Raw genomic sequence first — 43,971 nt, 5'->3', positions numbered from 1 at the left:
CGTCTTTATCTTTTTCTGTTTTCCCTCCGTTTCCGTTGGGACTGCAAAGGTAGAAATCTTTTTCGGACTTCCAAAAAAAAATGAAGTTTTTTTTCTTTTCCTTTTTCCGATTTCTGCGTTTAACTCCCGTTAAACCCTTCTTTTTTTCATGATCATCCCTTTCGGAGCAACCGTCCCTCCCTTGCGGAGTGGTGCAAAGATAGGAAGTTTTTATAATCACTTCCAAGCCTTTTGTTCTTATTTCTTTCATTTTTCCGCTAACTGGCTGTACCCTTGGGGGATTGTTTTTGTGAAACAGGATCCCGCAGGGGATTTCCTGGGCTCCGGCGGGGCACGGTGGCGGCAAAGGGTGTGCGGTAAGGCCAAAAAGGCCGGTCAGCATAGGGCCGCTACGGGATCTGCGCTGACGGGTTGGGACTGGCCCCGCGGCGGAAAGTATGGCAAGGCCAGGGAATTACTCCCGGCAGTGCCAAAAGGCCGGTTACGTAGGGATATGGGGCAGGCATCCGGGCGAACGGTTGGGGTATCAAACAATAGTAAGCTCGGCAGAAAAGGTACAAATAGGGCGGGTCAGCGTCTGTACAGATTAACTGTTTGGTTAGGGTTTAGTTAGGGTTTGTTTAGGTATAGCTTAGGTAAAAGCTAATGAATACCTAACTAAATCCTATCGTAACTCTAAACTATCACTAAGTTATTGGTTAAGTTGCGTATAAGCAGGTGATATAATGGTCAAAAGCGGATCGCTTACCAGCGAGGTAATGGGTTTTGACTTTTGGGGTCCGGCCTGAAGGGGCAGCCCGATAGCTGGCATCTATCCCCGATTAGGGCGCACGGCAGCAGGAGGGGAACTGAAAAAACAATGAAAAGCGCTCAAATGTATAAAACCCGCTCGGAGCGCGGTTTTCGAAATGGAAAGCCAAAAATTACGAATCAAAAAATACTTTAAGCACTTTAATGTCTTAAAAAAGAAATTCACAACCGTTAAAGACGATTGTGAATATTATATCCCACATATAATTTAATAGAATAAACAGCATTAAGAAGAAAATGCATTGAGCCCAGTGATATCCTGGCCAGTAATCAATAAATGAATATCGTGAGTTCCTTCATATGTAATAACCGACTCAAGATTCATCATATGCCGCATAATTGGAAAATCTCCGACAATACCCATTCCTCCCAAAATCTGGCGGGATTCACGCGCAATCTGTAATGCCATATGCACATTATTCCTTTTGGCCATGGAAATTTGCTGTGGGGTCGCTTTCCCTTCATTCTTTAAAAGTCCCAAGCGCCAAGACAACAACTGAGCCTTTGTAATTTCAGTCAGAAATTCAGCCAATTTTTTCTGTTGCAGCTGAAACCCGCCAATTGGTCGGTCAAATTGGTGACGCTCCAGGGCATATTGAACAGCAGTTTCATAACAGTCGATCGCCGCTCCTATTACACCCCAAGATATTCCGTACCGCGCAGAATTCAAACAAGACAGCGGCCCACGCATCGAGCTGACCTCAGGCAATACGTTTTCAGCGGGAATAAAGACATCATGAAAAACCAGCTCCCCAGTTTTAGAAGCTCGTAAAGACCACTTATGTAATGTTTCCGGTGTTTCAAAACCATCCATTCCACGTTCAACAATTACTCCCCGCACCTTTCCAGCCTCATCGCGTGCCCAAACTACAGCAAGATCACATATTGGTGAGTTTGTAATCCACATCTTGGCCCCGTTCAATAAAAAACCACCATTACTCGCCATCAACCGCGTTTCCATCCCTCCGGGATCAGAACCGTGGTTCGGTTCGGTTAAACCAAAAGAGCCTACAAGTTCCCCCGAAGCAAGTCCTGGCAAATATTTACGGCGTTGTTCTTCGCTACCATAGGTATATATTGGATACATCACCAAAGAAGATTGCACCGAAGCCGCCGAACGAACCGCAGAATCACCCGCCTCTAGTTCCTGCATAATCAAACCATAGGAAATCTGATCCAATCCAGCACCACCATACTCCACAGGAATATAAGGCCCTAAAGCACCGATCGCACCAAGCTTGGGCATCAATCCTTCTATGGCCTGATGCGCCTGCGCCGCTTCTTCTATGACTGGTTTTATTTCTGAGCGAACAAAATCCCGAACGGCATGGCGGATAAGCTTATGCTCTTCCGACAAAAGGTCGTCCACTTGAAAATAATCAACATTTATTTGTTTCATAATCGTATAGTCTACATTAGCTCACCTAAGATAATAAAATATTTTCAAACTGAACAATATTCACACACATCTTGTTTAACAGAATTTTATTCCCTATATTTAACATATTCCACGAATAAAATAAACCATTATGATAAAAAAAGAACTTAAAATACTCGGCATAACATCCCAGAATTTAGGCTCGTCAACAGGCCGAAAGTGGTTTTCTGGTGGTGAAGTATTCGAATCCCTATCTCCAGTAGATGGAAAACTCATTGCAAAAGTTTCAGGTAGCAGTCAGAAGGACTATGAGACAGTCATTGCTGATGCCCAAACCGCATTCAAAGTCTGGCGACTTATCCCCGCGCCGAAGAGAGGAGACCTGATCCGTCAATTAGGCGATAAATTACGCGAATTGAAACCGACACTCGGAAAATTAGTCTCCTATGAGATGGGAAAATCCTATCAAGAGGGCATGGGGGAAGTGCAAGAAATGATTGACATCTGTGACTTCGCGCTTGGGCTATCCCGACAGCTCTATGGCAATACCATTCATTCCGAACGTCCCGGCCATCGCATGTATGACCAATATCATCCTTTAGGTATAGTCGGTATTATTACCGCTTTTAATTTCCCTGTAGCCGTGTGGGCATGGAATACAGCCATCGCTTTGGTCTGCGGAAACACAGTCGTATGGAAACCCAGTGAGAAAACGCCACTATGTGCCATTGCCTGCCAAAAACTATTAGCAGAAATCCTCCATGACAATGGATTACCTGAAGGTATCTCCAACCTAGTCATGGGCGACAAAGAAGTCGGTGAGTGGCTTGCTGCTGACAACCGCATCTCCTTAGTGTCGGCAACAGGATCAACACGCATGGGAAAAGAAGTTGCTGTTACCGTCGCACAACGGTTGGGCAAAACGCTTCTGGAACTTGGTGGCAACAATGCGATTATTGTTACCCCAGATGCGGATCTCAATATGACAATCATCGGCGCCGTATTTGGAGCCGTGGGGACAGCAGGACAACGCTGCACCAGCACACGACGACTTATCATCCATGAGAGTATCTACGACAAAGTCAAAAAACAACTGACAAAAGCCTATGGTCAATTAAAAATTGGCGATCCTTTGGACACAAAAAATCATGTAGGACCATTGATTGATAAAGCCGCCGTAAAATCATACTTAAACGCACTGGACAAAATTAAAACACAAGGGGGGAAACTTCTTATTAAAGGAGAGGTACTGGAAGGCAAAGGATATGAAAGTGGCTGCTATGTACAGCCCGTTATTGCCGAAGTCGAAAATCATTATGAGATCGTGCAACATGAAACTTTTGCCCCCATTCTATATTTAATAAAGTATCAGGGTGATATCGGCAATGCTATCGCATTGCAAAATGCTGTCAGCCAAGGCTTGTCTTCGGCTGTGATGACAAACAATCTGAGAGAAGCTGAACTATTCTTGAGTGCTGCCGGATCGGATTGTGGCATAGCAAACGTCAATATCGGTACCTCAGGTGCTGAGATCGGTGGGGCCTTTGGTGGAGAAAAAGATACCGGCGGTGGCCGGGAATCCGGTTCGGATGCATGGAAAGCATATATGCGTCGCCAGACAAATACCATTAATTACACAACAGACTTACCATTGGCACAAGGTATAAAATTTGATTTATAAACCATTCAGATTCGAGATTATGAGCAACGTACATGAAAGACTAAGTAAACATATATTGGCAGACGGGTTTCCATTGGTCATGGATATGGAAAAATCGCACGGATCTTATGTTGTCGACGAAAATGGAGATGAATACCTGGATATGTTTAGCATGTTTGCCTCCATGGCCGTTGGCTATAACCATCCCCATCTGGTTAAGCACCGTGAATTTCTAGGGAAGATGGCAGTCAACAAACCGGCGATATCGGATGTATATCCGAAAGAATTCGCAGATTTCGTGGACACCTTCGCCCGTGTGGCTATACCAAAAGAACTCCCCTATGCGTTTTTTATTTCTGGCGGCACATTGGCGGTGGAAAACGCACTGAAAGCGGCTTTTGATTGGAAAACAAGACTTAATCTTGCTCAGGGTATACAAAAAGAAGCGAGTCAGGTCATCCATTTTAAACAGGCTTTTCATGGTAGATCAGGCTATACGCTCTCTTTGACAAATACACAAGATCCCAGAAAATACATGTATTTTCCAAAGTTTAACTGGCCACGGATAACTAATCCTAAACTTGCGTATCCTTTGACAGCAGAAAGTCTCGCCTGGACAGTAAGCCTGGAAGAAAAAGCAATCGCCGAAATCAATCAAGCCATCCACAACAATCCCAACGATATTGCCTGCATCATCATTGAACCAATACAGGGCGAAGGCGGGGACAATCACTTCCGTAGAGAATTTCTCCAGCAACTGCGTCAAATCTGTGACAAGAATGAAATTCTACTGATTTTCGATGAAGTACAGACGGGCCTGGGCATTACCGGGAAAATGTGGGCTTACCAACATTATGACGTTATACCAGATGTTCTTGCATTTGGTAAAAAAGCGCAGGTTTGTGGCATATTGGCGAATAAAGAAAAATTTGATCAAGTTGAACATCATGTGTTCAAAGAATCCAGCCGCATAAACTCAACGTTTGGCGGAGATTTTATGGACATGCTCCGCTTTAAACTCATTCTGGAAGTTATCGAACAAGAAAATCTTGTGGCCAATGCGACGGAGAAAGGCGCCTATCTCAGAAGTAGGCTACAGGAAGTTATAAAAGATAGACCTCAGCTCAGCAACCTAAGGGGGGAAGGATTATTTGTTGCCCTGGATTTTGAATCTGCCGATTCCCGTAACGAATTTATCAAAAGGGCATATGCCAATAAATTGATTATGTTGGGCTGTGGCGAGAAAAGCATTCGCTTTAGACCACACCTGAATGTCAGTAAGGAGGATATCGACAAAACAATAGCAATTATCAACGACAGCCTATAATACAAAAATGCAGTATTGTTGGAGGATTTACCGCTAACAATACTGCATTTTTCAATTGGCAATGGCCAAGATCATTATTTTCGACAAACATTTGGACGATCTATATCTACAAGTTCCGAGATCCCATATTCATCAAAAAGATCCAATAGCGCATCCGTTCCTTCCTCTAGTTTGAAATCCATCTCTTCCTTATAAACCGGAATCATCGCATAGAAATTAATGATATTCCCATCTTTTGTTTGAAGCTCCAAAAATTCTTCATCAAAACTCAACATCGGCGGCAATAAGAGCATACAGCCGAAACCGGTATTTGCTATTTCTTCGGCCTCCATCCCATTGGGGATCGTATGGCCATAACCCAGCCATGTTTTATACTCATGCGGAAAACGTGCCAACCTTTTCAAAAAATATACTGGCCAGTAATTGTTATCATCCTGAAATTCCTCCTCTCCTATTTTCCAATCCGCGGGAAGTACAACCATTAATTCTGCACGCTCATAGGCTTGCTTATCGTCTATCTCCTCCGGAACGTTCATTGGCAGATCACTCATACCCGAAGTTACCAGGATATTGTATGGATAATTCGCCGTAGGCTTGATCCAATGTACATCGATATGTACAAGCTCGGATATAATTTCGTGAAAGACCAGATCGGGTTCAGCGATATATTTTGCCAAATGATCCTCGATCTCTTCCAAATAAACACACTGCACCTCAGGGAATAAATCTTTTGGATCTTTTTCCTTCGGCTGATTTTCATAACGATACACAGTCGAACCTCCGGCAGTAATTTCAACATCTTTCTTTTCGGTAGAAGACTCGTCATCTTCTCCGCTCATGATTTTTTTGACTCTATCCCAAAATGACATATGATGCGAATAATGGTTAATTTTATATATTATTTACTCAAGGACAGCAACAACCGGCTGCCGAAATTTTGTTTTAACCGGCTTTCCCTTGACTAAGGCTGGCATCCATTGCGGTGATTTCCGCATTGCTGCTAATACAGCCTTCGCAAATTCAGGGTTTACCTTTTCCCTATTCTCAATTTCGATATTACAAATCGCTCCATCCTCACAAACGATAAAATTAAGAACAGCTGTTTGTCGTGAACCATATTTTGCATAAGCGACACTGTCCATGGAACTCAAAGTACCTGTCAGATCAAGGTTCTTTTGTAAGAAATTTGACCATGCCGTTAAGCCGCCTTTAAAATAAGGAAATTCATCCACATTTTGAACTAAGCTATCCGCCGGAATGTTACGAACCGCAGCGGTTTGTGCTTTTGAAGTCAAACAAACGAGAAACAGTAGAACTGTCGAAACAATAATTTTAAAATTTGCTGAACACATACCTGATCCTATCCATAATCATACCACTCAAACGTATTTCTGAAACAACTTATTATTTTAAGTTCTTCAAATTCAATTTAAGGGCATCTCAATCTCGGTGATAAAAGCTCCTTGATCATCCAATAAAAAGCTTATCGGTTGTTCAGGATTTTTAATAATTTCAAACAGGGTCAAACCCCAGGGTTTCCAGAAATTTTCCAACACCTGACCGTACGTTTTATTCTGCCAATGATCAAATATTGGCTTCATCGACATGTCCGCTAAAGGCATAGGTTCAACATAGACCTTCTGCGGTGTATTTAGATAAGTGTAATCTGGCAAACGATTAAAAAGGTAAGCAGAATAGAAATAGCGCGCACATAACTCTTCAAACTGGATGGGATGCAGCTTCTTCCCAGCAATCACTTTTAATATGTCCTCATGATAGATATTGTTCGTCGCATTATCCTGAAGACAGGCAATGAGGGCAAAATCTTTCATCCGAATAGAAAAAATCAGGGTATTTATTTCATCGCGATACATAAAGGTATCAGACGCATTATTAACGGGAACCACAACAAGTGAAAATGGAAGTGTATTCTCAAATTCCATCGGAACGACCAACGACTGCAACATTGCATGTAGATTGGTAAAACGTTGTGCCAGCGCCTGGGAAAAATTCATCTCCTCACCAGAGGCTTTCTGTTGCCGGATACCAGCAAGAATCTCGTTGTAGACAACACCATAGATGATTTTTGACATCCATTGAAACAATAATAATGAATCCAACTGCTTCACTGCATCATAACCTTGTTCAAATGCCTGTTCCACCGCACGTTCCATCTGTTCTATTGCATCAGCTGTTTGCATCGAGCATGGAAGTTTTAGAGACTTATAAGTCACCAGATTTTCATCCAACATCTTGAAAGGTTTATCTTCCAATTGAAAAGATTTCATCATCCAAACAGGAAATACCTGAATACACTCCTCTTCAGACTGAAGTTTATTGCCTGTTAAAAAACAAATAGTCGGATCAAACTGAAATTGTTTGAAGGGATTATACAAAGTTGTTGCCATAATGCCAACAAAGTTAATACAAATCAAAAAGGACGCAAGAAAAGCTAACGCTTATTACGCTAGGGTGACCTGTTTATTGTGTTTATTTTATTTTCAATAGTTTTTGAAAATTCAAAAACTATATTTAAATTTGAGTAAGAAATAAAAAATAATGATGGAACTACAAGAAGCAAAACAACAATTTATAGATACGTGGGGAGCCCTGGGCTCCGAATGGGGCATCAACAAATCCGTTGCTCAGGTACATGCACTGCTCCTATCCGCGAGTAACCCAATGGCTACGGACGAAATCATGGAGAAACTTGTGATCTCCCGGGGGAATGCCAACATGAGTATCCGTCAATTGGTTGATTACGGTATTGTTTACAAAAAGCATATTGCTGGTGACCGAAAGGAATATTTCGTTGCCGAAAAAGACGTATTAAAATGGGCGATGAAAATTGCTGTTATGCGCAAACAAAAAGAACTGGATCCGGTTATGGATATTCTCAGAGAAATCAGCAAAAATACCGAGAAGGATAAAACGGATGAAGGCAAGGAATTCCATAAAACGGTAAAAGATATTCAGGTATTGACGGATCAACTCGAAACCATCGCCAACAAGCTATTCAATACCAGCGGCGGGGACTTCTTGCTAAAATTGGTCAAATTAATGATATAAACTTATGAACTTTAATATCCTTGCTTACGCGATATATGGCTTGCTGACCTGTTACGTCATCCTTTGGGTAGGTCGCTTGTTTCACAAAAACGGTCGGGTGTTTATCCTTTCGCTGTTTAGGAACAATGCTGCACTGGCTGACACAACAAACAACTTATTGCTTATAGGATATTACTTGCTCAATATCGGCTACGCTGTTATCCAATTCAGCTACTGGAAGCAGATCCAAACATTCGAAGATCTAATCAGCAGTATTGCATTAAAAACCGGGACATTGTTATTTGTGCTTGTCGGTATGCATTACTTCAATATGCTCGGTATTTATTTCTTCGCTAAAAAGACAAATTCATTCACCATTAAATCATAATATCATGGGAAATTTAACAGTTATCGGGTATTTCATTTATCTACCCATTGCAATCGCACTGACCTATTATGTTGCGTACGTGCTTTTCAAAAATAGCATCGTGTACATGAATGATATTTTTGCGGGACGACCGGAAGTTGCTAATGCGACAAACAATCTATTCCGTATTGGCTTTTACCTGATGAACCTGGGATTTGCCTTGTATATTCTAGAAATCAGTTTGTATAAGCCCAGTGTACAGGAGCTCATTGAGCGCCTCAGTTATAAAATCGGTGGATTCAGCATTTATTTAGGCATCATGCTTTTTCTGAATATGTTCCTGTTCTTCCGGGGCAAAAGAATTGCAAAACAAAGAAGAAATATACCAACAACAACTAACGTATAAGACTGATTTCCAAAGATAACAGTATTATGTCTAAAATAGTGATTGCAGGTGGAACAGGTTTTGTCGGGCAATATCTTTCCAAAAAATTCCAGACAATGGGCTATCAGGTTATCCTCATCGGAAGAAAAGAAGGAAATATATGCTGGACCGATATGGATGGCATTTCCGCCGCACTTGAACATGCTGAAATGTTGATCAACCTCGCGGGCAAATCCGTCAATTGCCGCTACAATACCAGCAACAAAGCGCAGATATTCTCTTCACGGATAGAGACCAGCAGAGTTTTAGGTGAAGCAGTTGAAAACTGCAGCCAGCCCCCTGCCCTTTGGCTAAATGCAAGTACTGCCACAATCTACCGCCATGCGGAAGATCGACCAATGACGGAAAGCAATGGCGAGATCGGAAGGGGTTTTTCTGTCGAGGTCGCAAAAAAATGGGAGCAGACATTTTTCGATTTTCACTTACCCCATACCAGACAGGTTGCTCTCCGGATGGCAATTGTGCTAGGCGCAGATGGCGGTGTGATACAACCTTTTAAAAATCTTGTTCGCTTTGGTTTAGGCGGAATACAGGGGAATGGCAATCAATATTTTAGCTGGATACACATTGAAGATCTTTTCCAGATTATCTTATTTATCCAAAAACATCGTAAAATAGAGGGGATCATCAATTGTGCGGCCCCCAACCCGATTAGGAATAAAACTTTTATGGAGACCTTTAGAAGCACTATGCACCGAAAAATTGGCCTCCCGGCACCGAAATGGCTATTGGAAATAGGCGCTTTATTGATAGGTACAGAAACTGAGCTCTTGTTAAAAAGTCGCTGGGTAATACCGGAAAGATTAACGGAACTTGGTTTTACATTTCAATTTCCAACGATTGGGAAGGCTTTAGACGATATTCTAATTTTGAAATAAACAGCTACGATGTTAGCTACACCGTGGGATAGTTGGACCTATCCCACGGTGACTTTAAAGTTTTCAAATACAAGGGGGGCATTTACCAGGACACCTTCACTATTTTTAACCCCCTTAAACTCCGAGGTCTTCCCTTTTTCTAAAAGATTCTTCATTTCTTTTTCTTCCAGAAAAATACCGTTCAATGTTCGCCAGATCTTAAAATCACAACCGCGGGCATAGTGATCACACTGTGCCACCCGATCATAGAGCAGGATTAAGCCTTTCTCACATTTAGGACATTTGATTTTCCCCTTTTGTTGTGGTTTGACTTCCTCTTGCGCCAATGAAATTCGCAGACTCAATAATTCTTTGGTAATTTTCGCCGTGTAATCCTTAATATGTTTCATAAAAACATCATAAGAAACCTTATTGGCCCGCATTTCCTCCAACTTTTGCTCCCATTTCCCTGTCAATGTTACCTTCGCAATTGAACGGTCTTTCACGAGGTTATATACAGCCAGTCCTTTTTCCGTTGGGATTAGTTTTTTCTTATCCCGCTTGATATAATCGCGCTGAAAAAGTGTCTCTATGGTGGCCGCACGGGTAGCTGGGGTTCCTAAACCGCAGTCTTTCATCGCTTGACGCATTTCATCGTCTTCAATTTCTTTACCGGATGTTTCCATCGCTTTTAAGAGAGAAGCTTCGGTATGGATGGGACGCGCTTTAGTAAAACGTTCTGCTAGTTCCAAAGTCAGTATCTGCAATAACTCTTCCGCCAGCAATTTGGGCAACTGGGCATTTTCGTTATCCTGGTCATCGTTGTTCTTATCTTCATCCGGAGCTTCTATTTGCTCGGCAGAAAGACGCCAACCGTACTGTTTGATGACCGTGCCCTTAGCGATAAGTTCTACTCCCTGTGCATCTATGGAGACCGTAGTGATATCCTTGATACAGACTTCGGAGAAACTTTCCACCATACGTTTGGCAATCATGTTGTAAATATTCTGCTGTTCTTTCAACATATGCCCGGGTTTCTCATCGGTCACCAATAATGCATGGTGATCTGTTACCTTTTTATCATCAACGGAACGCTTATTTAACTTTGCTCCAATTAAATTCTTCGCAATGGAAGCAATAGATTCCTCCGCATGATCCGAGAGGTGTTGAAAAAGCTCCTCAATATGTTCAAAAACATCCTCACCGATATAACGGGATCCAGTACGGGGATAGGTAATGACCTTTTTCTCGTAAAGTGTCTGCGCAATACTCAGGGTTTGGTCCGCTGAGTAACCATATTTTTTGTTGGCATCCTGCTGCAGGGAAGTTAAGTCAAACAATAAAGGGGGTTGCTCCTTTGTCTCTTTCGCCTCAACCTTTACAACACGCGCATTTGCCCCAACAGTCAACCGGGCGATTGTCTGTTCAGCAACATCTTTTTTATCTATTTTGTTTGAAGTGGCTTTAAAGCTGATATTATCTTTTTCAAAACCTGCCTGGATTTTATAAAATGCCTGGGGCTTAAAATCTTTATTTTCGAGATACCGGGAACAGATCATTGCCAGGGTTGGTGTCTGAACCCGGCCCAAAGAAAGAAGTCCTTTGTTACCTGCTGCCAGCGTGATTGCCTGTGTAGCATTGATCCCGATCAACCAATCCGATTCTGACCTTGAACGGGCAGACATGTATAAACTATCGTATTCCGTTCCCTCTTTCAGATTCGCGAAACCCTCTTTAATCGCTTTATCTGTCTGGCTGGAAATCCACAGGCGTTTAAAAGGCACCTTTGAACCCAAGAAATAATAGATATTACGAAAGATTAATTCCCCCTCACGTCCCGCATCCGTTGCTACAATAATTTCTTCAGCCTGCTCTAACAGCGCTTTTATTGTATTGAGCTGTTTGACCGCGCCAGCATCATCCATCTGCTTTCCATCCCGCTTTACTTTCTTCGATTCCAGTTTGAAATTTGCAGGTATGATAGGAAGATTGGAAATAGTCCAACTATTATAACCGTAAGCCTGAGGTGTGCATAATTGAACCAAATGACCAAAAGCATAGGTAAAGGCGTAGCCGTTTCCGGCAATATAGCCGTCTTTGATTTCTTTCGCTCCCATCACACGGGCCAGATCACGAGCCACAGAGGGCTTTTCAGCGATTACAACTTTCATTTTAAGGTATTGCGATTTTTGTATTGCGATTTGAGACGATACTTATAGATCCTTTGGTTTATCAAATACTTGTATTTTTACTTCGACTGGATAATTTAGTAAATTAACATAACCGTCATGCCTTCACTAAACAAGATCGCGAGCAAATAGCATATATTGTTCACCAACTTATTCAATACTAGGAATTGTTATTCCCTTAATTTTACGATAAAGTTCGATGGCATATACATCGGTCATACCGGAAACAAAATCCAGTACACAACGGATTTTGGAATAGGAATCCTGTTTATCGGTATAAAACTGCTCCGGAATCAGCGCAACTAATTTTTTATCGTAGTTATTTTTATTTTTTTTGAGGTATGCAGGTACAAATTCTTTTAAGAGCGCATCCATAACGCGATAACCAGCGATCTCGATCTGTACCACTGTGGGGGCATTATAGATCTTCGCTATGGAAATCTTCGAAATCTTGTTCATCTGTTTTACGATATTCTCATCCAAGGCATCCATCAATGCGGATGAGAATGTCCCCGATAAAAACTGCTCCTGTTCACGCACAAAAACATCCACGCAACCTTTGATCAGTGTATTAATTGCCTTGGCTCGTAAAAGCGCTACACGGCTCGGGGTATCCAGCAGACCATCCAGTCGTTCACGAAGATCCTCCGAACCACATAGCGGTAACAAAAGTTCCTCTACTTCCTGGTAAGATAATATTTTTAAATGATGGGCATCCTCCAAATCAATAATATTATAACAGATATCGTCGGCAGCTTCGACGAGGTACACCAAGGGGTGCCTCAGATAGCCCTTGGGATTGGAAGGATCTCGTAATAGGCCTAACTCGTTCGCAATTTTCTCAAATGCCTTTTGCTCTTCAGTAAAAAAACCATATTTTTTGCGATGATGACTTTTTTTAACGTGGCCATCAATCGCTAAACAGGGGTATTTGACGATAGAGGCCAATGAGGTATACGTCAATGCAAATCCTTTTGGATCTTTTCCCTGAAAAGCGTGGGTTAAAATCCGTAAAGCATTGGCATTACCTTCAAAATGGGTCAGATCTGCCCATTCTTCGGCTGTTACCTGTTCCTGATATTTCCTTCCATCTCCGTCTGTGAAGTAGGTAGATATCGCAGACTCTCCCGAATGTCCAAATGCGGGATTGCCCAGATCATGGGACAGACAGGCTGCTGAAATAATATTTCCGACCTCCTGTAGGAATGGGTATTCAGCATCAATATTCGGGTTTTCCTCCTTTAACTGGGCGTAGAACATGCGCCCAAGTGAACGACCTACACTAGCGACCTCTAAGCTATGTGTCAGTCTATTGTGGACAAACACAGCTCCTGGAAGCGGAAAAACCTGAGTTTTATTCTGTAATCTTCGAAATGGGGAAGAAAAGATCAACCGATCATAATCCCGTTGAAATTCTGACCGGGCCACAAGGTAGCTGTCAGCTGTTCTATCTTCATAGCCCCAACGTTTTGCAGAAAGCAAATCTTTCCAGTTCATTTTTTCAGACATAGCGCAAATATACCATTTCTCCAATAATTGGTTTGAACCAAATCTCAAAATGATAAATTTTACAGACAGGTGTTACCAGGGTCATTTATATACAGGTTATATTCTGTATCTTTAACTCTCAATACCAATAGGAAACAATCATGACTAAATATCAATCACTTATTCCAAAGTATTTTGACAGCATTATAGAAGGAAAAAACACCCATTTACTGTTATTAAAAAATGAGGGGGGTATGCAGGTGCTCTTAACGGATTATGGTGCTCGTATAGTCAGTATCTTAGTCCCCGATAACAAAGGCAATTTGGTGGATGTTGCACTCGGGTTTGATTCAATTCAGGGTTATCTGGAAGCGGATGAAAAATACCATGGCTGTACTGCCGGCCGCTTTGCAAACCGTATTGCAAATGGCAAATTTGAGCTAAATGGGAAACAGTATACACTTCCCCAAAATAATGGGATCAATTGTCTGCACGGAGGTATATCAGGCTTTCATGATAAAGTTTGGGACCGCAGAGTCACCTATCAATCCCATGTAGAATTTTATTATGTTTCGAAAGATGGTGAAGAAGGATTCCCCGGGAACTTAAAAGTGATGGTCTCTTATACCCTGACCAGAAACAACGAGATCATCATCAAATATCATGCGCAGTCCGATGCGGACACCCCTATAAATTTAACAAACCACACCTATTTCAATCTTGATGGAGAAGGAAGTGGGGATATATTACAGCAGGTACTTCAGATAAATTCAGACGAGGTGCTATTTGTAGATGAACATCAAATACCCACTGCCATCGTACCCGTAGAAGGTACTCCCTTTGACTTTAGACTTCCTAAAAAGATTGTGCAGGATATTACAGAAAATGATGAGCAGCTCATCTTGGCTAAAGGGTATGATCATTGTTATGTCAACAATAAACCGATTTCCCAACCCTGTGCAACAGCCTATTCCAAAAACACGGGGATTCAGTTAGATGTATACACTACTGAGCCTGGTATCCAACTTTACACGGGGAATTGGATGACAGGAAATGACATCGGTAAAAGAGGCAATAAATATTTACCTTATGCCGGATTTTGCCTGGAAACACAGCATTTCCCAGATAGCCCCAATCAAGCTGAATTTCCATCAACATTGTTAAAAGCCGGAACCCAATTTGACTCGGAAACACACTTTAAGTTTTCAATAAAGAAATAACAAAAAAAGAGCTGTGGGAAAGTAACCATAGCTCTTTTTTTGTTATTCCATTCGACATCTGCCGCTCAGTTTCACCCTCGGCATCAACGTCACATACCAATCTTATTTCAACAGTTCCTCCAGCGCTTTTTCTACTTTTTCGAACCCGAAAGTCGCTTTTACCTGCTGAAACATGCGTTGAATCTGATCGTTGCAAAGATTTCCGATACTACCTTCATGCGTGTGATTTACCTCCTTTGATGGTTTGAAACGTCCTTCATCAATATCGATGCCGATCCTCCTGTAGGCTTCGCGGAAAGGCACGCCTTTAAGCACCTCGTTGTTCACAACTTCTACAGAGAATAGATAATCGTATTTTGGGTCATCAAGAATATTGTCCTTTACGGAAATATTTTCCAACATAAAGGTTGCAATTTCAAGACATTCATTAAGCGATTTAAAAGCAGGGAATAGATTTTCCTTCAATAACTGGAGATCTCTATGGTAGCCGGAAGGAAGATTCGTTGTCATCAGCGCAATCTCATTTGGGAGCGCCTGAATCTTATTGCAACGGGAACGGATCAATTCAAAAACATCAGGGTTTTTCTTGTGCGGCATAATGCTCGATCCCGTTGTCAGATGTGCCGGAAATGAAATAAAACCAAAATTTTGATTGATATATAAACAGACATCCATCGCGAATTTAGCAAGGGTTGCCGCAATAGCACTCATCCCCTGCGCCAGAATACGCTCAGTCTTTCCTCTTCCCATTTGGGCATAAACCACATTATAATTCAAATCTTCAAAACCCAACAATTGCGTTGTCATGGTTCGGTTTAGTGGAAAAGAGGAACCGTAGCCCGCAGCAGATCCCAATGGATTTTTATTGCAGACTTTCCACGCAGCTTTCATCATTTCAAGGTCATCGACCAAACTTTCCGCATAGGCGCCAAACCATAAACCAAAAGAGGAAGGCATAGCAATCTGAAGGTGTGTATATCCCGGAATTAAAATATGCTTATACCGTTCACTAAGTTGGATCAATTCATTGAAGAAAGACTCCGTATTTTGAATAATATTTTGGATTTCGGAACGGAAATATAATTTCAGATCTACGAGCACCTGATCATTGCGGGATCTTCCCGAATGAATTTTTTTCCCAGCTTCGCCGATACGTTGTGTCAATAACATCTCAACCTGAGAATGCACATCTTCTACCGAATCTTCAATCTGAAAATCCCCTGCTAAAATTTCCTTATAGATATTTTTCAATTCCTTTTGTACCACGACAAGATCGCCATCAGTCATGAGATTGATACTATTCAACATACGTGTATGCGCCAAAGAGCCCAATACATCCGCTGCTGCAAGTTGCAGATCCATTACACGGTCATTACCTACAGTAAATGATTCCACAAATGAATCGACATCTATATTTTTTTGCCAGATTTTCATTAATATATTTTTTGTTTTTTGATAACGAAATTAAAATGAACCGATTGTGCATTTCGGTTTAGTAGCTGATCATGGTCCATAATAATTTCATCAGATTTATTTGTTCATCTATTATATCCCCGTTGAATGCTTCGTTATCTACCTCAGCGATAAAAGCTTTTTATCTCCTTTACGCGGTCCGACGCGATACCCGATTTGCTGTTTAGCGCGTCAAATAATCCTAAGCCATATCTATCTTCCGTTCTAAAACGACCGATTTGATTACGGATATATACTTACAATATTAACAGGACAAAAATACCAATTGCAAATGGTTATATCAATGCCAAGCTGTTTTAGGTGCAACATTATTCATGGGAGGGCTAAAAGCAGAATTTTTAAGGCCCGAAAAACAGTGTTACAAAAAAAATCAAATGTTAAAAGTTTGTTAAATCGCAATAAACACATTTTATAAGTAACCACTCACTTTATTTTTAAAACTTATTTTGTCAGTTTTTTAAGTATTCCTATGTTTGTAGTGTAAGGGAGATGAAAAATTAGAAGTTGGTAAGGTTAGTAAATACTTACCACTTTAAATACACCGAATTTTAGAACCAAATATGATAGACCCCAACGTCTTAAAACTTGCAAGAAATTACCTAACCAATTGTGAATCGAAATTTAAAGGCACGTCAAACCAAGATGTGCCTTTTTTCATGCCTTTCCCTCCGTTACAGTTCGCCTTAGTCAATCTGCGAGCATAATATTCTTGCCTAAAATACTTATCTTTGTTTATCATATTGAGAATATTCAACATAAAACGTATACGATGGGAACAGAAAGCAAGAGACAGCAACGTTTTGCTGGAGTCATTCAACAGGATTTAGCAGCATTATTTCAACGGGAAGGTAACGCATGGGCTCCAGGGGCATTCATTACAGTTACACGTGTTCGAGTTACTCCGGACTTGGCGATTGCACGGGTCTATTTGAGTTTTTTAAATACAAAAACCGCACAGGATGATATCAAATCTATACGTACCAAAACATCCGAGATACGTTATAAGTTGGGCTCAAAAATTAAAAACCAGGTAAAAATTGTCCCACAGCTGGAATTTTTCTTAGACGATACCAACGAGTACGTGGAGCACATGGACAAATTGTTTGAAGAAATCAGTAAAGAGCCTCGTCAACCAGAAGAATAATGTACTTTAAATTGGCTTATCTAAGAATCAATGGTATTTGAACTGGATAGCAAAAAACTGGAATTTCCACATCCAAGCTACGCCGAAAAAGATGGCTTATTGGCCATCGGCGGAGACCTTTCGGCTGATCGCCTACTATTGGCTTATAGCAATGGTATTTTTCCCTGGTTTAGTGACGATACCCCAATATTATGGTACGCACCTGATCCCCGGTTTGTCATTTATCCATCCAAGATAAAGATCAGCAAAAGTATGGCTTCCTCTATGCGGAAAAATACATTTTCTATCTCCATAGACCAAAACTTTAATAATGTCATCAGCTCCTGTTCTTCGATCCATAGAAAGGATCAAGAGGGAACATGGATTACAGCAGACATGATTAAGGCTTATACGAAGCTGTATGAAATGGGATATGTACATTCTGTGGAGGTATGGCAAGGAGGAACACTTGTTGGTGGACTCTATGGCGTACTGATCAATGGTGTATTTTGCGGAGAAAGCATGTTTTCCAGCGTACCCAATGCGTCCAAAGCTGCACTCATCTATCTCGCACAGGAAATAGACCTCCAGCTGATAGATTGTCAATTTCATACGCCTCATTTGGAAAGTATGGGCGGCGAATACATTTCCTTACCTGATTATTTAGAAATACTAACAAAAGACCCAAGATATGAACAGTCCCTATAGTAAATATTTTGATATTGACGGAGAAATCACCTATTTAACCACACCTGGCTCAGGGCTACTTTCACGTGAAACAAAGCAATGGCGGGCACAGCGTGACCAAGAATTCCATAATACGGATACCATACTTCGTGAACAACAGGGTGCTGCTCTGGATTCCTGCAGAAATACACTTGAACAATTCTTCCATTGCCCAAAGGGCAATGTGTTCCTATCAAGCTGTTTTTCTTTTGCCTTCAATGCGCTACTAGCAGGCTTACCTAAACATTATAAGGTTCTACTTCTGGACAATGACTATCCATCTGTAAATTTCCCAACGATAATAACTGGCTTTGAGCACAGATTCGTCAATATGGACGAACAGCTTGAAGCGAATATATTGGATGCCATAGCGACCTTTAAACCCAACGTACTGATTCTTTCCATTGTTCAATATATCTCTGGTTTAAAAATTGACCTATCCTTTATACAGGAGTTAAAACACCAGCACCCCGACTTGTTAATCATTGCTGATGGAACGCAATTTTTAGGAACCGATTTATTTGATTTTAACGCTTCAGGATTTGATGCTGTTGTAAGTAGTGGATATAAATGGTTAATGGCGGGATTTGGAAATGGCTTTATCCTGCTTAATGATCGATTGAAAGAACTCCTCTATGCTGATATTCAGAAAAACTACAGTCACCTCAACAATCAGTGGATGAATAAATCTGTGGTACAGTTATGCTTTGAACCGGGACATTTGGACACTTTGGCCCAGGGGACCTTACAACAGTCTTTAATACAGCTTGAACAATGGGGTTACGCCGCAACTGTCTCGTACACACAGGAACTGGTGGCGCAAGCCCGGGCTGAACTGGCCAACAGAGGATTACTCCTGGACCACATTATCAATAGACGCCCACAGAGTAACATCTTCAATATACAGATCGACCCCAAAAGCTTTCAGCTTCTGATGGATGAGGGTATAAAATGTTTCCCTCGCGGATCCGGTATCCGAGTGGGATTCCACCTCTACAATGACCATACAGATCTTGAAAAACTATTACATATTATAGATACAAAAGTAAATTAATCATGAAATTTAAAATAGGCGACCTAGTCAGGTTTGTGGATGAACCCATAGAAGGACACATCACTTCCATGCAAGCCAACGATATTGTCGGAGTAACAGATGAGACAGGATTTGAAATACCTGTTCCAATGGACAAGATCACACTCGTTTTTGGAAATATGAGACGGGCGGACGACGAGCTTGATCAGCATGCAGCTCCATTGACTCCGCATCGATTTATAGAAAAAGGGATTTTATTGGCTATTTCCGGAGATCACAAAGACGGATTGGCCAAGCTACATATCATCAATGAAACAAGCTATGAACTCCTGGTATCAGTTTCCGAAGCGACTGCAAATAAAGTGAAAGGTCTTTTTAGCAATAAAATACCGCCACATGATTCCATCCAATTTTATACCGGAAACTTCGCAAACGTGGGAAAATGGCCGACTTTCCGTTTTCAGATCATCAGACACAGCAGCAGTTTGCAGGAACTGACAAATCCGATCAATAAAGAACAGCGCGTACGTCCGGTGGACCTGACCAATCCAAAAGTGCTACATGAAATTTTAGATGAGAAAATCTGGTCCTATGAGCTGGACAAAATTGAGGAAGATCTGGGCTTAGAGAAGCTAAAAGCTCATTTTATACCACATCGTCCCAATAAAAAATAAGCTAGATATTTAATCTAGCTTATTTTTTAAATGCTTACTCCTCTGTTGAAACAATCTTCTTTGTGCTCAAAAGTAATAGTAGGATCCCTACAAAGTAAACTATCCATCCCCAGCGCATGTGCAGCGATTTTGAAAGCAGCTTATCGGCAAAGCCCCAACCAAAATAGTTGTTGATTTTAAACCATACAGCGACAATACTGACAAGGTACCAACATGCTGCCAATCGGCTCATCCACTGATAGGCACGCACTGCACGAACAAAAAATAGCAATGCTGTTACGCCCAAAATCAACATGGTAATAAAAAATAGATAGGCATCCACCTGATAAAGGTTCCAATTACCTTTGATAGGAACTTTTAAGAATGGAGTCATACTGGACAGAAAACAAATGACAAGTCCAACAATGGCAAAATACTTCCTTATGATAACCATGGTTCAAATAACTTTAAAACTGACACGAATATAAGTTGAATATTGCCACTTATATAACTTGTCTTCTATTTTTTGAAAAATTAATCTATTTTTAAAACGAAATTCTCGTACAGAATTCCGGTCAAAAGATGATACCTCAGAAGCTCACAGTAGCCTGTGAAAAAATTAAGTGCATAATAGCAGCTGTCTGAAAGGAATTCTTACCTGAAAGTTTATTTTAAATTTAAGCCAGATATTGGATATGAAAAGAGCATTTGAAGAATCTGTAGCGGAGCAGGTACCGCAGCCAAAATCAAAGAAAAAAACATACATCATTATTGGGATTGTCTTGTTGTTGGTTATACTTGCCGGCGGTGGATATTATAATTATGTACAGCGACAAGATCTTGATGCTATTCCCATAGACAGCAGTGCAACGGCTGTAGACGGATTTGAGCATGCGGATCCTAAAGATCTCGAAGAGGCAGATGGCTGGAGTAGCATTGGAGACTACGCCCATTGGAACAATGCCATCTTTACAATCCCTGAATATGACAATATTCCATTGCGTTATCGCAGAGGCATTACAAAAATTTTTATGGGGAATAGCTATCTCGAACCCTCTGGTGATAAACCCATCTATAAATTTACCCGCATAAAGGATCGTGCAAAGTCGGTCTTCTGCTATGGTAATTTCACTGATCGTTCTGACGCGGACAATTGGAATAAAGAAATGGCTTTTCTTGTGGAAAAAAATGACTACCAAAGCAGTGCTATCTGGATTATATCAGCAAAAGGGGATATCTTATTCTGGAAAGAATATTCCAGTGAGCTTCCTTTGATCAATAGCTTTAAAAAGGGGCAGAAGATTTTTATGGATGAGATGAAATTAGTACCAGCTCCGGCTGACGGAATTATTGTCAAAAACAAAAATTCCAAATACGCTTTGATTTACAATAAAGGAACAAAAACTTTTGACACTTATTATCAGTATAGTGATCATGAAATCCAGGAGGCAACCACTTCCGAAGAAGGCCCCTATGTAGAGGAACTGGAAGATATAACAGTTGACTCAGCGCAAACAAATACAGGTAATAATGAATAATTTAATACCTTAGCGGACTTGAAATTTTCATCACGCATCAGTGTGATGAAAATCACCCGGTCAAAAAACAAAGGTTAAAATATTAAAAAACAACATCTTACATATAAAAACTAATTATTTAAAATCTTTCTAAATTAATCCGTTTGACAGATTTTTGACACAAGCACAAAGCATTTAAGCTACATTTGTACCGTTAAATATAAGCGAGGGATTAGAGCTTTGAAAAATCTTAAAGTATTAGCGTTTACTCATAAACATGTCGAACTAAAAGATCTAGGTAATCTAGTGATCTGCAATGAGGATTTAGAAAGTCGCCTCATTAACTTGAAACACAGCCTGGATATTCCGGAGATCTTTTACATTGGTACTTGTAACCGAGTAGAGTTTGTATTTTACGGAGCTCACGAATTGACCAACGAATTTATTGCGGAGTTTATGGGAAAATTGAATTTCTGTGTTCCGCAAGAGCGCCTTCAATGTTATTTGGGTCAGGTCAACAAATATGAAGGAATGGATGCTTTGCATCATTTACTTCGTATGTCCTGTTCACTCGAAAGCCTTGTTGTCGGTGAAAAAGAAATCCTGGCGCAGGTGCGTAGAGCTTATGATCGCTGTAGAGAGGCTGGATTTACCGGTGATTTCCTTCGTTTAATGATGGATCGTCTTGTAAAGACAGCAAAAGAAGTCTATACCTACACTAAAATTTCCAGAAATCCGATTTCTGTTGTTTCCCTTGCTTACCGCAAACTACGTGAATTAAAGTTGGTTGAAAACCCTAGAATACTTATTATCGGATCAGGGGAAACGAATCAAAACCTAGCAAAATATTTCCAGAAAAATCAAAAAGCGAAGTTTGTTGTTTTTAACCGTACTCTTGAAAACGCAAAAGTTTTAGCAGAAGAACTTCATGCAGAGGCTTATCCTCTTGCTGAAATCGGCGCATACAAAGGCGGATTCGATATTCTAATTACCTGTACTGGTGCACCTACGTCGATCATTGACAATTCCCTGTATCAATCGCTATTAAACGGCGAAACAGATAAGAAAATTATCATTGATTTGGCTGTTCCAAATGATATTGATGCCGAGGTAATTAAAAATAACCCCATCCATTACATCGAAGTCAGTAGCTTGCAGGCTATCGCGGAAAAGAATATCCAGGAGCGCTATAATGAACTGGACAGTGCTGAAAAAATCATCCAAGACAATATCCAGGAGTTTTTACCACTGATCAAGCAAAGACGTGTGGAAGTTGCCATGCGTGAAGTTCCTGAAAAGATCAAAGAAATCAAATCATTTGCTTTAAACGAGGTCTTTGCTCAGGAAGTACAGGCATTAACACCTGAGGCAAGAGAAGTATTGGAAAAAGTCATCAACTATATGGAAAAGAAATACATCAAAGTTCCCATGGTTATGGCAAAAGAGATCCTGGTTAAAACACCAGAGACCGAGAAAAACTAGTTGCAATCGTATCGCAGCAATAGTTTCCTAACAAAATATATTTCCCACTTTTTGACGTGCAGGCCGTAATAATGTTCGTACGCAGTTTCCTTTTTGTCAAAATTTTCCTTCGCTTTTCTTAATTTTCGGTTTATCAATCATTTCCTACTAGATAATGACAGTAACGTGTCAACATATTCCACCTATTTATTTATTTTTGCTTCGATAAATGGTATTAAACACATTTTAATAGGTAAAGTAAAATAACGTGAATAGAAAACTAATTATTGGCACCCGGGGAAGTGTTCTTGCCATGTGGCAGGCAAATTTTGTGAAAGACCGATTACAGGAAATCGGTATTGAAGCAGAGTTAAAAGTCATCAAAACTCAAGGCGATATCATTCAACATCTCCGTTTGGATAAATTGGAAGGAAAAGGATTTTTCACGAAAGAACTTGAGGAAGAGCTTTTAAATGGAACCATCGATTTAGCCGTACATTCACACAAAGATTTACCTACGATCAACCCGCCAGGATTAATTATTGCGGCGGTTTCTGAACGGGAAGACCCCTCCGAATTATTGATTATCCACAAGGATTGCGTTGATATCAAGAAACGCCTATCGTTAAAACATAATGCTACTGTTGGAACATCTTCTAACCGTAGAAAGGCGCAGATATCGGCATTGCGCCCCGACCTAGAATTCGACGATCTAAGGGGTAATCTACAAACAAGAATGCAAAAACTGCGGGATGAACAATACGATGCGATCGTGCTTGCAAAGGCGGGTATCAGCCGTATTGAAATGGATATCTCTGATTTTCATGTCGAAGAAATTCCACCGGTCGAAATTATCCCTGCTCCGGCACAAGGTGTATTAGCCATTCAGATCCGTGAAGTCGACAAAGAACTTTTTGAAGCATTACAACCGCTTAATAACGATGAGGTTGCTCAAGCCATTGCTGTAGAACGTTTGGTATTGAACAAGTTTGACGCAGGATGTCATGCACCACTGGGATGCTATTGCCGTAAAAGCGAAGATGGATATGAGGCCTGGGCTTCCATCGCTGATACAAGTGAAGACTTTCCGGATCGTGTATACTTGAAAGATAGCGATCCAACCCGATTGGCGGAACGTATTTTCAGCAAGTACGCCAAAGACCGTAAGTTACCACAATCTGTCTTTATTTCCAGAGAGGTAGATGAAAATTCCTATTTCGCACGCGCAATGGCGAAGCACAATATTTCAATTGAAGGCCGTTCGTTGATCAAGATATTTCCGATCATCAATAAACTGGATCCTTTTATCCTAAAGCATGTTGATTGGATTATATTTTCAAGCAAAAACGGGATTGAACATTTCTTTAATCTGGAGCCTCGGTTAAGCAAAAAGACCAAAATAGGCGTGATCGGTCGTGGATCAGAGGAAATACTACGCAAGTATGATCGTGTAGCGGATTTTTCCGGTGACAGTGAAGGGATTAACATGGATGAGATTGCTAAGAAGTTTGCCGAATTGGCAAATGGTGGAACGGTACTTATTCCGCGTGCAAAAGAATCGCTTGAGACGATTCAGAAAGCATTAAGCCCAGAAACAAAAATCATTAATATCCCTGTCTATGAAACCGTATTGGAGGAGGATGTGGATCCGTCCAATGCTGAAGTCCTCGTATTTACCAGTCCTAGCAATGTTGAGGCCTATTTTGCGGACAATCTTTTAGAACCGGGACAAAAGGTCGTCTGTATCGGTCGTTCAACCGGGGCGAAGTTTGATGAGATGAATGTTCCTTATACACTTCCCTATTCTCCAGATGAGATCGGCCTTTCAGAGGCTGTATTTGGCTTGGAATATTAATCGTATTGAGTAGTTAGTATCAAGTATTGAGAAGTTGGCAAAAGAATTTTTAGTCTTTGTCACTGACCAACACTGGATTACTGGATCATAAATAAATTAAATATAATGTTACAACGTCCGAGAAGAAATCGTAAATCTGCCGTGATTCGCGACATGATTCAAGAGACACGTTTAGACGCGTCGAATTTGATTTTTCCACTTTTTATTGTAGATGGCCAAAATCAAAAAACCGAGGTTAAATCCATGCCAGGTATCTACCGTTATTCAATAGATAATTTATTGAAAGAAGTGGAGAGCTGCCTCAAATTAGGCTTACGTTCATTTGACCTTTTTCCCAATATCGAAGAATCATTGAAGGACAAATACGCAACAGAGAGTTACCGCGACGGAAGCTTGTATTTACGGGCCATTGAAGCAGTAAAGAAAAATTTTCCGGAAGCCTGTATTGTCACCGATGTGGCGATGGACCCTTACAGTAGCGATGGTCATGATGGAATTGTTGAGAATGGCGAGATCCTAAATGATGAAACGCTGGAAGTATTGGGCAAGATGGCACTCGCACATGCGCAGTCTGGTGCTGATATTATTGCACCATCGGATATGATGGATGGACGCATCGGATATATTCGTGAACTATTGGACCATAATGGCTTCACAAACGTATCTCTAATGTCCTATACTGCTAAATATGCGTCGGCCTATTATGGACCGTTCCGGGATGCTTTGGGCTCAGCTCCAAAACATGGTGACAAGAAAACCTACCAAATGAATCCTGCTAATGCAAAAGAAGCGCTTATCGAGGCGCAACTAGATGCCCAAGAAGGTGCGGATTTTCTGATGGTTAAACCTGGCCTCCCTTATTTGGATATTGTGAAACTTCTCGCTGATAATTTTGATCTTCCAATTGCGGTGTATAATGTCAGTGGGGAATATGCCATGTTAAAAGCTGCTATTCAAAATGGTTGGCTGGATGAACGTGTGATCCTGGAAACTTTATTAAGTTTCAGACGTGCGGGCGCAACAGCGATTTTATCGTACCACTCCAAAGAAGTCCTGGAAAAGCGCTTTATTTAATATTGCACGCTGAAGATCCAGTTAAAAGACTTTGGCAACTTTAATCTAGGACGTATTGAGTGTCTTAATTCGATTTTTGATATTTTAATTTTAACTATGCAAGCACCTGATATTTCAAGAGCAAAATCTGCTGAATTATTTGAAAAAGCAAAACAATATTTCCCCGGCGGTGTGAACTCTCCGGTTCGGGCGTTTAAATCCGTATTTGGTACCCCCTTATTTATTGAACGTGGCGACAAAGCTCGTCTTTGGGATGCTGATGGCAATGAGTTCATCGATTTCTGCTGTTCGTGGGGACCATTGATTTTGGGACACAATAATGATCAGGTCCGTGAGGCTGTTGCCGCACAATTAGGTAAAGGATTGAGTTTTGGCGCACCTACTGCGCTGGAAAATCAACTTGCCGAATTGATTATTGAAAACAATAAATATATCGAGAAAATCCGCTTCGTTAGTTCAGGAACTGAGGCCGTAATGTCCGCAATCCGTCTGGCAAGAGGATATACCAAACGCGATAAGATTATCAAATTTGACGGCTGTTATCACGGCCATTCGGATTCGCTTTTAGTAAAAGCCGGATCTGGATTGGTTACTTTCGGAGAAACTTCTTCGGCAGGTGTTCCCAAGGCTTTTGCAGATGAAACCATTGTCATCGAGTTAAACGACAAAGATGCACTGAGAGCTGCTTTTACAGAATTTAAAGATCAGATTGCTGCAGTAATCATTGAAGGTATTCCAGCCAACAATGGTCTATTAATGCAATCCAAAGAATATATGCATTTCCTGCGTGATATCACAAAAGAAAATGGGAGTATGCTAATTATGGATGAGGTCATCACCGGATTCCGCATCGGATTTGAAGGAGCTTCTGCTTACTATGAAATACAACCAGATATAATCACGTATGGCAAGATCATAGGTGGGGGTATGCCGGTGGGAGCCTATGGAGCATCTAAAGAGCTGATGGCTTGTATATCACCTGACGGTGCCGTTTACCAAGCTGGGACCTTGTCAGGAAATCCTGTGGCCATGGCGGCTGGTATTGCAGCCTTGACTATTTTAGCGCAAGATGATTTCTATACGAACTTAAATGCGAAAACTGCAGCATTCGTACAGGATCTGCGCGATTATATCGCTGAAAAAGGCTATAAAGTACAATTATTCCACGTTGCCTCTATTTTCTGGTTTGCATTTACTGAGCAAGAAGATATTAAGAAAGCAAGTGAAATTGATCCCGCTTCCATGGAATCATATAAAATCATGCACCGCGAACTCCTGAATAGAGGGGTCTACTTCGGCCCTTCGGGTTATGAAGTTGGTTTTGTTTCGGCCGCACATACCGACGCGGATTTAAATACCGCCAAGAAACATATTTTTGATGCCCTTGATATTGTTTTTCAGGCATAAAAGGAATTAACATATAACAATGCCCCAAAAACTATTTCAGTTCTTGGGGCATTTATATGCTGTTTCAAGATCTCTACCTGAGCTAAAGTTCCTGTTGAACTACAGTATTGGTGTCCGCCAATTTAGTGACAAGCTTTTTATCCTTCGATTTTATCTTATTCAGGCCCTGTATGAGTTCATCCAACGAAAACTTACCTTTTATATCCATAAATACGCTTTCATCTCCTTCGTCGTGGACCAATAATGAAACCCGGCTGATTACATTATCTTTGTCTATACGTGCATTAATCGAAATCTCCTCCCCTTCGCTATTGATCACTAGCAGTTCCTCAAATTTGTTCTTTTTTAGAAACTTATGGTAGTCCTCCAGAATCAACGCATTCTTTTCCTGATCATTATTTGATAATGTCATCATCCTGAATTTTCTCAACTTTTTGACGATATCCGCCATTATTTTTGCATCTTCATCGTTCTCACCCTGCAAGGCCTTTTTGATAAATGGTTTTGTCAGCCACATTGGCAAATTGATGGCAACGATCTCTGCATGATTCGAAACATTGGATCCTCTGACGAAATCCATGTTGGAGCCTTTTTTGATCATGCAGGATTGCAATGAAAATAGCACTCCAATTAGGCATAACAATGTTAGTATTCTTTTCATAACGTTTACTTTTTATTGTTATTTTGTTTGGCTTTACTCACTTTATTGCTTCCCTCATTGACCAAATTAGTTACGTCTTTCAAAGGTATTGCCCCATCAAGAATCATAAATAAATTTTGTCCATCCCCGTTTATTGTCAGCAACAAATTATTTAGGATATCCGCATTCGCAGACATATTTTCAACCATGAACCGGATGTCTTGACCTTCATTGTTGAGCGACATAAGTTCTTCGTATTTTAAGTTTGAAACTGCGCCACGTATAATACCAGTCAGGTCCTTATCTTCACCATCTTCTACAATTAACATACGTAAAGATTTAACATTTTTGAGTAGCGGTGTAATCGTCTGCATATCTTCATCATCAATTTTTAAGTTCCCCAGTAATTTAAACATAGGGGCTCCAATTTTCAGCGTCGTTACTCCTTTCTTCCCTTGATATTGCTCGAAAAGTTTATCTAACTTGGAAATCTGCGCATTTGCCATACTTGCTACAAGTAATAGGCAAGCTATTAATAGTCCTTTCATATTATTTTAGTTAATCGATATTGACATTTGTTTTATATTCATTGCTTTATCTACTCCATTTTCCAGATTATTTGCCAATAATCCCAAAGAACGGAGCGTCAGTTCTACAGCTTCCTCTTCGTTGGCAACAGGTTCACCGTTTAATACAACATAATCCGCTTGATAGCCATCTTCTATTTGCTGTAAAGATTGGACAACCTTCTTCTTTTTTGCCATCCTTTTCTTTGATTGTGCACGCTGATTGGAATGCGATGTATTCGCCGTAAGCATTGTACTTCGTTTCCGCTCGCTGCTTGTTACCGTCTCCACATCCGAATTTACTGTTGCGTCATTGTTTTCCATTACTTCCTTCGTCAACGGTCTTTGAAGTTCTTTCATCTCTTTATTAACAAGTACTGATGGCTGTACTTCCGACTCTTGATTCAGATAAAAGGTCAATCCCATAACCGCCAGGAGAATTGCTGCAGCAGCATATTTTATCCAGATATTATCGAGCCATCTGATGATTTTCTGATCTGCTTTGACCTGATTTTCAAAATCCTCAAACGACCAGTCCATTTTGACATTCTTCTCCTGTTCCAATAGCTGAAAGAACAGTTCATCCGATTTTTTCAGTTCCCTTTCTTCCTCCGATGACGACTTGCCATCAAAGTATTTATCTTTCAATTCCGCTAATCTTCTGTTTTTCATCGTTACAAATTTGAGTTTCACTGTTAATCAAGCTATTGGATCTATTTATTATTTGAATAAATCCGGAAGCTTTCATAATCAAATAGTTTTGTCAACTGCTCCTTTACTTTCTGCCTAGCCCGCATCAGATTCACTCTAACAGCAGACTCCCCCATTTCCAATACTTCACTGATCTCCTCTATATCATAATCCTCCACATCGCGCAGGTGCATGACAAGACGCTGTTTCTCAGGCAGCGAGTTGATCATCTCCAAAATGATTTCTTTCGTATTTCCAACAGCATTTTCTGTTGTTGAAATAAGCTGCTGTTGTTCGGCAAAATCTGTACGGACCTTATCTCTTTTTATCCGGTTTAGCGCTTCGTTTTTAACACTCTGCATGCAAAAGGCCTCAAGATTCTTATATTGATACAATTTATCTTTCGCCTGCCATAGACGCATCATCACATTTTGAACCGCATCAAAGGCCTCATCATCATCAACCAAGATCCGTTTCGCAAAGCGAAATAGCTTATCCTTATGGACGAAAACGGTATTTTTAAATTGCTCTTGGTTCATGTTAATCTTTAGTATTGAAATGTTAGATTTGAGATGATTGTACAAACCTACTTATCTAATTTTTTGTGTTCATTTTAAATACGCACTATATCATTTCGTTCCATTTTTGCATGCTATATAGAGAAGACATTTCAGGCTTTCTATTTATTACATCTAAATTTGAATATTTTTTTAAAATATTCATTCGTTTAAATAATAGGTTCTGATTGTTCTGGGTTCTTCGCTGCTTTCAAGAAGAATTAAACAGGTTTACCCTAACTAATATACTATATTCCCGCAATCAAAACCTTGTTTTCCCATTGCTACAAACAAAAGATCCTGCACACTTGTTATTTAAAATGCTGAGTGTTAAAAATTTAAACAAAAAGATCATGAAGTACTACAGAATTACAGGCATTACCGCCGCATTAACATTATTAATCGGGGCTATTGGATGTAATAATTCAACTAAAAAGGGCACTGACCATACAGATTCAATGGCTGATGCTGATACGAGTATTGCACAGAAAATGGATTCCATTTCGGTTAGTCCAATTGCAGATTCGAAACAATTTCCAGGAGCGAGCCTAGGAATCGCTTCGATAAGCGCAGAAAAAGTTGGTACAGATTCTGCAAAAGTTACGGTGAAATATAATGTCAGCAACTTTAAGCTTACTGAAATGACAGCGGATGAGCATGCAGCTCACATGGCCAACTCCCATGATGGACAGCATATCCACTTTATTTTGGACAACAAACCATATACTGCATTATATAAACCGGAGCATAGTGTTACTTTGGCTTTAAATTCAGAACATTATCTCCTATCGTTTTTGTCCAGGTCTTATCACGAATCCATTAAAACCACGGAGGCCTCAAAATTGATTAAATTCAAGATAGATGCAACGGGAAAATTGACACAGGAACCAACACCTAAAGAAGCATCCCTATTTTATTCTCGTCCAAAAGGAGAATACAAAGGGGATGAAACCAAAAATGTCCTGCTCGATTTCTATCTGGTCAACACCAGTATTGCCCCAGACGGAAATAAGGTTACAGCAGATATCAACGGACAGACATTTACATTGGATAAATGGGCCCCCTATGAAATTAAAGGCTTGCCGATGGGAAATAACAAGGTTAAATTAACCTTAGTAGATAAAGAAGGTAACGCCATTACGGGCGATAATGTTTCGGTAGAACGAGATATTAAACTCTCCGAGAAATAGTCATTTCTAAAACAAGAGAGTCGCATTCGAATGCGACTCTCTTGTTTTTACCAACCGCTACGGCTAACTAATTCGTTTTTTATCTTTTATGGTAATTTCTCAAAATCAATTTTCGGAGCCGTATTTTTATTGACAAACTCAAATTTGCTGCCCGGTTTAACAATTTCATTAAAGAAACCGCCATTTCTTAAAAAGTAGCCATTTTTTGTTGTTCCCCCCATAGCATCCATACGTTGATGAGCGCGGTAGGTATTATCGACACTAAATGAAGCCGATTGAACAGCGCGCCATTGACCGTCATAAACCCATTGATTTTTAAATTCCACCTGTCTACCTAAATACCCTTGATTGGGACTAAAGTTCTCTAAAAAACTATGAAATCTCTTTAAATACGTATTTGTTTGCGGACGTTTGAAACTAGCAATTACATTCCATGCATTTTCCTCCGGCACAAAAAACCAGGCAGTATAGTCGGTATTTCCTTTTCCATCCGGAACGCCTTTCAACAAGAATTTATAGGTTTCACCCGCTTTCCAGAAATATTTACGGTAACTCTGTCCACCGGATCCCTCATTGCCAAATTCTCCTGTATGCACGTCTTTTCCTTTCTTCAATAAATGGATCTTTTGTTCATCTGGAATACTTTTCGGGTCATCTGTATGAAAAGGGCTCCAAACCGAAAATAATATACGTCGTTCGGTTTCCGAATTCACCTGTATACCAAAATATCCCTCTCCAAAGCCATTCGCCATAAAATACGAACCGACTTTATCCTCACCTTTTGGGACAGTTACCTCATTGTAATAATAGCTGACATTTCCCTCACTCGGTATTGTATAATTTAAGTGACAGGAAGGACCACGACGTGACCAATAGTAATAATCAGGATCATTTGAGTAGGTAAGGCCTTCAGCTGCAGCTTCTCCACTAACGATTAACTCCGTTACATCGGCAAACCTCTCGCCCGACTTACTTAATCCTTTCAAATTCACCTGTACGTAGCCCGGTGTTTTGACATCAACAGACAAAGCCGCTGTTTCGGAAAACTCAGTCCCTTTGATGTCCAAAGAGCTCTTTTTGCCCAAAGCAGAAATCTCTATCTTGGAGGAATTCCCGGCATCCATTTTCGCTTTGAGTTTCAATTCGAGGTTTCCGGTTTTCTCCGTTCTGAAATATACCGATGCAATGCTTTGATCACTAGACCATTTCACCAAGCCATTGCGTCCTGAAATTTCCGCACCACCATCTTGTCCAGTAGTAATAAAAGCATTGCCCGCAAGCGGTACGGCATAGGATTTTATAGCAGTTTGCGCGTTAACACCTAATGAAAGGCAAGATAAAGCACCTATGAAGAGGTGCTTGATAAAGAATTCTCTTTTCATCTGTTTAAATTTTTTTCATCTTTTGTCTGTTACCGTGGCTACTTATGTTACCTAAGCGACCAGGGTTTTATAGGAATTGAAGGATATCAATCCTACTCATTTTCGAACATAAACCGGCTTATGGCATTACCTTCAAAGCGTGAATTTATATTGGTTCTTGAAAACTGTATTATTTTGATGAAGATAAGGCTTAGATTGACAGAAAAAGAAAGGAAATGTATATCAATCGATTGTGTAAAAAAATAGTAATAAATCAATGCCTATTCATATAGACCGAGTTCGGCAACCATCTTCTGATAGTTATTCAGGAAATACTTATAAAGTTTAAACTGTTCCGTTTCTTCATAGTCCACCTGTTGCAAGCGCAGTTCCGACACGGTGTAAATCTCCGCATCCGGATAGGCCAACAAAATTGGTGAGTGGGTGGCGATAATAAATTGGGATTTATTATTGACCAGTTGATTCATCCTTGTTAAGAGCCGTAATTGACTATTGATGGAAAGTGCTGATTCGGGCTCATCAAGCAGATACAGCCCACGCCCCGAAAAGCGTCTATGCATTAAATTAAGAAAACTCTCCCCATGAGAGCATTCATGTAATGAGCCGCCATAACTTTTCTGTAGAGCTCCCTGATCTCCTTCAAATATATCATCAACCTCAGTCGCCACGTTATAAAAGCTCTCAGCCCTTAGGAAAAATCCATCGTTTTCACGGAAGGCTGTTCTTATGACCTGCAGATCTTTAAAAAGTTCGGAATGGGAATCTTTCGTGTGAAAATTAAAGTTTTTAGTTCCTCCTTCGGGATTAAAGCCAGCATTAATTGCAATGGCTTCAACCAATGTAGATTTCCCGGAACCATTCTCTCCAATGATAAAGGTTACAGGGGATCTAAACCGCAATTCACTCAGGTTCAATATTGAAGCAATATTAAACGGATAGGCGATTCGATCTCCGATTGGTTTTGTGTTTTTTATGGAATGAATATAGTACATAGAATGTGATACTAATATAGGTACTAAGCTTTCCGGAATCCTTGTGCAACATAATAGATTACCGGAATAAAAATAAATCCCAGTGTCAGCGGAAAAAACCATTCGCCCAGCCCAGCTGAAGTTCCTGCCGAATTTGGAATAGTCTTGAAAGTGATTACAGCCAAAATAACCACAATAATAAATTTCAGATACCGGATCAAGCGGCATGCATTTGTATATTGCCGAAAAGCATTCTCTGCTGTTATCTTAACCGAATAATTGAAAATATGTGGAAATCGATTTAGGATGGTCATCCCAATAAATAGTATTGTAGCTAAAAGCGGTAAAGCTAAAATAGTCTCTTTGCCACCGAAATTATCTGCTTTGCCCGCGGCATCATAATGTACGGGAATAGTCTCGGGTAACTTATTATAATTGATCGCAATCAGATACCATAGTGCGAATAAGGACAGGTAGCCGACTAATTCCAATATTTTGTCTCCCAAGGTAAGCTCAGGTTGTATCTGGGGTCTTTCTTCCATTCTAAAATTGGTTAACGCTGCTTAGAAATAGTGAAATAAGACTATTTCGCCTCCATTATTGATACGAAGTTAAGAAACATGCAGGAACAATACAATCTGGTAAACTAAGTATTAAATTAGTCAAACAAACGTTGATACAGCCATTACCTTGAAACATAGAGAGTACCCCATCACTTCACCAACCATTAGTGAACATAAAAAAAGTGAAGAGCGTGTCCTCTTCACTTTTCCACACAGTGTTAATAACTATGTTTTATCAGATTTTCACCTGCTCGATTATTCACATTCTGTTCATACAGCTGTTGAATCAATCACAAACAATTAGAAACCAACACTTTTAAGATTCAATCCAGTACGCTCATCCAATCCGAACATTAAGTTCATATTTTGCACAGCTTGTCCGGATGCTCCTTTCAACAAATTATCAGTAGCATTTAAGATCAGCAACTTGTTCCCGTGCTTTTCCAAATGGATAATACTTTTATTGGTATTTACGACTTGTTTGAGGTCAATATTACTTCGGCTAACATGCGTAAATGGATGTGTTGCATAATACGCTTCATACAATTCGTAGGCTAGTGGCTCCGTCAGATCTGAGTCGACATAAATTGCCGAAAAAATTCCCCTAGTAAAATCACCACGTTGGGGAACAAAATTTATCCTTTCAGCGGCACGCGCTAATAACGAATCACCAGAAGCTGGCAAAAATCCATTTTGCAATTGATCCAGGGACTCGGAAATTTCCTGTAGGTGTTGATGCTCGAAAGACTTATATGCTGAAAGATTATTATTACGCCAAGAAAAGTGCGTGGTTGCTCCGGGTTTCTGTCCGGCCCCTGTAGATCCAGTTGTCGCATTGACATGGATCTGATCGGGTAATAGTCCCTTACTCGCCAATGGCAATAGTGCCAATTGGATATTAGTAGCAAAACAACCTGGATTGGCAATATATTGCGCCGATTGAATCGCTTCCTTATTTAATTCAGGAAGCCCATATACAAACTGCTGTCCCTGATACATTGTATTTGCCCTAAGACGATAATCCTGCGAAAGGTCAATAATCTTAACCGCTGGCGCGACCGGATTGGCCTCTAAAAACTTACGGGCATCACCATGTCCTACACAGAGAAATAAAACATCAATATCACTATGAAAATGAGAAGAGAAAGTCAGTTCTGTGTCACCGAACAGGTCATTGTGAACTTCATATAATTTGTTTCCCGCATTAGACGCACTATTAGCAAATACAATCTCTACTTCAGGATGATAAATCAATACCCGCAATAATTCTCCGCCCGTATATCCTGCTGAGCCAACGATTCCTACTTTTATCATATTTTTATTTCGTATTGAGTAGCTAGTATGAGTATGAAGACTTTACTTCTGCAAGCCTCTGGCTTACAGAAGTATCGTAATTTTTTTTTATTTTTGATTTACTTTATGCCAGATAATGGTTTGGTTTCCAAAAATTTTGGAGAATCCTTTTACATCGTCGCCTGTGTAACCTTTATTCATCTCACCATAGCTACCAAACTTATTGGACATTAAATCGTGTTCGGATTCAATACCAATCACTACAAAACGGTAAGGGTGTAGTTCAACGATTACGCGACCTGTTACAGTTTCTTGCGAAGACTGCAAGAATGCTTCAATATCGCGCATGACAGGATCATGCATCTGCCCTTCGTGCATATAATTTCCGTAGAAAGCAGCAATTTGGTCTTTCCAGGATAATTGCCATTTTGTCAAGGTATGTTTTTCTAAGGTGTGGTGCGCCTTAATTAAAATTACCGAAGCGGCAGCCTCAAATCCGACACGGCCTTTGATACCGATAATCGTATCACCTACGTGAATATCACGGCCGATGCCATAGGGTTGTGCGATAGCTTGCAACTCCTGAATAACTTTCACTGAGGACATTTTCTCACCATTTAAAGCAACTGGCTCGCCTTTTTCAAAATCTACCGTGATCTGTTGAGGTTCGAAAGAGGTCACTGGCGTTGGCCATGCTGATTCTGGCAAATATTGGTTGGATGTCAATGTCTCAGCTCCACCTACGGAAGTTCCCCAAAGACCTTTATTAATTGAATATTTTGCCTTTTCAGCTGAATATTCAACACCATGTTTATTTAAGTATTCAATTTCTGCTTCGCGGGACAACTGTAGATCACGGATTGGTGTGATAATTTCGACACCTGGAATCAAGGTTTGGAAAATCATATCAAAACGCACCTGATCATTTCCTGCTCCTGTAGAGCCATGCGCAACACATTCAGCGCCGATTTTCTTTGCATAATTTGCAATGGCGGTAGCCTGACATACGCGTTCAGCAGATACTGACAATGGGTAGGTCGCATTTTTCAGCACATTTCCGAAGATCAAATATTTAATAGTTTCGCGGTAATAGTCTGCTGTTTCGTCAATCGTGGTATGTGATTTTACACCTAATGCATAGGCACGTGCTTCGATATTCTTCAATTCTTCATCCGAAAAACCACCTGTATTTACGACAACGGAATGAACCTCTAACCCTAAATCTTGCGTAAGATAAATACAACAAAACGAAGTATCTAATCCTCCGCTGAATGCTAAAACTACTTTTTTCATTGAGATAAATTTTTTTTTATTGTGTGAAACGATTGCTTGTCAAGCCGTAAGCTGACCGTTTCATCGTCTGTTCATTATTTATTTTCGATGGCTATGCAGCCAGTTGACATGCACTATAGTATTAAAATCCTTTTGCAACTTTATTATGCTTTGGGAAATTGACTGCAATAAATTTATTGGTCGATTTCCAGAACTTGGCCTGTATACGCTTTAACAGCGATTGTTTTTGTGTAATTCTTTCCAAACGTTCCTTTGCTTCATGTTTACGTTGGATCTTTTCTTTCAGTTCACGTTCTTTTTCCTCTGGATCCCAAAGCATGGCTGTACACATGCAATTCTTGCGATCTTTGCTCATTAAAATTTCATAATTCACACAGCTCTGACAGCCTTTCCAGAATTCGTCATCGTTGGTCAGTTCTGAATAAGGCACTGGTTCGTATCCCAATTCTGAATTGATTTTCATGACAGCGAAACCTGTGGTCAAGCCAAATATCTTTGCTTTGGGGTATTTTTCCCGGGACAAATCAAACACTCTTTTTTTAATGGCTTTTGCCAAACCTACTTTCCGAAATTCGGGATTGACAATAAGTCCAGAATTTGCAACATAGTCACCATGGCCCCAAGTTTCAATATAACAAAACCCTGCCCATCGGCCGTCCCTATGCAAAGCAATCACTGCTTTACCTTCATTCATTTTGTTGGCAACATACTCTGGTTTACGACGCGCAATACCAGTACCACGAGCCTTTGCAGACTCGAACATTTCGTTGCAAATAACCTCTGCATAGTGTGCATGCTCAGGTTTAGCCGGAATAATTAAAAAATCTGATATAGTCATTGACTTACGACCCTAATAATAAAACAACAACTACTGTCGTGTTTTGTTACTGAATAAATTAAAATAATGGATTCAAAACCATCGGACAATCATGGTCTCGTTTGGAAAGATTCACTACCTCAAATCAAGCCCGAGGTAGTATGGGTCGTCGGAAGCGTAAAACAGGTATTTCTACGAAAATGAAAGCACAGAATACTTTTCTCATAAACTTTTCGAAAGTTTGAGTATAAGAATAGTCGTTCTTTTTGCTCTGTTTCATTTTATTTCTCTGTCAATTGTTTCTGACGTTGCAAATGTATAAAAATATTTTTTTCTTTTCCACAATATTATCATGGATTTTTTGCAAAAATCAAAAAATTACAATTCAGCTTCAAAATAGGCCTGCGTCCTTCATTTTCAAGCAATTAATCAACAGCAACGGGGGCATGCCCCTACACTGGATCCGATATTAATTTGACAATAAAACTGATAAAGGTTTAAGGCTTTATCAATGGGAAAAGGGAGTTTTTTCGACAGGTTCGTTATTTTTAGACAAAAACGATACTTTTGTATACATCATTTAGAGGAAAATAGCATGTCACCAAGTTTAATTTTCTATATTATTTTTGCTGTACCCTATATCATCTTTATGTATTGGCTTGTCAAACAGGACAAACATAAGTATGCTTGGGGGCTAGCAATCATTACTGTGGTTGCTATACTTGCAATCTATGTGTCCCAGAAGGCAAGCAAAGTTGCGATGGACAATTATCAGCAACACCAAATCGATTCCAGAGAAATCGAGCGTGAAGAAAGGTTACAGAAACAGCAGGACAGTATTAATCACGCTCAACAATAAAAAGTTAGCAGATAAAAATGCTCCAAAAAGTATCTAACTCTTTGGGGCATTTTTATGGGTAGAAAACAAAAATACGATTTTGATTTTAAGTCATATTTAGTGATCGATCCCCTCAAGCTTAAATAGAAAAGCATATTCCATCGCAATTTCTTTCAAGTAATCAAATCTGCCCGAGGCACCCCCATGTCCATAATCCATATCTGTCTTCATGAGCAAAATGGAGTCGCCGGTTTTGACTGTGCGTAATTTCGCGACCCATTTGGCAGGCTCAAAATACTGCACCTGACTATCGTGCAATCCAGTTGTGACCAGTAAATTCGGATATTCTTTCGGCTCGATATTTTCATAGGGCGAATAACTTTTCATGTAATAATAAGCTTCCGATTCATTGGGATTTCCCCATTCATCATATTCATTGGTCGTCAGCGGGATTGTCTCATCCAGCATGGTATTTACAACATCCACAAAGGGTACCTGAGCTATGATGCCATGGTATTGTTCAGGAGCAATATTAGCAACGACGCCCATCAGGAGTCCGCCTGCGCTCCCCCCTTGTGCATAAAGATGGTCTGACGATGTATAGCGCTGTTCAATAAGATGCTTACCACAATCCACAAAATCATAAAATGTATTCATTTTACGCATCATTTTCCCATCTTCATACCACTGACGTCCCATTTCTTCGCCTCCACGAATATGGGCCAATGCATATATAAAACCACGGTCCAATAAACTCAATCGATTACTGGAAAAACTGGGATCCATCGATGCACCGTAGGAGCCGTAAGCGTATTGCAATAAAGGAGCGGTACCATCTAATTGGGTTCCATCTTTATAAACAAGGGAAATAGGTACCCTTACACCGTCCCTCGCTATGGCGTAGATGCGTTCGGTCTTATAGGCAGCTTGGTCATAGCCACCTAATACTTCCTGTTGCTTCAACAATGTTTTCGTCCTATTCTCCATATTATATTCGTAGACCGAACTTGGCGTCACCAATGAGGTATATCCATACCGCAATTTTGTGGTATTGTATTCAACATTTATTCCTGGATATACCGTATAGGCGACCTCACCAAAATCCAAATAATGCTGGTCTCGATTATTCAAATCATAAATTGCGAGCTGAGTCAATCCATCTTTTCTTTCCGCTATTGCCAAAAATGACCTGAATTCCTCAATATCGCTCACCAGTACATCCGGTCGATGCGCGATAAATGTGGTCCAATGTTGTCGCTCGGTTCTGTCCAATGGACATTGCATAATCTGAAAATTAATCGCCTCATCGTTGGTCAATATCAAAAAACGATCTTCCAGAGGAATTACTGTATAAAGCACCTCATTTCTACGCGGTTGAAAGACTTTAAAATCAGTATTGGGGAGATCGGCATCCAACAACCAAACCTCAGAAGACAAGGTTCCTTCTGAACTGATGATAATGTGTTTACCATTTTTTGATTTACCAACCGCGATATAATTTGTATTGTCTTTTTCTTCATATACGCATACATCGGTTGAAACGTCTGTACCAAGTGTATGTCGCATAATTTTTTCACTCAATAATGTTATCGGGTTTTTAGCGGTGTAAAATAAAGTCTGATTATCATTTCCCCAAATTGCAGTACCTTCTGTGTTAGTGATCCGATCGGGGTAGATTTCACCGGTCTCCAGGTTCTTGATATATATTGTGTATTCCCTTCGGGAGACTGTATCCACACTAAAAGCCAATAAGCGATTGTCTGGACTAATCGAAAAACCCTGTGCGGCGTAGTAAGCATAGCCCTGCGCGAGATGATCTATATCCAATAATACTTCTTCCTCAGCATCCAAAGCACCTTTCTTGCGGCAAAACTTGAAATATTGCTTCCCCTCCTCTGTTCTACTGTAATAATAGTAACCATTTTTAAAATAGGGTACCGATTCATCTTTTTCCTTAATGCGGGATTTCATTTCCCGGAATAGGTCTTCCTGAAAAGCTTCGGTATCCTGTAACATCGCAGCAGTGTAGGTATTTTCCGCTGTCAAATAGTTGATAACTTCTGAGGACCGTGGCCCCTTTTTGAAATAGTCAATCATCCAGTAATAATCGTCAATGACAGTATCACCATGAATCTGTCTTTTATGTGGATACACTGCAGCTACTGGGGCCAAACCTTCGGGCCACTGTATAGTTTTTTTTTCTTGCATATATAATTATGAACGCGCTAAATATCTTTTTTAAATAAAACAAATACGACTTGTACTTTGCTATTCACCAATCCCCCTGGAACGTTGAATTTAATGCATTTCGAGAGAAATAGCAAAACTATAAAAATGGGAACAGATCGCCTGTAAATATCATGATCATTTGGTATATATTATAAGCTCATCCTGCTAAAAGCTTCATTATCTATATAAAAGGTCACTTTTAATAAAAATTAACAATTCAACAGGGTCAATAATACTATATTTGCTACTGTGCTAGGAGAAAATTTTATGAATTTAAAGAAATCACTATATCTTATCGCCTTAGGTGTTTTACCAATGACCTCGTTTGCCCAGGCTGAGGCTGTTCCACAGAACTGGTATAATTTAGATTACAACACGGATGGCGTAATGGGCATCAGTACAGAAAAAGCGTACAAAACATTATTAAAAGGGAAAAAATCAACGCCTGTTATCGTTGGTGTATTGGATGGTGGTGTGGATGTTTTCCACGAGGATCTCAAGGATGTTGTCTGGATCAATACAAAAGACAGTGTTTCCAATGGGAAAGATGCTGATGGTAATGGCTATATCAATGACAAATATGGCTGGAACTTTATTGGTAGCGCCGATGGGAAAAATGTTCAATTTGACAATCTGGAACTTACTAGGCAGCTGAGGATTTTAGATAAAAAATTTGCCGGCGTTACCCCAACGACTGAACTGAATGAAGCCGACAGAAAAGCTTTTTTGTCCTATCAAAAAATGGTGGCAAAATACAAGAACAAATTAGAAGAAGCCAAAATGGGTCAATTTTCCTATGATGCGCTTAAACGAAATCTAGACGCTGTCGTTCGTGAAATAGGTAAAAAACCAGAAGAAATCACATTGGCTGATCTGGAAAGCTTCAATCCTAAATCGAACAATCAACGTATCGCACTCGGTTATGCAAAAGACGAAATTCAAGCGAATGGTTTTGTCAAATTTTTTGAAGATATCACAGAAGGAGCGAAGTATTTCAACAATCAGGTTGACTACCATCTAAATAAAGAGTACGACTCCCGTCCTATTATCGGAGACAATTACGAGGATGCCTCCGAACGTCATTATGGCAATGCAGATGTAAAGGGACCGGATGCCCTCCACGGAAGCCATGTTGCAGGTATCATCGGTGCTAAACGCAACAATAACATTGGTATCAATGGAGTTGCGGATAATGTCAGGATACTCACAGTACGCTTGGTTCCAGATGGCGATGAGCGGGACAAAGATGTGGCAAATGCAATTCGTTATGCGGTAGATAATGGAGCAAAGGTCCTCAATATGAGTTTCGGAAAGAGCTATTCACACAACAAGCAAACAGTGGATGACGCCGTTAAATATGCCGAATCGAAAGACGTCCTGATGGTACATGCAGCCGGAAATGATAGTGAAGACAATGATGTGGAACCCAATTTCCCGATGAAATACTATACCAATGCGAAGGGAGATACGACAGGAGTAGCCAATAACTGGATTACTGTGGGAGCAAGCGGTTTACATCCGGATAACGAACTCCTAGCAGATTTTTCTAACTACGGAAAAAAGACAGTAGATGTTTTTGCTCCTGGTGTGCGGATCAATTCCACCATTCCAGACTCAAAATATAAAGAAGAACAGGGTACGAGTATGGCAGCCCCTGTGGTTGCGGGATTAGCAGCTATGATACGCTCCTACTATCCCGAGCTCTCTGCTGCGGAAACCAAACAGATTATTCTGGAATCTGTTGTAAAACCAGAACAAACTGTCCAGGTAAAAATTAATGATGAGGCCACAAAAACAGTCAGATTTGCGGATATTTCCGTCACTGGAGGAATTGTCAATGCGTATAATGCAATCTTAAAGGCCGAAGAATTTAGTAGTAAAAAGAAAAAATAAATAATATTCTCATTTTTTATATACCAAAACTATCTTTTGTCCGTTTAATTAATTAACTTACAGGGACAAAACTCGAGATGCTTATGGTAGAAAATTTTACCCAATCAGAAAACGAAGTTCAAAATTTACTAACCCAAAACGAGAAAGTAATGACTGATGAGGATATAGAAAATGAATTGAAACTTCAATTACCAAAAATGTTGCTTAATCCAAGCAAACAATGTATTGCGAATATCATGGCATATTCCAAACAGATGGAAAAAAGAAAGGCCTAATCTAAAGATTAGGCCTTATTTATTGGCATAAATTCAAGTCTTTCCTTCCTATATAATTCGCTGAATAGCGCTATAACGTTCTGAAAAACAAACACTGCACCTCTGGATAAACGAATAGTTGTTATCCTCTATTTATCAGTAAAAAATTCAATTTGATACGTATTAAGCAGCGCTCAAATTTTCTTTTTTAATGGAAATTTTGGCTAGTTTTGAAGTGATGTTAAAACAAGAACGATACAAAGCTTTTGTGGAATATTTTTCCAAAAATAGTCCCGATGCGCAGACAGAACTCAACTACAGCAATCCGTATGAATTGCTTGTCGCTGTTATTCTATCGGCCCAATGTACAGACAAGAGAATTAATCAGGTTACGCCAAAATTATTCGAACGTTATCCGGACGCTTATACTTTAGCTGCCTCCAGCGTCGATGAAGTATTTAGTTATATCCGCTCAGTAAGCTATCCAAATAACAAAGCCAAACATCTGGTGGGCATGGCACAGATGCTTATTGAAAAATTTAACAATATCGTACCGGAGCAGATTGAGGATTTGATCAAACTCCCGGGCGTCGGCCGAAAAACCGCCAATGTCATTTCATCGGTTGTATATCATAATCCTGCAATGGCCGTGGATACGCATGTGTTTCGTGTGGCTAACCGGCTTGGCCTCACCTATCGTGCAACAACCCCATTGGCGGTAGAGAAACAATTAGTCAAAAATCTTCCGAAAGAGACTATTGCCGTCGCGCACCACTGGCTGATCTTGCATGGACGATATATTTGTCTGGCCCGAAAACCACTTTGCGAAAAATGCCCAATCACCTACATGTGTAAATACTTTGAGAAAACCCATCACATAAAGAGTACTCCAAGCGCGGCAGAAATAAAAAACTAATTTTTTTAGTGAAAAATAGTTGGTTTATTGTTTTTTATTTTTATTTTTGATAAATATATACTAAAAATATGAGCAACACAGATAAATTAAAAGCGTTACAGCTGACGTTAGATAAATTAGAAAAGAACTTTGGAAAAGGTTCGATTATGAAATTAGGAGATACAGCTGTTGAGCCTATTGAGGCGATTTCTACAGGATCCTTAGGATTAGATATTGCTTTGGGTATTGGCGGTGTTCCAAAAGGACGTATCATTGAAATATATGGGCCTGAATCTTCGGGTAAAACGACATTAGCGACACACATTGTTGCTGAAGCACAGAAAAAAGGCGGTATTGCAGCAATTATTGATGCGGAGCACGCTTTTGATAAATATTACGCACAAAAGCTAGGTGTTGATGTTGAGAACTTATTAATTTCTCAACCAGATAATGGTGAACAGGGATTGGAAATTGCCGACAACTTAATCCGTTCCGGTGCCATTGATGTCATTGTAATTGACTCTGTAGCGGCATTAGTACCCAAAGGTGAGATTGAAGGAGAAATGGGCGATTCAAAAATGGGTCTTCAAGCTCGTTTAATGTCTCAAGCGTTACGTAAATTGACCGGAACAATTGCCAAAACAAACTGCTGTTGTATTTTCATCAACCAATTGCGTGAAAAAATTGGTGTGATGTTCGGTAACCCAGAAACAACAACTGGTGGTAACGCATTGAAGTTCTACGCATCTGTACGTTTGGATATCCGTCGTACATCACAGATCAAAGATT

The 43,971-nt window shown here is 40.1% G+C and carries 42 protein-coding genes (1 of these 42 only partly in view); 23 read left to right on the top strand and 19 right to left on the bottom strand.

Translation table 11 applies throughout. From position 1 onward, the window contains the following. Nucleotides 1-148 precede the first annotated feature (148 nt). On the top strand, nucleotides 149-613 hold the full coding sequence (locus ABDW32_RS18955) for a hypothetical protein (protein ID WP_343565209.1): 465 nt from the start codon (nucleotides 149-151) through the stop codon (nucleotides 611-613). A 423-nt stretch (nucleotides 614-1,036) separates the two neighbouring features. Here ABDW32_RS18955 and ABDW32_RS18950 read toward each other — a convergent pair whose 3' ends face one another. Further along, the gene (locus ABDW32_RS18950; protein WP_343565207.1) at nucleotides 1,037-2,209 is read right to left on the bottom strand and encodes an acyl-CoA dehydrogenase family protein; all 1,173 of its coding nucleotides are present in this window, start codon (nucleotides 2,207-2,209) and stop codon (nucleotides 1,037-1,039) included. Nucleotides 2,210-2,339: 130 nt separating this feature from the next. Here ABDW32_RS18950 and ABDW32_RS18945 point away from each other — a divergent pair, with 130 nt between their 5' ends. Together ABDW32_RS18945 and lat are read left to right on the top strand one after the other, a co-directional pair. After that, nucleotides 2,340-3,869, top strand: coding sequence for an aldehyde dehydrogenase family protein (locus tag ABDW32_RS18945; protein ID WP_343565205.1), 1,530 nt, complete (start codon nucleotides 2,340-2,342; stop codon nucleotides 3,867-3,869). 19 nt (nucleotides 3,870-3,888) lie between these two features. After that, nucleotides 3,889-5,175 carry an L-lysine 6-transaminase gene (gene lat, locus ABDW32_RS18940; protein WP_343565202.1) on the top strand — a complete coding sequence of 429 codons (1,287 nt, stop codon included), beginning with the start codon at nucleotides 3,889-3,891 and terminating at the stop codon, nucleotides 5,173-5,175. A gap of 74 nt (nucleotides 5,176-5,249) precedes the next feature. Here the strand turns inward: lat and ABDW32_RS18935 are convergent, their stop codons facing one another. The 3 genes from ABDW32_RS18935 to ABDW32_RS18925 all read right to left on the bottom strand — a co-directional run bounded on the left by ABDW32_RS18935 (nucleotide 5,250) and on the right by ABDW32_RS18925 (nucleotide 7,583). Then, the gene (locus tag ABDW32_RS18935; RefSeq protein ID WP_343565200.1) at nucleotides 5,250-6,014 is read right to left on the bottom strand and encodes a suppressor of fused domain protein; all 765 of its coding nucleotides are present in this window, start codon (nucleotides 6,012-6,014) and stop codon (nucleotides 5,250-5,252) included. A gap of 63 nt (nucleotides 6,015-6,077) precedes the next feature. Further along, nucleotides 6,078-6,527, bottom strand: coding sequence for an energy transducer TonB (locus tag ABDW32_RS18930; protein ID WP_343565199.1), 450 nt, complete (start codon nucleotides 6,525-6,527; stop codon nucleotides 6,078-6,080). 72 nt (nucleotides 6,528-6,599) lie between these two features. Beyond that, nucleotides 6,600-7,583 carry a hypothetical protein gene (locus ABDW32_RS18925; RefSeq protein ID WP_343565197.1) on the bottom strand — a complete coding sequence of 328 codons (984 nt, stop codon included), beginning with the start codon at nucleotides 7,581-7,583 and terminating at the stop codon, nucleotides 6,600-6,602. Nucleotides 7,584-7,734: 151 nt separating this feature from the next. Between ABDW32_RS18925 and ABDW32_RS18920 the strand changes: the two genes are divergently transcribed. From ABDW32_RS18920 to ABDW32_RS18905, 4 genes are read left to right on the top strand one after another with little or no spacing between them, the layout of a single operon-like run. Then, nucleotides 7,735-8,244 carry a helix-turn-helix domain-containing protein gene (locus ABDW32_RS18920; RefSeq protein ID WP_343565195.1) on the top strand — a complete coding sequence of 170 codons (510 nt, stop codon included), beginning with the start codon at nucleotides 7,735-7,737 and terminating at the stop codon, nucleotides 8,242-8,244. 4 nt (nucleotides 8,245-8,248) lie between these two features. After that, nucleotides 8,249-8,611, top strand: a complete 363-nt coding sequence (locus ABDW32_RS18915) for a hypothetical protein (protein ID WP_343565193.1) — start codon at nucleotides 8,249-8,251, stop codon at nucleotides 8,609-8,611. A 4-nt stretch (nucleotides 8,612-8,615) separates the two neighbouring features. Continuing rightward, nucleotides 8,616-8,996, top strand: a complete 381-nt coding sequence (locus ABDW32_RS18910; protein ID WP_343565191.1) for a hypothetical protein — start codon at nucleotides 8,616-8,618, stop codon at nucleotides 8,994-8,996. 26 nt (nucleotides 8,997-9,022) lie between these two features. Further along, a complete protein-coding gene (locus tag ABDW32_RS18905; protein WP_343565190.1) occupies nucleotides 9,023-9,913 on the top strand; it encodes a TIGR01777 family oxidoreductase in 891 nt (296 codons plus the stop codon). A 38-nt stretch (nucleotides 9,914-9,951) separates the two neighbouring features. Here ABDW32_RS18905 and ABDW32_RS18900 read toward each other — a convergent pair whose 3' ends face one another. Then, nucleotides 9,952-12,063 carry a DNA topoisomerase 3 gene (locus ABDW32_RS18900; protein ID WP_343565188.1) on the bottom strand — a complete coding sequence of 704 codons (2,112 nt, stop codon included), beginning with the start codon at nucleotides 12,061-12,063 and terminating at the stop codon, nucleotides 9,952-9,954. A gap of 168 nt (nucleotides 12,064-12,231) precedes the next feature. Next, on the bottom strand, nucleotides 12,232-13,590 hold the full coding sequence (locus ABDW32_RS18895) for a deoxyguanosinetriphosphate triphosphohydrolase (RefSeq protein ID WP_077438057.1): 1,359 nt from the start codon (nucleotides 13,588-13,590) through the stop codon (nucleotides 12,232-12,234). Between the two features lie 140 nt (nucleotides 13,591-13,730). Between ABDW32_RS18895 and ABDW32_RS18890 the strand changes: the two genes are divergently transcribed. Next, complete coding sequence (locus ABDW32_RS18890; RefSeq protein WP_343565186.1) at nucleotides 13,731-14,789, top strand: aldose epimerase family protein; 1,059 nt, start codon at nucleotides 13,731-13,733, stop codon at nucleotides 14,787-14,789. A gap of 102 nt (nucleotides 14,790-14,891) precedes the next feature. On the opposite strand, the gene argH is transcribed toward ABDW32_RS18890, so the two are convergent. Next, nucleotides 14,892-16,223, bottom strand: a complete 1,332-nt coding sequence (argH, locus tag ABDW32_RS18885; RefSeq protein ID WP_343565184.1) for an argininosuccinate lyase — start codon at nucleotides 16,221-16,223, stop codon at nucleotides 14,892-14,894. Nucleotides 16,224-17,031: 808 nt separating this feature from the next. Here argH and rbfA point away from each other — a divergent pair. The 4 genes from rbfA to ABDW32_RS18865 are packed head-to-tail and all read left to right on the top strand — an operon-like array spanning nucleotide 17,032 to nucleotide 19,818. After that, nucleotides 17,032-17,406: a 30S ribosome-binding factor RbfA gene (rbfA, locus tag ABDW32_RS18880; protein ID WP_077438297.1), complete on the top strand. Its 375-nt coding sequence runs from the start codon at nucleotides 17,032-17,034 to the stop codon at nucleotides 17,404-17,406. Between the two features lie 30 nt (nucleotides 17,407-17,436). Next, the gene (gene aat, locus ABDW32_RS18875; RefSeq protein ID WP_343565181.1) at nucleotides 17,437-18,093 is read left to right on the top strand and encodes a leucyl/phenylalanyl-tRNA--protein transferase; all 657 of its coding nucleotides are present in this window, start codon (nucleotides 17,437-17,439) and stop codon (nucleotides 18,091-18,093) included. Beyond that, a complete protein-coding gene (locus tag ABDW32_RS18870) occupies nucleotides 18,077-19,165 on the top strand; it encodes an aminotransferase class V-fold PLP-dependent enzyme (RefSeq protein ID WP_343565179.1) in 1,089 nt (362 codons plus the stop codon). The genes aat and ABDW32_RS18870 overlap by 17 nt, the downstream gene beginning before the upstream one ends. Nucleotides 19,166-19,167: 2 nt before the next feature. Next, a complete protein-coding gene (locus tag ABDW32_RS18865) occupies nucleotides 19,168-19,818 on the top strand; it encodes a hypothetical protein (RefSeq protein ID WP_343565177.1) in 651 nt (216 codons plus the stop codon). A 34-nt stretch (nucleotides 19,819-19,852) separates the two neighbouring features. Here ABDW32_RS18865 and ABDW32_RS18860 read toward each other — a convergent pair whose 3' ends face one another. Continuing rightward, nucleotides 19,853-20,251: a hypothetical protein gene (locus ABDW32_RS18860; protein ID WP_343565175.1), complete on the bottom strand. Its 399-nt coding sequence runs from the start codon at nucleotides 20,249-20,251 to the stop codon at nucleotides 19,853-19,855. Nucleotides 20,252-20,492: 241 nt separating this feature from the next. Here ABDW32_RS18860 and ABDW32_RS18855 point away from each other — a divergent pair, with 241 nt between their 5' ends. The 5 genes from ABDW32_RS18855 (at nucleotide 20,493) to hemL (ending at nucleotide 27,111) form a co-directional block, all read left to right on the top strand. Beyond that, nucleotides 20,493-21,335 (top strand): hypothetical protein, encoded by an 843-nt coding sequence (locus tag ABDW32_RS18855; RefSeq protein ID WP_343565173.1) that lies wholly within the window; start codon nucleotides 20,493-20,495, stop codon nucleotides 21,333-21,335. 219 nt (nucleotides 21,336-21,554) lie between these two features. Continuing rightward, nucleotides 21,555-22,796, top strand: a complete 1,242-nt coding sequence (gene hemA / locus ABDW32_RS18850; RefSeq protein ID WP_343565171.1) for a glutamyl-tRNA reductase — start codon at nucleotides 21,555-21,557, stop codon at nucleotides 22,794-22,796. A 247-nt stretch (nucleotides 22,797-23,043) separates the two neighbouring features. Next, nucleotides 23,044-24,630, top strand: a complete 1,587-nt coding sequence (gene hemC, locus ABDW32_RS18845; RefSeq protein ID WP_343565169.1) for a hydroxymethylbilane synthase — start codon at nucleotides 23,044-23,046, stop codon at nucleotides 24,628-24,630. A 105-nt stretch (nucleotides 24,631-24,735) separates the two neighbouring features. Further along, on the top strand, nucleotides 24,736-25,704 hold the full coding sequence (hemB, locus tag ABDW32_RS18840) for a porphobilinogen synthase (RefSeq protein ID WP_343565167.1): 969 nt from the start codon (nucleotides 24,736-24,738) through the stop codon (nucleotides 25,702-25,704). 96 nt (nucleotides 25,705-25,800) lie between these two features. Next, nucleotides 25,801-27,111, top strand: a complete 1,311-nt coding sequence (gene hemL, locus ABDW32_RS18835) for a glutamate-1-semialdehyde 2,1-aminomutase (RefSeq protein WP_343565166.1) — start codon at nucleotides 25,801-25,803, stop codon at nucleotides 27,109-27,111. 82 nt (nucleotides 27,112-27,193) lie between these two features. On the opposite strand, the gene ABDW32_RS18830 is transcribed toward hemL, so the two are convergent. Genes ABDW32_RS18830 through ABDW32_RS18815 form a run of 4 tightly spaced genes read right to left on the bottom strand, consistent with a single transcriptional unit; the run spans nucleotide 27,194 to nucleotide 29,546 of the window. Beyond that, nucleotides 27,194-27,772, bottom strand: a complete 579-nt coding sequence (locus tag ABDW32_RS18830) for a DUF4252 domain-containing protein (protein ID WP_343565164.1) — start codon at nucleotides 27,770-27,772, stop codon at nucleotides 27,194-27,196. A gap of 5 nt (nucleotides 27,773-27,777) precedes the next feature. Then, nucleotides 27,778-28,299 (bottom strand): DUF4252 domain-containing protein, encoded by a 522-nt coding sequence (locus ABDW32_RS18825; RefSeq protein WP_343565162.1) that lies wholly within the window; start codon nucleotides 28,297-28,299, stop codon nucleotides 27,778-27,780. 6 nt (nucleotides 28,300-28,305) lie between these two features. After that, nucleotides 28,306-28,989: a hypothetical protein gene (locus ABDW32_RS18820; protein ID WP_343565160.1), complete on the bottom strand. Its 684-nt coding sequence runs from the start codon at nucleotides 28,987-28,989 to the stop codon at nucleotides 28,306-28,308. Nucleotides 28,990-29,030: 41 nt separating this feature from the next. Further along, complete coding sequence (locus ABDW32_RS18815; protein WP_343565158.1) at nucleotides 29,031-29,546, bottom strand: sigma-70 family RNA polymerase sigma factor; 516 nt, start codon at nucleotides 29,544-29,546, stop codon at nucleotides 29,031-29,033. A 371-nt stretch (nucleotides 29,547-29,917) separates the two neighbouring features. On the opposite strand from ABDW32_RS18815, the gene ABDW32_RS18810 reads away from it, so the two are divergent. Continuing rightward, on the top strand, nucleotides 29,918-30,754 hold the full coding sequence (locus ABDW32_RS18810; protein ID WP_343565156.1) for a hypothetical protein: 837 nt from the start codon (nucleotides 29,918-29,920) through the stop codon (nucleotides 30,752-30,754). Nucleotides 30,755-30,840: 86 nt separating this feature from the next. Here ABDW32_RS18810 and ABDW32_RS18805 read toward each other — a convergent pair whose 3' ends face one another. The 6 genes from ABDW32_RS18805 to ABDW32_RS18780 form a co-directional block, all read right to left on the bottom strand. Then, on the bottom strand, nucleotides 30,841-32,136 hold the full coding sequence (locus tag ABDW32_RS18805) for a DUF3472 domain-containing protein (protein WP_343565155.1): 1,296 nt from the start codon (nucleotides 32,134-32,136) through the stop codon (nucleotides 30,841-30,843). Nucleotides 32,137-32,396: 260 nt separating this feature from the next. Further along, the gene (locus tag ABDW32_RS18800) at nucleotides 32,397-33,128 is read right to left on the bottom strand and encodes an AAA family ATPase (protein ID WP_343565153.1); all 732 of its coding nucleotides are present in this window, start codon (nucleotides 33,126-33,128) and stop codon (nucleotides 32,397-32,399) included. A gap of 23 nt (nucleotides 33,129-33,151) precedes the next feature. Further along, nucleotides 33,152-33,649 (bottom strand): DUF1648 domain-containing protein, encoded by a 498-nt coding sequence (locus ABDW32_RS18795; protein ID WP_343565151.1) that lies wholly within the window; start codon nucleotides 33,647-33,649, stop codon nucleotides 33,152-33,154. Nucleotides 33,650-33,970: 321 nt separating this feature from the next. Beyond that, on the bottom strand, nucleotides 33,971-34,984 hold the full coding sequence (gene argC / locus ABDW32_RS18790) for an N-acetyl-gamma-glutamyl-phosphate reductase (RefSeq protein ID WP_343565149.1): 1,014 nt from the start codon (nucleotides 34,982-34,984) through the stop codon (nucleotides 33,971-33,973). Nucleotides 34,985-35,071: 87 nt separating this feature from the next. After that, nucleotides 35,072-36,256, bottom strand: a complete 1,185-nt coding sequence (argG, locus tag ABDW32_RS18785; protein ID WP_343565147.1) for an argininosuccinate synthase — start codon at nucleotides 36,254-36,256, stop codon at nucleotides 35,072-35,074. A 121-nt stretch (nucleotides 36,257-36,377) separates the two neighbouring features. Further along, nucleotides 36,378-37,094: a GNAT family N-acetyltransferase gene (locus ABDW32_RS18780; RefSeq protein WP_343565145.1), complete on the bottom strand. Its 717-nt coding sequence runs from the start codon at nucleotides 37,092-37,094 to the stop codon at nucleotides 36,378-36,380. 574 nt (nucleotides 37,095-37,668) lie between these two features. Here ABDW32_RS18780 and ABDW32_RS18775 point away from each other — a divergent pair. Then, nucleotides 37,669-37,932 (top strand): hypothetical protein, encoded by a 264-nt coding sequence (locus ABDW32_RS18775; protein ID WP_077438077.1) that lies wholly within the window; start codon nucleotides 37,669-37,671, stop codon nucleotides 37,930-37,932. 96 nt (nucleotides 37,933-38,028) lie between these two features. On the opposite strand, the gene ABDW32_RS18770 is transcribed toward ABDW32_RS18775, so the two are convergent. Then, a complete protein-coding gene (locus ABDW32_RS18770) occupies nucleotides 38,029-40,119 on the bottom strand; it encodes a S9 family peptidase (RefSeq protein ID WP_343565143.1) in 2,091 nt (696 codons plus the stop codon). A gap of 288 nt (nucleotides 40,120-40,407) precedes the next feature. Here ABDW32_RS18770 and ABDW32_RS18765 point away from each other — a divergent pair, with 288 nt between their 5' ends. The 4 genes from ABDW32_RS18765 to recA form a co-directional block, all read left to right on the top strand. After that, nucleotides 40,408-42,033, top strand: coding sequence for a S8 family peptidase (locus ABDW32_RS18765; RefSeq protein WP_343565141.1), 1,626 nt, complete (start codon nucleotides 40,408-40,410; stop codon nucleotides 42,031-42,033). A gap of 83 nt (nucleotides 42,034-42,116) precedes the next feature. Further along, nucleotides 42,117-42,308, top strand: coding sequence for a hypothetical protein (locus tag ABDW32_RS18760; RefSeq protein ID WP_343565139.1), 192 nt, complete (start codon nucleotides 42,117-42,119; stop codon nucleotides 42,306-42,308). 217 nt (nucleotides 42,309-42,525) lie between these two features. Further along, the gene (gene nth, locus ABDW32_RS18755) at nucleotides 42,526-43,203 is read left to right on the top strand and encodes an endonuclease III (RefSeq protein ID WP_343565224.1); all 678 of its coding nucleotides are present in this window, start codon (nucleotides 42,526-42,528) and stop codon (nucleotides 43,201-43,203) included. 68 nt (nucleotides 43,204-43,271) lie between these two features. Further along, on the top strand, nucleotides 43,272-43,971 hold the 5' portion of the coding sequence (gene recA, locus ABDW32_RS18750) for a recombinase RecA (RefSeq protein ID WP_343565137.1). The gene runs 326 nt beyond the window's last position; 700 of the gene's 1,026 nt are visible here — the first part of the coding sequence; it begins with the start codon at nucleotides 43,272-43,274; its stop codon lies off the right edge, out of view.

It is taken from the genome of Sphingobacterium sp. (genome assembly GCF_039596235.1).
In the GTDB taxonomy this organism is placed as follows: Bacteria; Bacteroidota; Bacteroidia; order Sphingobacteriales; family Sphingobacteriaceae; genus Sphingobacterium.
This window is presented reverse-complemented; position numbering and strand designations above follow the sequence as displayed.

What these genes read in the sequence shown, in the direction of transcription:
- ABDW32_RS18955 (WP_343565209.1), top strand. Translation starts at nt 149, where the DNA reads ATGATCATCCCTTTCGGAGCAACCGTCCCTCCCTTGCGGAGTGGTGCA.
- ABDW32_RS18950 (WP_343565207.1), bottom strand. Translation starts at nt 2,209, where the DNA reads ATGAAACAAATAAATGTTGATTATTTTCAAGTGGACGACCTTTTGTCG.
- ABDW32_RS18945 (WP_343565205.1), top strand. Translation starts at nt 2,340, where the DNA reads ATGATAAAAAAAGAACTTAAAATACTCGGCATAACATCCCAGAATTTA.
- lat (WP_343565202.1), top strand. Translation starts at nt 3,889, where the DNA reads ATGAGCAACGTACATGAAAGACTAAGTAAACATATATTGGCAGACGGG.
- ABDW32_RS18935 (WP_343565200.1), bottom strand. Translation starts at nt 6,014, where the DNA reads ATGAGCGGAGAAGATGACGAGTCTTCTACCGAAAAGAAAGATGTTGAA.
- ABDW32_RS18930 (WP_343565199.1), bottom strand. Translation starts at nt 6,527, where the DNA reads ATGTGTTCAGCAAATTTTAAAATTATTGTTTCGACAGTTCTACTGTTT.
- ABDW32_RS18925 (WP_343565197.1), bottom strand. Translation starts at nt 7,583, where the DNA reads ATGGCAACAACTTTGTATAATCCCTTCAAACAATTTCAGTTTGATCCG.
- ABDW32_RS18920 (WP_343565195.1), top strand. Translation starts at nt 7,735, where the DNA reads ATGATGGAACTACAAGAAGCAAAACAACAATTTATAGATACGTGGGGA.
- ABDW32_RS18915 (WP_343565193.1), top strand. Translation starts at nt 8,249, where the DNA reads ATGAACTTTAATATCCTTGCTTACGCGATATATGGCTTGCTGACCTGT.
- ABDW32_RS18910 (WP_343565191.1), top strand. Translation starts at nt 8,616, where the DNA reads ATGGGAAATTTAACAGTTATCGGGTATTTCATTTATCTACCCATTGCA.
- ABDW32_RS18905 (WP_343565190.1), top strand. Translation starts at nt 9,023, where the DNA reads ATGTCTAAAATAGTGATTGCAGGTGGAACAGGTTTTGTCGGGCAATAT.
- ABDW32_RS18900 (WP_343565188.1), bottom strand. Translation starts at nt 12,063, where the DNA reads ATGAAAGTTGTAATCGCTGAAAAGCCCTCTGTGGCTCGTGATCTGGCC.
- ABDW32_RS18895 (WP_077438057.1), bottom strand. Translation starts at nt 13,590, where the DNA reads ATGTCTGAAAAAATGAACTGGAAAGATTTGCTTTCTGCAAAACGTTGG.
- ABDW32_RS18890 (WP_343565186.1), top strand. Translation starts at nt 13,731, where the DNA reads ATGACTAAATATCAATCACTTATTCCAAAGTATTTTGACAGCATTATA.
- argH (WP_343565184.1), bottom strand. Translation starts at nt 16,223, where the DNA reads ATGAAAATCTGGCAAAAAAATATAGATGTCGATTCATTTGTGGAATCA.
- rbfA (WP_077438297.1), top strand. Translation starts at nt 17,032, where the DNA reads ATGGGAACAGAAAGCAAGAGACAGCAACGTTTTGCTGGAGTCATTCAA.
- aat (WP_343565181.1), top strand. Translation starts at nt 17,437, where the DNA reads ATGGTATTTGAACTGGATAGCAAAAAACTGGAATTTCCACATCCAAGC.
- ABDW32_RS18870 (WP_343565179.1), top strand. Translation starts at nt 18,077, where the DNA reads ATGAACAGTCCCTATAGTAAATATTTTGATATTGACGGAGAAATCACC.
- ABDW32_RS18865 (WP_343565177.1), top strand. Translation starts at nt 19,168, where the DNA reads ATGAAATTTAAAATAGGCGACCTAGTCAGGTTTGTGGATGAACCCATA.
- ABDW32_RS18860 (WP_343565175.1), bottom strand. Translation starts at nt 20,251, where the DNA reads ATGGTTATCATAAGGAAGTATTTTGCCATTGTTGGACTTGTCATTTGT.
- ABDW32_RS18855 (WP_343565173.1), top strand. Translation starts at nt 20,493, where the DNA reads ATGAAAAGAGCATTTGAAGAATCTGTAGCGGAGCAGGTACCGCAGCCA.
- hemB (WP_343565167.1), top strand. Translation starts at nt 24,736, where the DNA reads ATGTTACAACGTCCGAGAAGAAATCGTAAATCTGCCGTGATTCGCGAC.
- hemL (WP_343565166.1), top strand. Translation starts at nt 25,801, where the DNA reads ATGCAAGCACCTGATATTTCAAGAGCAAAATCTGCTGAATTATTTGAA.
- ABDW32_RS18830 (WP_343565164.1), bottom strand. Translation starts at nt 27,772, where the DNA reads ATGAAAAGAATACTAACATTGTTATGCCTAATTGGAGTGCTATTTTCA.
- ABDW32_RS18825 (WP_343565162.1), bottom strand. Translation starts at nt 28,299, where the DNA reads ATGAAAGGACTATTAATAGCTTGCCTATTACTTGTAGCAAGTATGGCA.
- ABDW32_RS18820 (WP_343565160.1), bottom strand. Translation starts at nt 28,989, where the DNA reads ATGAAAAACAGAAGATTAGCGGAATTGAAAGATAAATACTTTGATGGC.
- ABDW32_RS18815 (WP_343565158.1), bottom strand. Translation starts at nt 29,546, where the DNA reads ATGAACCAAGAGCAATTTAAAAATACCGTTTTCGTCCATAAGGATAAG.
- ABDW32_RS18810 (WP_343565156.1), top strand. Translation starts at nt 29,918, where the DNA reads ATGAAGTACTACAGAATTACAGGCATTACCGCCGCATTAACATTATTA.
- ABDW32_RS18805 (WP_343565155.1), bottom strand. Translation starts at nt 32,136, where the DNA reads ATGAAAAGAGAATTCTTTATCAAGCACCTCTTCATAGGTGCTTTATCT.
- ABDW32_RS18800 (WP_343565153.1), bottom strand. Translation starts at nt 33,128, where the DNA reads ATGTACTATATTCATTCCATAAAAAACACAAAACCAATCGGAGATCGA.
- ABDW32_RS18795 (WP_343565151.1), bottom strand. Translation starts at nt 33,649, where the DNA reads ATGGAAGAAAGACCCCAGATACAACCTGAGCTTACCTTGGGAGACAAA.
- argC (WP_343565149.1), bottom strand. Translation starts at nt 34,984, where the DNA reads ATGATAAAAGTAGGAATCGTTGGCTCAGCAGGATATACGGGCGGAGAA.
- argG (WP_343565147.1), bottom strand. Translation starts at nt 36,256, where the DNA reads ATGAAAAAAGTAGTTTTAGCATTCAGCGGAGGATTAGATACTTCGTTT.
- ABDW32_RS18780 (WP_343565145.1), bottom strand. Translation starts at nt 37,094, where the DNA reads ATGACTATATCAGATTTTTTAATTATTCCGGCTAAACCTGAGCATGCA.
- ABDW32_RS18775 (WP_077438077.1), top strand. Translation starts at nt 37,669, where the DNA reads ATGTCACCAAGTTTAATTTTCTATATTATTTTTGCTGTACCCTATATC.
- ABDW32_RS18770 (WP_343565143.1), bottom strand. Translation starts at nt 40,119, where the DNA reads ATGCAAGAAAAAAAAACTATACAGTGGCCCGAAGGTTTGGCCCCAGTA.
- ABDW32_RS18765 (WP_343565141.1), top strand. Translation starts at nt 40,408, where the DNA reads ATGAATTTAAAGAAATCACTATATCTTATCGCCTTAGGTGTTTTACCA.
- ABDW32_RS18760 (WP_343565139.1), top strand. Translation starts at nt 42,117, where the DNA reads ATGGTAGAAAATTTTACCCAATCAGAAAACGAAGTTCAAAATTTACTA.
- nth (WP_343565224.1), top strand. Translation starts at nt 42,526, where the DNA reads ATGTTAAAACAAGAACGATACAAAGCTTTTGTGGAATATTTTTCCAAA.